The following is a 57,671-nucleotide window of genomic DNA, read 5'->3' as shown; positions in this document are numbered from 1 at the left end:
CATCCGTCGCTGCGTTCTCTACGACAGACGTGCCATTCTGGGGAGGAGTCTTAATTCTATACGTAAGGGGATCATGGTCAGCATCCAGCCCTCTAATATATCCCGTCGCCACTGTATCCTGTGTAATATAATGTTGCACAGCCTGCAAGGAGTCTGGCGCTGTGTTCACCTTAACGGCCTGGTAAGACACCTTGTCTATCGTACCCGCCCACAGGTTGCTGGTTGCGGTTGCCGAGATCTTCATATAGATGCTGCCAGTCCTGAAGCGGTCTGCTCTGTACTGCTTCTTACTATACCAGCCTGTAGCGCTGCTGCCGTCAACAAGGGTCGTTACTGCCAGATTCACCTTCGTATACGTGATATTGTCGCTGGACTCATACAGCTCGAATGCTGGATTGACGGACACTTGAGCTGCCATCTCTACCGTATCCATCGTGAAGCTCAGCAGGTGACCAGACACAGACTTGTAAGTAACATAAGCACCTAATCCGTTCGGCTCGAACTTGCCTGAGGTGTCGAAGCGAGAGTTCGTGACGAACATATTGCTCTTCGCAAGCGTATGAGTGAAGTCATCGGCTTCGTCTGTGAAGCTCATGGTTGGACCTGAATATTGCTGCTTATAGTCGAAGCTGACCGTCTCCAGCAGGGAAGAATAGTCATTCGTATTAGTGAACATCACCTTCAGATACTGCGTTCCTTCTGGCAAGCTTGTCGCTGTATAGCTGTACTTGCCATACCATCCCGATGTACTAACCCCAGGGGATAGCTGGGTTACACGATACTGGACGCCCGGTGCAAGCTTCGTGTAGGTGATGTCATCGGAAGATACATATAATTCAAGCCATGGCTTGGTCTGGGCCAGCTCCTCTATGTTGAAGCTGATCATATCTGCTGAAGGTGACTTGTAGATCACATATTCATTAGCAGACTTGTTCGAATAGACTCGACTCTCCTTGGTATAAGGAGATGGCGGCGTAGTTGTCTGGGTTCCAACATTGAACCAGCTTCCCACCGTAATGAGAGGTGACTTGGCATAGACAAGACTCAGGTTAACGGCTGAATCCGTGAAGGTCTCTCTAGGTCCGGTATACGCAGGCTTAACAACATTGGCGTTATCTACGATGAGATGGCCGAACTTATCCGTGTACCTCCAATTATTGCCGTCTCCATTCCAGGTGCCTGCAGAGTCACGTGTTCCGCCATTGTCATCATCATTGAAGGTAAAGTCTAGGCCAACACTCATTCTATCCTTAGCAGTGATGCCCAGCATCACCCAAGGAATAGCCACTTCGACCGCCCAGCCTCCTGCTACCTGTGACGTCTTGCCTACTACACCAGCAATGGAGCGTGAGGCTCCTTCCACGACGGCATTGTCTCCATATCCAATCTTCAGGTGGCGGTCATGAGAATCATAAGCTGCCGTCTTGCTGTTATCTCCATCGATGAAAATCTCAATACTATCATCATCATACATCGAAGCGCCTGAATCTCTATGAAGCTGTTCATCGGTTATGACATAGCCGAGGTACAGGTAATCGGAATCCGACACCGACCCGAACAAAGCGGTATTATTGCCGTATATTAATGAATGGCGAAGCTGCCAGGCAGGCTCATTCGGCTGCCCGTCCAAGGATGGTGTACCTTCCTTCGAGACGATAGGGGTATGCTTACTGCCGCTCAAGAATAGCGTTCCGAACGTCGAGGGGTTGCCCCAGTTCGTATTCCCCTTCGCATTCCACGTAAGCGTAGCTTGACGCCCTGCACTGCCGTCTGGTGTATCATTGTCATTGTTGGCAATGTCGAGTCCAACATATAATCCTTCCTTCGCCGTCACCCCAAGGCTGCTCCATGGAATCTTCACCTCAACCGAGTATCCGCTGGACGTGCTGCTTACAGCCGATGTAATGGCAGGCACAAGCGTTGCAGGAGCGTTGGACTTCTTCACGGCTACCTTATTATCTGCGGCCCGAATGAATATCTGATAGTCATTGCCATCATACGTAAGTGACTTCGCATTGTCCCCATCAAGGAATAGCTCAATGGAGTCATCTTCATATAAGAGTAGATCATGGTTGTTATTGACGATAACGCTATCCTCTACCTTAACCGCCACATACAGGTTATCATTGTCCCATAACGTGTCATAGGTCACCGTGTTGTTGGAAGTAGAACCTGCCACGGTGTTATTCAGTACCTTCGCCCCTAACTGCCATCCCCCTTCGCTGATGTTGCCATCCAGCACAATACTAGACAGAGTCTTTTTCGCTGCATGCAAGCCGCTAACCGCAGGATCCGTCACAGCCGACCATGCGGTCTTGGCCCCTCCCAAGCCGATTGGCGCAAGCAAGGCAGCCGCTGTCACTGCTGCCGCCAAGAAGCCTGCGACTTTTTGTTTTCTGTTCTTCTTCCAATACATAACATTTCCTCCCTTAATGTAAGCGTTTAACCTGATTTCTAATCGATTATATATGACCTTCCCTCTGGTCAGAATCAAATATCTTAGGATTCCTATCATAATTCACGCTGACCGCAGTAAGAGAATGACAAGGAGGAAATCCATTTCTATTCATATTTTAAGATTGCTATCTTAATATTAGGGGAAGTTGGACATTCATGGCTTCAAGGGTTGTCACCATTCTACTAAGCTATTAATATAGTTAACGAGTAGTAAGCGCTGTCATAAATATTTCCAATTGGCCGCTTCCATACTCAATCGACTAGGAAAGGAGCATCGTGGAACATCAGCTTGTCCATCTAATCTTCATTACTCGAGAGGAGTTCATTACATGTCCATGCTACAATTATTCAAACCTAAAGCAGCTATCATCTATAGTCTTGTGCTTGCGCTTACAGCTGGTTGGTTCACCTTACCCTCACAGGCAGACGCGCTGAATTCATCCATCTACGTTGATGCGGTGAACGGCAGCGATAGTACCGGCGACGGAACAGAAGCGAAGCCCTACTCTTCTATTAGACGAGCCTCCATCGTGACCGAGCCCGGCGATACGGTCTATGTGAAGAATGGCACCTATTACGAGACGAGCGGACAAGCCGTCGTTGAGATTAAGCGGTCAGGCACACCAGGCTATCCGATTACTTACAAGGCCTACCCCGGCCACAATCCAGTCCTTAGAACACAGAATGCATGGAACCATATCATCATTAACGGTGCTTCCCACATCATCATTGAAGGACTTGAGATCTATGGCTATAACCAGACCATTACTCAAGCTGAAGCACAGGCACGCAAGGATCATTTCCTTGCTAACCGGGCTGGTGGAACCGTGAATTGGACGTATATGGCGCAGACCAATACGAATGGCATTAGCATTAAGAATGATACAACGACCAACTCGTATCCGCATCACATCATCATTCGCAACAACAAGGTACACGATGTTCCTGGAGGCGGAATCTACACGGATCGGGCTGATTACATCACCATTGAGAACAATACCGTATACAATAATGCCTGGTGGTCAATCTATGCCAACAGCGGCATCTCTATCTTCCATCCTTATGACACAGACAATAACACAACAACCTACAAAAATATTATTCAGCGCAATAACGCTTATAACAATGAATCAAGACTCATCTGGTATGTGACAAATGACTATTCGGACGGAAACGGCATCATCGTCGATGATACGAAAAACAAGCAAATCGGCGCAGCCGCCTACAAAGGGAAAACACTAGTCACCAATAATGTATCGAGCAGTAACGGCGGATCTGGTATTCACGCATATTCAAGTGAAAATGTTGATATTATTAACAATACAGCTTATCACAATGGCCGGATTATTAACGATGGCAATATCTATGCCAACTCTTCCAACAATGTCAAGATTCTCAACAACATAATGGTAGCACGGAACAGCACATCAAAAGTGAATTCAAATTATAACAACACCAATCTAACTTATGATTACAATATTCATTATGGTGGGATTGTGGCCATTCAAGGGTCGCATGACTTGAACACCGATCCTAAGTTCGTTAATCCTTCTGGCGGGAACTTCAAGCTTAATGCTGACTCTCCAGCGATTGACAGTGGAACAAGCACACTTGCGCCTTCTGTTGATTACACAGGCAAGGCACGTCCAGCAGGCGCCGGCTATGACCGCGGTGCTTACGAATATTAAGCGTGAACAACTAAAGGCTGCTGAGTCTAGGATAATCCTAGCTTCAGCAGCCTTTTTAACTAAGTCCGTAATAGCAGAGGAAGATATTAACTATCCAATGTTGTCTGTCATTCCGATCAATCTCTTGACTAGCCGAGGAGGCAGCCATATCGTGTTAGTGCGTCAACCTTGCAAGCACAGATTAATGGTACACTTTAATCTCAGCTAGATCTATCCATTGCTTAACGATTCTATCAAACTCCTGCTCCAAGTATCGTTCCGTAACATTGTCACGTACTTCCTCGAAGCTGGAATAGCCACCTTGCTGACGCTTCACACACCTGATGATTTTGAAGCTGTCCTGGTCTTGAATAACCGCCAGACGCACCTCCCCTACCTTCATATCCTTTATTCCTTCATATAAGGCCTCCCGATACTTTTCCACATTTCTGCGGTCGGCATCGTTGATTTGCTCCTCGGCAGTCAATCCCTTGAGAGAACGCCGCTCTGCATAGAGCTTCTCAAATGGCTCTCCGGCACTTAATCTGTCCAGCAGCAGCTCTGCTCTCTTACGAGCATCATGAGATTCACCAGGCTCAACCAAGGCCTCAAGCCAATAGCTGTCCATTTTTCGGGCTAACTTGTCCTTATGGGCTTCGTAGTAAGCCAGCAGCTTTTCCTGACTACTATCGATTTCCTTCCCGCGCAGCTTGTCCTTAAGAGCCCGCTCCGCCTTGGTCATCAGAGAATGATAATAGGGCTTCTCCGTGTATTGCTTGGGTCCGTAGATAGGCTCATTATTTTCCAATGCCTTCGACCGTCTCAGATTCTCCACATCCATAGCCTCTAAGAAGGATTTCTCCCCGATAGGAACCGGAATGGACCGCTTGACAGCCTCCAGCTGGATCACCCTTGTCCTAACAGCAAGAGCTTGCTCCTTCACCGATAGTTCCACTCCGCTCTCCAACCCGGATTGCCCGGTAATCCATTCCAATTCCTTCTTGGTAACTAGACTCCCGTTCACCTTGATCACAGCCTCCTCGCCGGGCCGATTATCCTCCCCCGCATAGCAAGCTGTTATAAGGAACATGGCAACCAAGAACAGAAAAATCTTGCTGCGCCTGGCTATCATCCGCATCTTCCTGCCTCCTCTCCACATTCCTGTTCATCTTATGGAACGATGGATAACGTAGGCCGCAAGCCCGTACTGCTGTGCTCACTTGAAGCATAGCCGACACGGGTGGTATTTCCCGCCGCTGAAGCCGTATATACGCGAATGGAGAGCTTCTTACCGGAAGTCATGGCAGCTTGAACCTGTGAGGTTACATTGATTACGACTGGAGACCCCGGTGTAATGGTATAGGTACCCAGTACCGTACTGGAGGAGGGCTTAGTGGACCAGGTGATAGCTCCTTCCGTCCAGCTGTTGTTACTAACCAAGGCAATCGTATGCTGGATTCCAGAGCCATCTGCAACAGTCGGATTTAACCTAATGGACGCACTTGCAACCGTTCCTGTAAAGGCACCAAAATCAAACTTAAAGTAGCCCTCGCGGTTCCAGTCAGGTACATCTAGCTTCACATCAATAGAATCAGCTGTCGTTCCGGATTGATTAATCCCGGCGTGTACACCGTCCCGTACCGTTGCATCGTCGGCTGCTACGTAGCTGTTGGCCGGCACTGCTTCGCTATCTTGTCCGTTATATGCACCACGGTTAGGCGAATTGGAACTTGATACCGGGTTGCCCCAATAGTCCTTGCCACCATTGTTGCTGATTAAGACTCCGCTGCCATATGACGGTGAGCCAGATTTAAGCTTGTACCCGTCAACCTGATTGCGAGCAATGCCCGTTCCCGGCGCCACGAGCATAGGATCAGAGGTCAGCTTATGCGAATCATTCGGTTCACCTGATGTGTGCACGCCATATATCGTGTTGTAGTCGAATGTGATGGACTGGAATGTACCTAGGCCCTCCCAAGCACCTGCACCAAGAAGGTAGAAGATATTATTCTTAAAGGTAGCGGTACCGCCATACGCAGTCCCTGCGAACGGCTTGGTGGTGGAGCTTGCGTCCAAATAGATGGTGTTGTTATACACCTGCATATTAGTGGGACCGCCAGAGAATTCGAACAGCCTTGCTTTGTCGTTCTGGCTAATGTTGTAGCGAGCAATTAGATTCTTGCTGACGGAAGGATAGTTACAATTACAGGTTAGCAGAAACCCGCCTTCATTATCATGGCTGTAGTTGTATTGTATAATGGTCCCGGTCTGTCCATAATCAAAGTCAAAGCCTTGGCCGTCCAATGTCGTTTTGCCGCCGCTGGCTTCATTATATTGAATTATGGTATTATCCGCGCTCCATGCCCAAATGCCAGCATTGTAAGTTCCTGAACGCCTATTGAAGCCATTCACTGTGTTGTATTCCACAATCGCTCCGTCCGTAACCTGTGGCACGATGCCATCCCCGCCGACGTCGTGCACATAGTTATTTGAGATTTTGACATTCGTGCTCGGATACCAATCTGGTGTTCTGGTGCAGTTAGAATCCGGTCTGCACCACTGCCTGGAGACGGTTACGATACCGCTTCGGTCTACAGCAGGCCCTACCGTGTTATTGTCAATCAAGACGTCGTTGTAATTGGATGGAACGGCATTATCAAGAACAGCTATCATGATTCCTGCACTTCCATCCTCATTCTTCGTGTTGTCTCCATATACATCATGCACATTGTTATTTAAGATATGAATATGGTTCAAGGTGCCGGCGTTCTGATTTACGACAAAGATTCCTCTGCGTTTGCCATTGGTAGCCCTTACATTATTCAGGATCTCAAGATTCTTAATTTCCCAATACTGCTGGTTTTTCAAGTATACGGTTGAAATATTGCCATTACCATTAATTTTGGGAGCCGCACCCGAACCGTAAGCATCAATAATAATGGGAGCATTGCTGCTTCCCGAGCCTTTCGGCTGAAGCATACCTGTCCAAGATCCCCCGCGAGCTAGCAGGATACGGTCACCGGGTAAAAATTGTTTGTCATTCACGTTGGTGAAGTCAGCCCAAGCAGAAGCTGTAGACGTCCCATTGCTGCTATTATTGCCTCCATTGCTGTTGATGTAATAGTCTTGCGCATAGGCTTGTCCTGTAAAAATAACGACGGTTAAGCCTAACACAAACAGACATGCGCTTGCCAATCTGACCCATACATTTCTCATTAATTGTGCACCTCCAATGTAATTGCTTACACAAGCCATTGCCATAACCCTGGTTGAAATTGAAGAGCGGCTGTAGTAGGGCATCACCCCCTTCAAGTTATTTGTCGTTCATAAGATGATAGCGCATACATTTCATCTGCTATAATACCGCTCACAGAGGAACGATAGCCCCTGCAAGCGGCATGTTCATTATTCCTTCACAGCCCCAAGTACAATGCCCTTGACGAAGTACTTCTGTAGGAATGGATATACGATCAAGATCGGTAACGCTCCGATGAAGATTTGAGCAGACTTGACTGTACGCTGCGACAAGTTCTCTAAATCCTTGGGATCGATGCTCATCTTGCTGAAATCCTGCTGCACTACGACTGTCTGAAGGAAGGTCGCGAGTGGATACATGGTTGTATCCATCATATAGATTAACCCGTCGAACCAGGAATTCCAATGCCAGACCAAGGTGAACAGCGTAATCGTCGCCAGAGCAGGCATGGATATAGGCAAGTGAACACTAAATAAAGTACGGAATAAACCGGCGCCGTCGATTAGAGCCGCTTCCTCCAGCTCTACAGGAATCGTTCGGAAGAAATTCATCAGCAGAATCATATTGTAAGCACTCAAGGCGCCAGGAAGGACTAGTGCCCATATGGTGTTGATCAGATTCAGATTCGTAATCAGAATATAGCCGGGTACCAACCCGCCTGAGAACAACATAGTGAAGACGAAGAACCACATATATACATTCCTTGACTTGAACTCCTTCATCCGCTTGGACAGAGCATAACCTGCAAATATGATGACGGCCATCCCTATAGCCGTTCCAAGTACAGTTCTTAGAATGGAGACCATCAAGGACTGGGTAAATGCAGGATTGTCCATCGTCTTCGCATAGGATTCCAGAGTAAAGTCTATAGGAATTAAGTTTACAAGGTTCGCCGTTGCTGCCGATTTGCCGCTGAACGATACAGCCAACACGTGGATGAGAGGAAGGATACACAGTACAGATAAGCTGAGCAGAAAGATATGGTTGAATAAGCTGAATAGGCGATATCCTGTTGTTTTATAATACATGGGTTACTCTCCCTTCCTTAGAAAATTCGATAATTACCAAACCGATAGGCCAGTCGGTATGAGATAACCACAAGTGTGAAGCTAATTACAGACTTAAATAATCCGACCGCTGTCGCGAAGCTGAATTCCCCTTGAATCATAGCTGTCCGGTAGACGAAGGTATCGATTACATCGCCCTTGTCATAGACAAGTGGATTATATAAGTTGAAAATCTGGTCAAACCCTGCATTGAGAATATTCCCAAGCTGCAGTGTAGCGACTACCACCATAATTGGCAATATGGAAGGCAGTGTGATATGAATGGTCTGCTTCAGACGGGTTGCTCCATCCACACTCGCCGCTTCATAGAGAGAAGGATTCACTCCCGCAATGGCTGCAAGGTAGATAATCATCGCAAAACCGAATTCCTTCCAGATGTCACTCGTGACGATAACAAACCGGAACCAGTTCCCTTCTCCTAAGAAGAAGACAGGATCCATGCCAAATCCATCTACGATTACGCGGTTAATCATGCCGCCTTTGATTGATAATAGATCGATTAGAATGCCGCCGAGAATAACCCATGACAGAAAGTGAGGCAAATAAACCATCGTTTGAATACTCCGTTTGATTCCCTCTCTTCGAACCTCATTCAGGAGAAGTGCTATAATAACCGGCACGATCAAGCCGAACGAAATTTTCAATACCGATATGATCAACGTGTTCCATATGACCTGCACAGATTCGTCAAACTGAAAAAGCTTCACAAAATGATCAAAGCCTACCCATTCCGAGTCTAACACACCCAACCAAGGCTTATAATCCTTAAATGCGATAACAAGACCCATCATTGGTGTGTAGTGAAAAATAAGCGCAATAATCGAAGCAGGTAAAATGAGAACGTGAAGAGGCCACGTTTTTTTTATCCCCTTAAAGATCTTCCATTTCTCTTTTGTAAGCGTGTGTGGAAGGTTGGACATTCCAACTTCTCCATTCATAATGTTCTCCCTCCGGTCGTGTAGTTACATGTTGATCAACTTCTGATAGTATTATATCAATTCCTATTTTCGGCACCTATGTTAAGTTCTTAACATCTATGACCCCTTCTGCAACCAGTATGTACAAATGATATTGGAGGAATAAATTTTGATGCTACAATATAAAGTGTTCCGAAGGCTGCTGCTTATGCTCGCTGCTTTGCTATTACCTACAACTCTATTATTTACCTATGCCAACCAAACGAGCAAAAACGTAGTAAAAGAAACCTTAGAGAACTCTGCTTCGAAGCAAGTGGAGTATACGATCGGCCGACTGGAGCAGACGCTCAGGCAGCTGGAACAGCAGACTCTGGTATTAACCAATGATTCCTCCATCCGTTCTTACTCCAATCAATGGGACGATAACGGATACTTGAATCATCTGTTGAACCGTAAGCCCGTCGAGGAGAAGCTGGAGCTGCAAAGCCAAGCCGAACCTCTATTCGAAGAGATTACCGTGCATTTCCCCAGGATCGAAGAAGTCGTATCGACAGTCCGGACCGCTCGCTACAATTATGAAGAGCTTGCTCGGAAGCCCAAGAACCAATGGTATGCGGAGAAGAAGAATGACCAGCTAAGCTTTCGGCTCTTGTTAAGCAACTCCCCCTTTTTCTCAACAGATTGGAGCAATATTACGACCATTGTTGAAACGGCTATCTCTAGCGCGTACTTGAATTCTGTGTTGGAAGGATTGGATCAGAGTGGTAACGGGACCTCAATCCTAGTCTTTGGTAATGGTGAGATTATCGCAAATGAGGATACAACCGACCATGTACAGTCTAGGCTCATCAAACAAGCAAAATTGACAGCCCTTACAAACGACAACTCTTCCCGCCCGCTGCTATCTACCGTGGATATTGACGGTGAGGAATACTTGATTCAGTCTATGCGTGTACCATCCTTGGAAGGCACATTAATCAGCTACATCAAGACCGACGATTTTCTACTCCCTTTACGCAAGGTGAATGGGCTGGTTAACGGAAGTCTGATCTTACTTTTCTTGACCGGCATTATCTTTGCTTACTTGTTCTACAAGCATTTCCGATTGCCATTTGCCTATCTGGTGCGCAAAATCGAGAATCTGGGAGCCGGTGACTATGCCGTTAGGGCCACTGTCAAAACAAGGACTGAATTCGACTTTTTGTTCGAGCGGTTTAATGACATGGCAGCAAAAACCCAGTCCTTAATCGAGAATGTGTACGAAGAAAAGGTTCGTACCCGAGAGGCGGAGTACAAATATTTGCAATCCCAAATCAATCCTCACTTTCTGTACAATTGCCTCTTCTATATAGTAAGCATGGCGAACAAGTCGCCGGAGGCTGTAATCTCCATGGCGAAGAATCTATCTCACTTCTATCGGTACATCACCCATAAAGCCGGGGCAATTACCACGCTTGAGGACGAGATCCGTCTGATCCGCAGCTACCTGGACGTGCAGTCCCTGCGTAATCGAAGACTGACTTATACAATCGATATCCCTCCCGTCATGATGGAGCTGGCTATGCCTTCCTTACTGCTTCAACCTATTGTAGAGAATGCAATTGTTCATGGCATTGAAGGTAAGCAAGAGTCAGGAAATGTCCAGATCACAGGGACCCTGCAGGACTCCTCCTACATTCTCTACTTCGATGACGACGGCTTAGGATTATCCGATGAAGAGATTGTGAATTTGACAGAGCGGGTTCAGAGTAAGTACCAGACAACCGAAGAGATGAGCTGCGGAATGCGCAATGTCCACCATCGAATCATTAATCAATACGGGAAGAGTTCAGGCATTTCCTTTTTGCGTAATGAATGGGGCGGTCTGCGGGTTGTTCTTCTGATTGATTTGCCAAAAGGAGATACGATATGAATGTTTTATTAGTAGATGATGAAGACTATGTCCTTGATTACTTGAAAACAGATGTACCTTGGAGCGGCTTAGGGGTAAAAGATGTATATGTTGCAAGCTCCGCCAAAGAGGCGATGAATCTCATAAGCCAAACATCCTTTGACATTATGATCTCAGACATACGCATGCCAGAGATGAGCGGAATCGAGCTTTTGTCTCATATTCAAAAGACGGCCCCTGCCGCCAAGGTTATTCTGCTGTCCGGATATTCCGACTTCACCTATGCCGTGCAAGCTCTTCAACTAGGTGCAGCCGATTATTTGTTGAAGCCCGCTACCATCGAGGAGATTGTCCTATGCTTGAATAAGGTGATCCTGAAGATCGCAGAGGAGAAACAGGCTAAGGAGAGTCTGACCGCAGCCCAAGATGTTCTCATGCTGGGTGCTGCAAGAATGAGAGAACACCTGCTGTTGGACCTAATCCTAGGCAAAAAGTATGCTCCAGACGAGCTGAGCCGACACCTTAGCGCTCTTCATATACCATTAGAACCGAACTCAGAATGTATGCTTGCACTCCTTCGAATGGAGGGCGGCGCCGAGGACTCCACACGGGAAGATATGGAGCTCCTCAGCTATGCCATGCTGAATATGGCAGAGGAAATTCATTATGGAAGTATCAATAACGACTCTTCCTTGTGGAGCTGCAAAGATTATCATCGTTATCTCATTGTCATACTCCCTGTTCAATCGGAAGATGATTACAACAATAAGTTAATGAAATGGGAGAAGCTGCAGCAGGGGGTACGTACCTACCTGAAACGGACGGTGTCATTGTTGATCACGGCTCCTTTTACGTTCCAACATGGCATTCATACCTTGTATTCCGAAGCACTTAATCACTTCTGGAGATTAATAGGTACTCGAAGAGATAGGCTTGTTACCCGCTCTTCTGAGCAACTCGAGCATTCATCTGAACAGCTAACCAAGCCGCTTACACGCTTGCATCAATCTCCCTCTCTTCTACAGCTGCTTGAAGCAGGCCGATGGGACGATATCCCGGGGAGGCTTGACTACATTCTGGAGGAGCTCGACATGCCTGCGTATCAGACACAGCATCATCTGATGGAGGTTCTGTATTATTTATTCGGGAGCTTCTCGTATATCGCCCACAAGCAAGGTGACTCCTTCGGTGATATGGTGAATATTCCTACGCTGGAGAGCGGTGCCTTCTCCTTTCATTCTACAACAAGTATTCGAGACTGGGCCCTTCCCTTGATCGACCAATTCAGACGGTCTCTTAAGGAAACGACGTCAAAAAGGAATCATATTATCCGGCAAATTCATGCGTTTATTGAGGAGCATCTCCATGAAGATGTATCTCTTGGCCGGTTGGGAGAGCATGTATATCTCCATCCTGTATATTTGTCCCGCTTGTACAAGAAAGAGACCGGAGAGAGCATCTCCACTTATATCGAACGCATGCGTATGGAGAAAGCCGTCCAGCTTCTCACACTCACAAATATGCGTGTTTCCGATGTAGCCCAGGAGGTTGGCTACCAGAAGACACAATATTTCATCCATATATTCAAAGAAAATTATGGTTGTACACCGCAGAATTACAGAAATCGTCAATAAAAACGCTCGCGGTTCATAGGAACCGCGAGCGTTTTATCTCTTACTTATTAATGTTTTTATACCATTCATTAACTTCCTTCTCGATTTGATCGCCGCCTTTGCTCTTCCAGTCCGCTACAAAGGTATCGAACGAATCAATAGACTCTTTGCCGTAAATAATCTTCGCGTAAGCCTCCAGCTCCATCGTCTTTAAGCTTTCGCTCTTGCTTCTCATCGTTTCGGTCGGAGAACCGTTGAACAAGCTCGGTGAATTTGTGTCCTTCATGGCTATGTTTAGAGCACCTGCACGCTGTCTTTCTTTGTCCGAGCCAGCGGATTGGATCTGGAATCTGGTTTTCGGCTCTCCACCATTAGATAAGTATTCCCAATCTTTGGACTCTTGGAACGGGATGCCCGGTTCATTCCAGAATAGATTGTATTTCCGAGGCGTAGGAGCTTTTTCAGACGGGTTCGGGAATTTTTTGGCGTCATACTCGGGCTTGCCATCAACCATCACATAGTCATAACCCTCGAAGAAACCATCCTTGAAGTCGCCTGTTCCAAAGCTATAATCATAAATCTTGTCAAAATAATTGAAGAAGGCATCCATATGCTTGAAATCCTTCTTAAACATGATGACCTTGCGTTCGTTCACAAAGCCCGTGTAGCGCGCAGACTTTCCATCAGGTCCCGTTGGCAGAGCATATGCTCTTAGCTTGGCATTCGGATCCGTCTTCTTCGTATCTCCGAGCGGCCATCCAAAAGCCCATGCAGGCGCTGCAATCATCCCTGATTTACTCTGAATGAAGCTCTCCGTCGCTTTCGTCTCGTCAAGCGCTGCGAATTCCGCATCTAGATAACCCTTCTTATACCATTCTTGAAGCTTGCCTAGGCCTTTCTTAGCACCAGGCTGCACTGAGCCGTATTTAAGCGAGCCGTCCTCTGCTTCGTACCAATGCATCGGAATAGCATTTCCGGTATAGGCACCGAATACGAAGCTAACATCGGACATCCAATTGGAATAACCGTTGCGTCCTGAGAGACTGAAGCCGAAGGTATCCTTCTTCCCGTTGCCGTCGGGATCCTGGTTAGTAAAAGCATCCATAATCGCTTCGAAGTCTTCGATAGTCTTCGGCTCCTTCAGGTTCAGCTTCTCCATCCAATCCTGTCTCAGCCACAGCACAGGGTTTGTTCCATCGCCTGAAGACAGAACAGGCAGTCCCAGCAGCTGATCGTCCTTTTTCACTTGGTTCAGAGAAGTCTGGTTGTCTGTATAGAGCTTCTTAATCCGCTCGCTGGCATACTTATCATAATCAACTGAAATATCTTTCACTTTACCTGACTGCATAAGGTCGGCAATTAAATTCTCGTCTTGTACAATGAAGACATCCGGCAATTGGTCATTGGTAGCAAGTGAGAGCCTGAGCTTCGTATGATAGGAGTCAGTATCTGCAGTAGTCCATAGGTGCTTGATATCTATGCCTAGCTTTTCCTTCGCCCACTTGTTATGAACATTGTTGTTAATATCTTCTCCATCGACGAATACATAATCTGAACCTACAGGACGTGCGGTTGTAATCGTTACCATTTCATCAGACTCTGCTGCGGGCGATGCTCCATTGGATTCGGAAGGTGAACTTGATGTCCCTCCTGAGGAGCAACCGACTAGGCCAACGAGTGCAACCATCGCCATCATCTTCATCCAGTTATTCTTTCTCATATTTTATCCCCTTTCAATTATCTGCTGCACCCTTATGGTAGCATGCAAAAATAAAAACCGTATATGCCCTAAGATAAACAACCATATCCCCATTATAGCTGTATTTTCATTTTGATTCTTAATATTATCCATATTTTAGCAAATTCTGAACAAGAACTAACTGCAGTACATGTCTAAACAAAAAAAGCCTCATTAGTGAGACTTTTTACTTGAGTGTGCGTGCATTTAATAGATATGGAATGAACCTAGGCCGCTTGCGATTACTCAGCCCTCGTGGCCTAATCGCTCGATAACTTCCTTCATCACATGATCAATATGCGCTTCCATGAATTGTGCCGCCGCATCGGGATTACGGGTGGCGATGGCCCCCAGAATATGCTCGCGGTCGAATTGTGTCTGCTTGACGACCTTGTCACTCTTATTCGCCAAGGAGCGTACAATTTTAATCTGTGAGCCCATCGATGCCAGCATCTGATAGAGCACCTGATTGCCAGCGTATAGGGCCAGCTTCTCATGAAATTGAGCGTCATAGCTTGCAAAATCAGCCATGTTCTTCGCTTCCTGCGCCTCAGCAGTTAATCGCACTAAGGCTGAGATTTCTTCGGCTTCCGCCTCGGTCATACGAAGCACAGCGGATCGGACCGCCATCACTTCCAGATTTTTACGAACCTCGTACAAATCCTTAATATCCTTGGCCGAGAATTGCTTCACGAAATTCCCGCGATACGGAATCTCATTCACAATGCCCTCTTGAGCCAGACGATTAAGCGCCTCTCGCAGCGGTGTGCGACTGACGCCCAGACTCTCCGAGATCTCCTTCTCATCCAGCTGCTTGCCTGGCTCCAGCTGCCCGCTAATAATCGCTTCGAGCAAGTAATTGTATACCTCCTGCCGCATCGGCAGCTTACCGAGCTTACTTGATAACATACGACACTCTCTCCGTTCTGTATGATCACTTAACGCGATCCATGATCTTCTGATTATAGCAAAATCATGTCGAGATCGGTACCGTCTTGCCTTCGGACAATAGCGCAGCCTCGTACAGCTTCGTAATCTCCAAGGCAAATTCAAGAGAGCCTAGCTCGGGCTGACGGCCTTCGAGCACACAATCACAGAAGCACTTCATCTCACCATACATGCCTTGGGTGAACTCCGACTTATTCTCGAGGGTAGCGAGGCAGTTCTGCGGCTCCCAGACAACCGCGCCGGTATCGGTACCCGCAGGAACATAGTTGTGCGTGCGGCTATATACGTGCGGGATACCGCGCTGGAGCTTGACTCGCAGTGAATTCTCAATCTCTAGATGCCAGCCCCCACCGAAAAATTGGTAGGATTCAATAGGCTGCGGACCCGAAGCTAGATGGAAATTCCCAACAGCTCCGCTAGCAAAATCCAACATAATCGCACCTGTGCCTCTAGCGTTGGTGTGTGCTGTCAAGGCTTCCACCTTGCCGCCAACCGCCATCATAAGCGAGAGCGGGTGCGAGGCGTTCCCCAGCCAGTTGGTTGGCTTAAAGTTAGTCAGAATATCGCCGCGCTCCGGAGGAAGCGACATCGGATATACGGCTAGAATCGAATGCAGATCTCCATATTGCTCCGAATTCACAAGCTCGATCGCTTTCTCCGTTGAAGGCATGAAGGCCTTCTTATAGCCGACAACAGCCACTTTCCCGCGCCTCGCGTCAATCATCGCTTCCACTTCATGCACGCGAGTAGCCACCGGCTTCTCCATCCACACATGCAGACCCGCTTCGAACGCTTCCAGCGTCAACTTAGGGTATGCCTGAGGGGATACACACAGAAAAACAGCATCAAGTGCTTCCTTCTCGTACATCTCAGCGGTGCTCGTATAAGCTTTGCAGCCGAATTGGGCAGCCGTCGCAATTGCCAATTCCTCGTTCACATCACAGATTGCAATTAACCGAATAGGCAAATAATGCATCACCGGCAAAATATTCCGATAGCTATGACTGCCGACACCGACAAGTGCTACATTTAAGTACTTGGTAAATTCCCGCTGATAAGTCATTTGGTTACCTCCACTTGAGCGATTAGGCTGCGCACATACGTATAATCCTGCTTTGTGACGCTAAGGAAATCATAGTCCGGCTTCGCCTTGCCATGCGATGGATTGATACAAATGGCCGGACTACGACCTTCCTGAACTACCCTCGTTGTCATGGCAGCAACAGGCCAGGAAGCCTCCTCCAGACTGGATCTCCAGACGAGCGCTAAGTCATCGCCTTCACTCTGCCCGCCCTTCACATGGTAGAAACCGATGTAGGGTGCAAGCTGCTCATAGACTTGAATCGTTGGAAAAGTCCCCATCTGCCACAGGTTCTGGACATCATAGGTGAAATAAACGCGATCCTTCCGCGCCAACGCTTCGAAAAATGCAGTAACCTCAGAGGGTGTGGAAAGCATATTGTCTGCAGCTTCGTTCTCGACTGTCGCTTCAAAGCCCGCTGCATGAATGCGGTCGATTGCCTCGCCATACATGGGAATAAGCCACGGATGCTGTGCCTTCAGGTACGACACACTGTCAGCTACCTCGCTTCGCCCTTCTATCTTGGCTGAGAGCAGGCGAATCACCTTCGGCTTCATAATGGCAGCCAGCTTCAGCAAGTGATCTAACCGGTTCAGATACTGTTCCCGAAAGTAAGCTTCGCCCTTCTCGACCATGTCGTGAAACAGCTCCGAGGAGAAGCAGTAAACCGACAATCCTCTCGCTGCAATCTCGTTGGCCGCTTGCTCTGCTTCAGCAAGGGACAGGTCAATCAGATTTTTGCCATAAATCCCGTTCTTCAGATCCAGAACCTTGACGCCCCAGCTCCTCTGCGTATCGAGTGATTGTATGAAATCTCCGCCGGCCATCACATTAAGCATCGTGACTTCTACCACTGTGATCTTCCTCTCCATAACGCCTAGTTTACATGAATTTGCTTGCATGAATGCGCTGCACGAGATCTACGGATTCATCCAGCGTCATCGCAGTTTTGTGAACACTCCTTCAATGGGTTGTCGTCCGATCTTATTCACCAATCGTCTGACGATCCGGTGCAGAGTACATAATCATCATGCGGCAGGGCTCCCAGCCCGTAACTACCGCATGATGCGGAACGCCTCTTGGAATGCGCAGCATCATGCCCGGCTCCAGATGATAGGATTCATCCCCCAGCGAATGATCGCATTCCCCGGACAGCACGAAGATATACTCCTCGCAATTCGGGTGATAATGACGAGGATTCGAGGTGCCCGCATTTATGTACACCATGCCGAACGTCATCTCACACTCCGGATCAATCTCCTGTCCGCATAGCCATTGAATCTTACCCCAGTCCAGAGATAGCACGTGCTTCTCTTCTCGCAAGTCGCTAATTGTAGCCATACCATTGCCTCCTTAGTTTGGAATTCAACTAGATTGTATATTGTATAATGTATAAAAACAAGTTATATTTTCTCTCGCCGAAGATAGTCGAATGACAAGTCAAAGACCATGCCCTTCAATAAATTGAAGAAGACATGGTCCTTCCTGCCTCTTAGAAGTTTACACCCTTAACGCTCCGGTCTTACCATATTGAAGCCGGTTCTGTAGTCATCGCTTGCGCTATTGCCCGTACCTTGGAACACAGACTTAAAAGTACCAACACTAACTAATGCAGATTCAATTATGGTGCCTTGAGCTGCGATTAATGACATCAGCCTCACGTCATCAAATTTGCTGTCACCATAGACTGAGATTAATTCAGCTTAGCCGTTCGTTAAGGTCGTGCTCGTGTCTGTGTAGCTGAGCTTCAGCTTGCCATTCACATACAAGATAAGTACGCTACCATTCATCTCTTTACAGATGGAGTACCGCTTATCCAGGCTTAACGTTAAGGCCTTGCTATCTAGTGTTGTGAAGGTACCGGCTGCCTTGCGCTTAATTCGAAGCTCGCTAGCTTCATAGGCAAAGATATAATAGTTATTCGTATCCTGGTATCGTCCGAGAAGCCCAACTGTGCCCTGTGTTGTGCTTCCCCATGAATCGACCTTCACCTTAGCTCAGCTGCGTAGTTGGTCCACCAGTAGTGACCGGACGTTACTCTTGCCAAGGAATCTGTTGTGAGGTTGCATATACCTTGGTTCCATGTGTCTGAATGGCCCATGATCCGCCCACCAAATTGAAATCATTGGCTGCACTATCCTCGAATCCCTCCTAATGCGGCAAGCTTACGGCTGTGCTTACATCAATGTGACTCCTCCTTAAGAATAATAAGTAATATATGTAGGACCTATCGGCCCTCATATCGGACTACACCTTGATTAATCCCAACGTAGCACTGCTTCCCGTCTTCATCCTGCTGTCTTAACGTGTCCTCTCTCTTTCTTAAATAAAGGAAGAAGGAAGACTACACCTGCTGCATACAGCAAGCTTGAGATCGCATATACAATCGTAAGCGATAGGTTCGCCTTCATGAATCCGGAAGCCGACATGCCGATGACCATAAATCCCGTCAGCATGGGGGTCATGACGCCGTTCACTCTCCCTGTGAACTCCTGAGTCGTATTGCGAAGAATGAGCGTGTTGATCCCAATATGGATACTCGGGAAGAATAGACCCGATACGGCTTGAAGCACTAAGGTGAGCGCAGGTATCGTAGACCAGCCTATACCTAATGTTGTCACCACACTGCTGATTAATCCCATCAACAACAGCGTCTGCGGCTTCAATCTAGCAGATAGTTTCAATATAATTCCGCCGCCGAGCAGCATGGCTGCCCCGCTTGACATCGTCATCCATTGGAGAAAGTCCTTGCCCATCCCTAATTGCTCCGTCGAGATGAAGATCATCATCGGTTGAACAACCCCAGCTCCCAGTCCGACAAAGCCGAAGAGCAGGGCCAGCCTTTTCAGAGCAGGGTTGGTCCATACATAGCGCAGACCCCTGCGCAATTCTCTGGTAAAGGCCTCCCGCTGAGCAGATTCAGACTTGGCCTCATCAGCCGGTAGAAACAGCAGAACAAGAGCAGAAGCCACAAACATGACTCCCATGACAGCGATCGAGAATTCCACACCGAACTTCTGATAAACGAATGTACCTAACATGGGTCCGAGGATCAAGAACAAGGAAGCAATCGTCTGGTACATCGCCATAACCTGCTGCAGCTGATCCTCCTTCACGTGCCTCTTCAACAGCTTCATGGCGGAAGGCTGGGAGAATTGGGACAAGATAGCGGACACCAGCGTTGCTAGGAACACGGTGTGCCACGAACCGTACAGCAGTGCGAACAGAACTCCGAATATCGACACGCCGGACAAAATATCGCACCATACCATCGTCAGCTTCGGCCTCCAACGGTCAGCGAATGTCCCCCCAATGATGGAAAACAGGAAAATAGGTCCGTATTCCGCTGCCGAAATCAAAGAAACATAGTATGGGTTGTTGTTGGATATATCCGTTACATATAATAAGATGGCATAATTTCGAATCCAAATTCCTAGCTGAAGAAGAATGTTGGACAGCATGATTAGTCTTACGTACTTGTTTTGAAGCATGATAGATAGGCTCCCTCCTCTCGGGCAAAATAAAGTGCCAAGCCTTTATCGTTTTTCTATTCCCAAAAGGGACATAACAGATAAATACAAGCTATGCATTAACCGGTCTACATTCGGAGCAGGCATGAGATGGCGCGCGTAAGCGGCATTCTGGGCCATGATCGCATCATGCACGATGCCGTTAATCGTTGTCGCCATGAAGGCGATGACCTCTTCCAGCGGTACAACCGGCGCTATACGCTTCGCTGCAGCTTGTGCCTGCAGGAACCCGATGCAGGCGGTATGCAGATAACCAAGCGTCGAAGCCTTCAGCAGCTGACTGCTTATGTTCTCTAACCGTTCCGGTTCATTGGCATAGAAAGCCATCAGCTCGTGAATGATTTTGCCGCTGCCTCTCACCGAAGTTTCGATATAAGTCCCGACGTAGGTCAGGAAATCGTGAAGGACCTGCTTAGGGTCTTTGGCTTCTGCAAATATAGCATTGATCTCGTCCTTCACCTCGGATGTCAGAGAATTTTGGCCAAGCAGAGAAGCGAACAATTCATCGATATTCGAAAAATATTTGTATACGCCACCCTGGCTCATGCCCGCTTCCAGCACCACGTCTCTCATCGTTACGTGATAGATGGGCTTTTTCAGAGCTACCCGCTTGGCTGCTTCCATAATTTCCAGCCTTTTGTTCTCGTAATGTTCTTCTTTGACCCTCGGCATGTCACTTACCCTTTCTCTGATATACGTCGATGCAGTCAATAACCGCCTGTGCAGAGGCTTCTGCTCCACGTTCGGAACGGATCTGGCTACCCAGATCTTGGGCTCTGGCTATAATCTCAACCTTCTGCGTATACTTGATAGCTTCCGTCAGATTATCGGCTGTCAATTGCTTGCGCGGAATCGCTCTAGGTCCTACTCCGAGCTCATGTACCCGCTGTCCCCATGCAAATTGATCGTTAGTGAAGGGGATAATAAGGCTCGGAACACCCGAGCGAAGACCCTCTGCCGTCGTTCCCGCACCGCCGTGATGGACAACCGCAGCCATTCGGGGGAACAGCCAATCATGGGGAGCCCCGTCAATAAACAAGATATCCTTGTCCAGCTCGTCCGGACGCTCCATCCCGCCCCAGCCCTTGGCGATGATGCCGCGCTGGCCGCTGCGCTTCAGCGCTTCGATTACGATGGCTGTCGTCTCCGATGCTTGAGCTTGGCCGGATATGCTGCCGAAGCCGACATATACAGGAGGCTTCCCGGCATCTAGAAAGTCCTGAAGCTCTTGCGGCGGAATGTAACTCTTGTCCGGCTCCAGGAACCAATATCCGTCACAATGAACATGCTCGGACCAATCGACAGGCCTCGGGAACACAGATGGGCTCAGCGAGATGAGTGTCGGATGCGTTGCCGTGCGCTGTCTCGGGAACGGATTGGAGAACTTCGGCGGAACCGTTCCGAATTGCTCCTTCCAGAATTGCTTCACATGACCGCCGGATATCATCCAGAACCCCTGCTCGAAAATCCGGTGCGTCAGCTTATTGTATAATCCCCCGAGGCTTGGACGATTATAGAACAGCAGATTAGGATAGGCACGGGTTGGCGTCATCGGAAACGGTGTAGCCAAAATACTTGGAATGTTCAGTTTCTGTGCTGCGAAATAACCCAGTGTAGCCCCGGGATGATACACGACCGCATCGGCATCCACACAGGCCTGGTACATATCCTGCTGCATATCGAGAAATAAGCGCTTGAATTCGTCTTTCTTCAGACTTTTAAAAAATTTAAGCGGATTATCAGCCTTGCCGGCGTCCTTAGCCAGTTCGCTCTGAGCAATCTTGGTTACATCTCCCCGAATCGGCGCATACTCCAGACCGTATTGCTCGACGAAATCCCGGAAAGACTCGGATGCTGCGATCCGTACGCGATGGCCTCTCTTTTGTAGTGCCAAGCCCAAGGCCATGTAAGGCTGCGTGTCACCGCGGGTTCCTGTTGTAAGCATAGTAATTAACATAGACGTTCCTCCCTTAAGTTTTTCCCTAGAAAAAACAACTTCGTAAGCATAAGCTTAGGATTTTTGTCTGCTTCTTATAGCTCTAATGACCAATAGGACGATGGCAATGACAAAAAGTGCTGTTGTATAAGGCATAATCGATTGCTGCAATTGTTCCACGTCTATCATAGCTTCCGCAAAAGTATACCCTCTTATCAGCTGCACAACGATATAAACTCCGCCTATCACGGTTCCTGCCAGCACCGGCACGAGAATCGCTGCGGCCACTGGGAGCAGAATCTGCTTCCACGCTCGTTTTCCGGATGTACCTGGTCCTGCTTTCTTCATCTCATTCTTCCTTTCGCAGATCAGTTGTTCCTAATAAGCTATAAAAAGACACTGTTGTCGTTTTGAATTGTAACATCGGAAAACCAGGCTCGTCAATTAAAAAAGACACTAATGTCGTTTTTTAAATAACGAACTCGCATCTCAGCCAAAATCCCCACGCAAAAAAACCGCCAACTAGGCGGCTAGGATTTCATTCGACGCTTATAATCAATCGGGCTTAAGCCGTAATGCTTTTTGAACAGCTGGGTGAAATAAGGGATCTGGTTGCTGAACCGTCGTACATCCTCATCAATTGCTTGTGCACTCTGATAATAGTTGAACGCACCTATTGTGGTAACCACCAGTGTGATTACAGAAGTCATTAGAATGATGAGCTTCCACTGCAGTGAGCTTCTAATCGCATGTAGCATAAGCTTCCCCCTTAACATGTAAAGAACCCTCCTACCCACACACAGTGAGAACGGAAGGCCGACGGACGTCACCTCACTATCGTAACATCTGATTTCTGAATGCGATACCCCGTAATCTTGGTTTATTACAGGACGATGCAGGAGTGGTTATTGCTTTCGGCTGCTAATCTAGGTACGATGAATTCTATTAATCATTCTATCTCTAGGAGGTATCCCTCCATGACCAAGCTGCCTGCCTTCCCTGCTCCCCCCACCACTGCCAGAAGCACGGACCTGACTCTCCTCTACTGGGGGAAGGAAGCGTGCGAGCCCGGACATTCTTTCGGCCCTGGCGTTAGGGAAAGGTACAAAATTCATTTTATCCATCAGGGCAAAGGAATCGTAAGAACGGCTAACCATACCTATACCCCAACTGCCGGACAAGCGTTTCTTATCTATCCTCATACGTTGACCTTCTATCAGGCGGATCTATTAGAGCCATGGACTTACTCCTGGATCGCCTTTGACGGCTCTAGGGTTCCTGAAATTCTGGGCCGAACAATATTATCTCCCGACCATCCTATCTTACCAATGGACCTGGAGCTGATGCCCACACTGTACGAACAGCTCTCCCGTACGAAGCGATACGACGCAACCGGCGATTTGCAGCAGATGGCTCTCCTATACGAGCTGCTCAGCCGCATCGTTCAGATGATGCCCTCTCATCCCGAGGAGCCGTCGTCCGTTATCAAGATTGACCGGTATATCCGTCAAGCCGAGGAGTATATCGCCACCCACTACGCCGAACAACTGACGGTACAGCAGCTCGCTTCCATCGTCGGATTGGATCGGAAGTATTTCTCTGCTCTGTTCAAGCAATCGACAGGGATACCTCCACAAGCCTATCTCATTCAATATCGGATGAGGAAGGCATGTAATCTGCTGGCAACCGGACATTATTCCGTAGAGGAAGTAGCGAGATCTGTAGGATACTCCGACGGCTTGTTATTCTCCAAGATGTTCAAACGAACGACTGGGCTATCACCTACTCAATACCGCTCCGGGAAGATGAATACAGACATTATGCCATAAATATCATCCATTAGGTCATAGCTAATCTCGCTGCATATCGGTACACTCTCCTTACCACATCTACTAGGAGGTAACCGAATGCAGCATACAGCAGATCCCAACCGATACGACACTATGGCATATCGCCGATGCGGAAGAAGCGGCTTAAGGCTTCCTGCCATCTCGTTAGGGCTCTGGCACAACTTCGGGGGCACGGATGCCTTCGAGAATGGCAGACAGATGGTCCGCAGAGCATTTGACTTAGGCGTCACTCACTTCGACCTGGCGAACAATTACGGACCACCTCCGGGCTCAGCAGAGGATACCTTCGGGAGCATACTCAAGAAGGATCTTGCCGGATACCGGGACGAGCTCATCATCTCCACGAAGGCAGGCTACTACATGTGGCCCGGTCCATATGGAGATTGGGGCTCCAGGAAATACCTGATCTCCAGCCTGGACCAAAGTCTTAAGCGGCTGCAGCTGGACTACGTCGATATTTACTACCATCACCGTCCCGATCCGAATACGCCTCTTGAGGAGACGATGGGTGCTCTGGACCAGATCGTTCGCCAAGGTAAGGCGCTCTACGTAGGGCTGTCCAGTTATAACCCTGAGGCAACGCGCGAGGCTTCGCACATTCTGAAGGCGCTCGGCACCCCCTGCCTGATTCACCAGTCCAAATACTCGATGATGGCCCGCGGAATTGAGGATAGCCTTCTCGATGTGCTTGAGGATGAAGGAATCGGCTCCATCGCCTTCTCCCCGCTGGACAAGGGCATCCTGACCGACCGATATCTTTGCGGCATAGCGGCGGACTCCCGTGCGGCAGGTCCAAGCGTGTTCCTGAAGCCGGAGGATCTGAATGAACCTAGGATGAACAAGGTCAGACGGTTGAATGAAGTGGCTGCCAGCCGCGGTCAGAAGCTGTCGCAGATGGCACTGGCATGGGTGCTGAGAGGCGGACGGGTGACCTCAGCATTAATCGGCGCCAGTAAGGTCAATCAGATTGAAGATGCCGCAGGGGCACTGCATGCAGGCGACTTCTCGGCAGAAGAGCTTGCCTTAATCGATTCCATTCTTGAGTGAGGAGTGCTGCGATATGCGAGTCATTCAGATTGGCGCAGGACAATTCGGCCGAAGCTGGTTAACGAGAATTGTGCCAAGTTGTCAGGAGCTGGAGCTGGTTGGCGTGGTCGATGGGAATCCTCTCGCCTTGGAAGCCGTGAAGCAGCAGGCGGGGCTTCCGGAGGACATCCTGTTCACCTACCTGTCGGAGGCTCTGCAACGGTTGACACCTGAGATTGCCATTAATGTGACACCGCCTTCGGTACATAGAGAAGTATCCATGCAATGTATGGCAGCCGGAGTCCCTGTCCTATGCGAGAAGCCGATTGCACTGAACGCTGAGGATGCTGAGGAGCTTCATCGGCAGTCTCTTGCATCTGGGATCCCGGTCATGATCGCTGAGAATTATCGATATGCTCCTATTGTCCGTAAGCTTCGCGGCTTGATTAAGGAAGGAGCTATTGGGGACATACACGCCGTGCATGTCCAATTTTTCAAGCATCATCCGGAATTTACGAATTATCATAAGGATCTGCCATTTCCACTGCTGATGGATGTAGCCATCCACCATCTGGATATGCTTCGGTATCTTACCGGACTTGAGGCTGTTAGTGTGTATGCCAGAGCCTCTACCCCTCCGGGCAGCTGGTACGGTACACGATACTCCGATACGGAGCTGCTGCTTGAGCTGGGGAACAAGGTTAAGGCCAGCTACGTAGGGAGCTTGGCTTCCTTCGAGAATACGGGCTCATGGCTTGGAGATTGGCGGATCGAGGGGGAGCGTGGCATGCTGTTATTCGATGGGCAGCAGATTACTCTGAGTCAGAAAAGCGGCAAGTCTGTCTATACGCTTGAAGACAGGACAGACAACAGAGTGTATGTTGTCCAAGAATTCCTCGATGCTCTGCGCTCAGGCCGCCCTGGTGAGACGGACATCTCCGATAACATTCGCACGTATCGAATGGTGGAAGCCGCGATGGAGTCTGTTCGCACGCATGGTGTAGTGCATATTCGTCAATAAGGGAGGCTTCAACTTGATTATACGAAACTATCTGTCTGCGGAATTAGTCCAAGTGAGTGGCATTCATGACGGTATAGGAACCGCGCTGCACAAGACTTTATTTGGCCCGAAGGACTTTACGACGAACCTGCGCTTCATTAATTATACGATACTGCCTCCAGGCGCCACGATCGGGCTTCACACGCACGGTGACGATGAGGAGATTTATATCGTCCTTGAAGGCAGTGGGGAGATGACGGCTAATGGAGAGGTGCGGCAGGTCAAGACTGGCGATCTGATTGTGAACCCGCCGTTCGGCACGCACGGGTTAGTGAATAATACGAATGAAGAGATTAGACTTATGGTCATCGGAATTAGCAAATAACGCCGGCTTTTCTCGCTCCTTATAAAAACATGTGGACCTGCAAGAGGTCCACATGTTTATCACTCAGATTGCGGCAGATTTTGCTCTTTTTCATCTTTAGTTGCCGGATCATGCTACGATAAATCCTTGCGCATGTTCTTCAAGCTGCGAAGATACATAAGAATCTCATTCTCAATACAACGCGCGGCGAAGGTAGCAAATGTGGGGCTCTTTCCTTGCAGCTCCGTATTATCTCCAATACTTCTTCTGATAGAAATTACGAATCCATCGATGCTGCTTGAAAAGCTGATCGAACACATCCTCGGGCAGGCGCTCCTCCCGAAGAGCAGCGATGTTCTGCTCTGCGTAGGACTTGATCTGCATCGAGATAATCGCCGTCGTGACGGCCGGATGATGCAGTGCATACTTGATCGCAAGCGCTGTCAACGAGCTGGCATAGGCTGGTACATATTCCTTCAGCTTCTCTACCCTGGCTATGTATTCCGTCCTCGGTCCGGCATCAAAATACCCATTCCGAAAATCACGTTCTCCGAAAATGGTGTCTTCTCTCAGCAATCCCGTTAATCCGCCTTCATCCAGAACGCAGCGAGCAATCAGCGCGACCCCGTGCTTCTCGCAGAGAGGCGCGAGATTATCCAGCGCAAGCGGGTCGAATAGGTTGAGAATCGTCTGTACCGACTGTATGTGCCCTGATCGAACCAAGCTTAACGCCATATCGTGACGGTGGTCAGGGATGGATACGCCGATGTGGCGAACAAGTCCCTCTTCCTTCAACCGAATAAGCTCTTCCAGCCAATAGGATTCATCGTCCCAGGTTCCCCAGTATTGATGCATTTGAATCAGATCCAATGCTTCGACCTGAAGCGCCTGAAGTGATGCCTCCACGCTCTGCCTCATTGAGCCTGGCGGGAACGCCTCCGTTACCGGGATCGGACTGCCCCAGCCGCCCTTGCCACTGGGCTTCACCTTGGTGGCGATGAAGGGCCGCGGGCCCTTCCACTCCTTGAGAGCCTTACCGATCGTCTCCTCCGAAGTGCCATAGGCTCTCGCGGTATCAACGAATGTAACGCCCAGCTCGAACGAGCGCAGCAAGGCTTCTATATACTCCTTCTCCTCCAGAGCACCGAAGGAACCATTCAATCCCATTGCCCCGAAGCCGATGCGGGACACCTGAATGCCTGAATCGGAGAATGCGTTAGACGGCAGCATGTTGGTCCTGACCCTCCAACATCGATGTATCTAGTGCAGCCTGACCGTTCTTGGCAATGATCATCTTCTTAAAGGTTGCGCCGGTCTTAATATTTACCACGCCGGAAGGAATGTACTGAAGAATGTATCCTTTGCGTACGGAATCGCTCACATTCGGGCCGCTCCGGTGGAATAGCAGGGACGAGAATACAACCATGCTGCCCTTCTTCAGCTCCACAGGAATGCCTGGATCATCTCCGAAATAACACTGCCAGCCGATCGGAGTTATTTGATGCTCGACTATACCGTCCTTATGCGTCCGCGGCTTCACCCAGATACAGCCGTTCTCGATGGTTGCATCCTCCAGGGCCAGCCAACAGGTCACATATTCCTCGGACAATACGAGTCCGTAGCCGTTGTCCTGATGCCATGGGAAGTCCTTAGCTGTCTCCGGCCGCTTATAGACCGCCTGATCCCAGTACAGCGAGACATCGCCTCCCAGGATGGGTGTAGTTAGGTCGACGAATTTCTGATGAGCACAGAACTTCTGGAAATAAGCTTCCTTCTTCACCAGATGAGGAGTGAAGGTAATCTCGTTGGCACGGCTCACTCCTTCCTTAGCCTCCTCCGCCAATCTCAATTTCTCATTGTGCTCATTCACATAATGGTCGATCTGTTCGGTCAGCTCATCCATTTCCTGTGACGAGAACAGATTCTCTAGAATGAAGTACCCTTCCTCGTAAAATTGCTTTAATTGCTGCTCGTTCATGGCCGCCAGCCCCTTTGCAATGAATTCTGTCAGTTGCTTGACCTCATTATAGTAAGCTGCACCAACAATAACCATGAACGAGCGTAAGCAGTTATTGTACTATTTACGCCTGAGCGTGCGGTCTGCCTAGTCTGCCTTCGTATAGATGAATTCTCGGAAGGCTGCATATCCTTGCTCGAGACCGAGTACTCCTCGGGCGAATATGCCTACCCTGGGAGCCGTGAAGCACAGGAATCTGTGGGCCATCTCCGGGAACAGATACGATGCCTCTACAGTCAAGTCAAGCGGGGTGTAATCGCTGGACTCACCCCCCGCTGCATAGGCAAATGTACAGACATCGGCTCGTGCATCAACACGCAATCGCAGCCTGAGACTGTCGCCTTCTCCTATCGGCAGCTCCTGCTGCAGCAGAATCTTACGCTTGCCGTGCTCATAACGGTCAACCTGAACATACAGCCCTTCCAGCTCCTGATTCTCATGCAGCCTCTTCACATCGAAGGACAAGCCTGTTGTCTGTCCTAGTCCATTGCGAACCGACAGCATCAGGATGGCATCGGTGTCTCTGTACAGCAGGATGCCCGCTTCCTCTCCCCGGCTCCGCGTGAAGAACCGAAGCTCCGTCTCCGCTTGGAATGCCTCGTGCTGCCAGCGGCGTGTTAACATCAGCGTAGGCTGAGGGGTATACAGCAAGTAGGGCTTGCATTGCAGCGCCAAGCCGCCCTGACCTAGCTGATATCCTTCGGAGACGGGGAGTCGTACCCATTCCCAGGTAGGGTCCAGCTTGTCCCTATCGAACCGATCGACATAGGGATTGATGTCGTCTGCGACGGCGGACACTTCCTCCGGGTGCAGATAGATATTCTCAACCGGGGTTCCATGATCGCCGATGATCGGCCACCCATCCTCGGTCCATTCCACAGGCTGCAGGAACGTCTCCCTGCCGAGTGGTGTTGAGCCGTTCGGCTTGAGCGGCCGGCCGCCCAAGTGCGGGAACCACCAACGCCCCTGCGGATCCTGGATCAGCTTGCCGTGACCTGTCTTCTGAATGAGCTTCTCCGGATCCTGCTGCTTCAAGATCGGATTGTACGGGCATTCCTCGTAGGGTCCCCACACCGAACGGCTGCGAGCAACAGTGACCATATGGTCGAAGAAGGTCCCGCCCTCTGCCAGGATCAGGTAGTACCAGCCATCCTTCTTGAGCAGATGAGGTGCCTCCGGTGCGGCTCCGCCCGTACCTGGCCACACCTGCTTCGCTTCGCCAAGCAGATGCGTTCCGTCAGCGGCTAGCTCCTGTACCCAACCACCTCCGCAGGCCAAGTAACGCCGGCCGTCATCGTCATTGAAGATGGACGGATCGATGAAATGGTGATTGAGTGCTACACCATCGCTGTAGGGTCCCTCCGGACGCTCCGACCAGTACAGAATATTCGTACAGCGTGGCTGTCCATGATAATACGGAACGACAACCCAGAACTTGCCTTCATAGTAGGAAATATCTGGAGCGTACACACCGAATGAATCGGGCATATCTGATAAGTCAAGCTGTTCCTGGCGCTCAATGACATGGCCAATCGTCTTCCAATGAACCAAGTCTCGTGAATGCAGCACATTAACACCAGGGAAATACTGAAACGTAGAGCATACCATGTAGTAGTCCTCACCGACCCGTACTACCGATGGGTCCGGGTAGTCACCCTGTAGAACGGGGTTGGCGAATACCATTTTTTCAGTCATGAAGAGACCTCCTGTATGATGATGAATAGATTACCGTGCAGCAGTAGTCCTCTCATATGGCTTCCAGCGTGAATGTGACGGGACCTCCTCTTGTCCCGCTCGGGGACTGCAGCTTATCCACTGCTGCTGAAGCAGCTCGGTCCACATCGCTTCCATTGCTTGGTAATCTAGTGGTGCACATTGTTCCGCATTAACGCTCTGAAGTTCTTCTGCCAGCTGACGCACCAGCTTCACCATCGCAGCCTCACAGGCTTCAACAATAGCTCGTCCATAAGCAGCGGTGGCCTCATGCGCCGAAGAATGAATGGCCAGCCTGCCACCGGAAGCGAGCTGCCGCTCCAGAGACTGCAGCTGCAGATCGACTAGCTCCGGACGCAGATGCATAAGAGTGGATAATTCATATCTTCCTGCGTGATCGGCTGGGAAGGAAGGGCCTGCAAGCTCAAAATCCGTACCATACCAGACCCGGCATCCGGTTGCTTGTGCAAAATTTCCGGCTATTCGCTTAAAGTCCTGCGTATGTGCCCCTCCATGTCCCGACAAGGCAATAATGCCACGAAAGCCGGTATTGTAGAAGGCACGCAGCTGATACAGAAACGTCTTATACATGAGCTCCGGCGGCAGCGAAGTCATCAAGGGGTCGGTGTCGCCTACATTCTCATACAGCCACCTGAAATTCATAAGGAAATAGATCCAGCCAGTTGGTCTTGGTCGGCCTCAATCTCTCATCCCTCCTACAAGATTGTTATAGTGATATATCAATTTTGCGCATTTCATTTTCACGGGTTTATTATATAATAGAAACAGAGGCATGAAGATACATCGATTTTGCGAATCATGTCGTGATTTTGCGATAGGAGGCCAGCCTGTGAATAGAAGCCGTTTTTTTCTTCTGCCTGCCATGGACAGCCTCCCCTATGGCATCATCGCTGTAGGACATGTGAAGGATGATCCTAAGCATCGTGTTACTGGGAACAGGTATGCCGAGCATATATACAATCTACATCTGGCTGTTCGCGGCCGCGGCTGGGTACATACAGCAACCAATAAGATACCGATCGGGGCTATGGAAGGCTTCTTGTACTCGGAGCATCAGATTCAGTGTTATGAAGCAGACGCTGCAGAGCCGTGGGAGGTATGGTGGATCTACTTCAAGGGAGAGGGGATTCGCTCCCTGCTGCACAAGCAAATTCTTGGCGAAGAGCCCTGGAGAATTCCTGTGAACAGCGGCAGGCGAATTCTGCCACTGATTGAGACACTGTGGGAGCTTGCTGGACAGAATGATGCAGCTAATCTGCCGGTCGTGAGCTCGACGCTGTACCGAATTCTGCTGGAGCTGCTGACACATTCTGCCGCTCCTCCCTCCTCAGCCTCGGCCAGACTGGAGCACCGTCTGCAGTTCACCGCGGAGTATATGCGAGCGCATTGCAATCAGCCGTTAACCTTGGAGCAGCTGGCTGATCACAGCGGCGTCAGCAGCGCTTACTTCAGCCGCACCTTCCATGCGCACTTCGGAATGCCGCCACTGGATTACTTGGCCCAGATGCGCATCGAGCTCGCGAAGCAGATGTTGATTGTCACTCACAAGACGATCAAGCAAATTGCCTTCGAGGTTGGCTATGGCAGTCCCAGCTACTTCATTGAACGCTTCCGCAGAATCGTAGGTATGACACCTGCTGCCTACCGCGGGGCGAGTCTGAATCCACCCGTGTAATGGAGAGGTATTAGATGACAACACAGAGCAATGCGAGTATGGACGAGCAGCTCGGTCTATCCCTCCTTCTCGTTCAACAGGCACCCTATTCCCGGCTGCAGATTCGCGATATGACCAAGAGTTATTGGGTGCTCAGCCACGTTGTGAGCGGATCGGTCACCATGCGCACAGGAGGGCATCGGTACTCTGCTGCTCCCGGACAGGTTATGGTTCATCCTCCTCATATCCCCTTCGACGAAGAGAATGCGGGGGAAGGGCTTCATCAGGTGCTGTTCCTTGATATTACCTTGTCACAGCAGTTGGATCTATTCCGCATGCTGCCCATAGCTCCAGTGGTGACACTCACTCAGCCGGAATCCTTCCAGTCGGTGTTCAGACAGTTATTGGGGCATTGGAATGAGCCTGACACCCCACTGCGAACGCTGCAGCTGTTCTCCGGCATTCTCGAGCTGGTCAAGCAGCTGATTATGAGCTGGGAAGCGGAGGGGAAGCAGCCGCGCCCCGAGGCCTTGAACTCCAAGGAGGATCGCTTCATGGAGGTCATCAGGTATATGGAGCAGCATATGAAGCACAAGGTGACGAGAGAGGATCTCGCTTCCCTGCTGCACCTTCATCCTAATTATTTTGACAAGCTGTTCTACAAGCACTTCCAACAGACGCCGATGCATATGCTTCGTTCACTTCGCATTCGCAAGGCGAAGGCGCTGCTCGAGACGACCCAAGCATCTATGGAATTAATCGCTTATGAATGTGGACTGGGGGATGCGGCTTACTTCACCCGAGCCTTCAAGAATCAGATGAATGAGACGCCAGGTCATTATCGTTCACGTATGCAGAAGCTGTTGAGATGGTACGGGCCTGAGGAGAGGTGAGGCTGGGTGAATTGGATGTCAGCTGATTCAGATCGACGTTGTATACATCGATCGACGGGGAAGGGGGAATCGAGGTAGACGGAGCGTTATATACTGGAGTGGTACCAGCAGCTGGTTACCACTCCAGTATAAGAGACGATGGCCGTTAGTGAGAGCCACTCAGCTGCTCGCAACTGCTTGCTTCCTCCGCCACACCTGATTGATTGAGTACATACTTACGTTATCTTAAAAAGTGAATGTAGACGTTCTTAACCTCTAATTACGATAATCGATCGGATCGCTAGGGAATGCGGCAAATATGCAATCCAGATCCTCCCGCGGCAATCCCTTGCCGTCACAATACGAAGCATTACGCTCCAAGGAACGAATGGAGGTCGTGCCGGTGAGCGTGACATGAATGTCCGGGCAGGAGTAGCTGAATCGCATCGCCGGTTCGATTAAGCCCTTCGGTTCGGTCTTCCGAAGGAATGCAAGCTTCGCCTTCCGTTCCTCAGCCAGATCAATCATAGACTGGTTAATAAACTTTGCCGGCGCATCCGCGAGCAGTCCCATGCCCAGCACGCTTCCGTTGATTACGCCCATATTGAGTTCACGGGTTAGCGGGAACACTTTATCCTTAGCCGAGTGATCGATCAGCATATACCTGCTGAACACTTGGGTCGTATCGAACACCCGTGTCTGCAGATAGGGCAGGAGGACATCAAAGTCTCTTCCGTTAACGCCAATGGCACGAATCTTGCCCTGCTCCTTCAGCTTCACAAGTGCCAGGTAACAGCCGTTCATGACCTCATCGAAGTTCCACGAGTCAGGCTCATGAATCTGCAGCAGATCGATGACGTCCGTCTGCAGCCGCTTCAGGCTGTTCTCCACAGAGCGAATCGTATTCTCATAGTTATAAGCTTCTCCGCGCATGACAGCCTTCGATGCTAAAATAACGGATTCGCGCTTGCCCCCCTTCAACGCCTCGCCGATCCGCCTCTCACTCTCGCCTCTGCCATAGAGCGGAGCCGTGTCGATGAAGTTGATACCGAGGTCCAGCGAGCGATGCACCACCTCGGTGACCTGCTCATCGGTCACTCCATCTGAGAAGTCCCCGCCGAGTGGTGCGCCACCGAGTCCCAATTGGGATACGCGAAAGCCTGTTTTTCCTAAAATGGTATACTCCATATCGTCTCCCCATCTCTCCGCAATCTGAATTGTTGATATCACAATTATGATGTGAGTAATCTAGCAATATAATTATAGATCAGATGATAACTCTCGATAAATACCGTGATCTTGTCATTTATATCACGATATTGCCTTCTCTTACGCTGAAAATCAAAAAGCCCTCACATCACATGGATGTGGGGAAGTGATTGGGTTGCCAGAGCTCTCCTTGGTCTTTCTCCGTACGCGGTAGCCTCTCTTTTTGAGAGCCACCCCAAGGCCATATAAGGCTGTGTGTCACCGCGGGATCCTGTTGTAAGCATAGTGATTAACATGAACGTTCCTCCTTAAAGTTTTTCCGTAGGTAAACAACTTCGTATAGTTTAGGATTTTTTTCTGCTTATAATTGATTTGATGACCAATAGGACTATGGCAATGAGAAAAAATGCTGTGGTATAAGGCATACTCGATTGTTGCAGCAGTTCCACGTCTCTCATAGACCGTTAACCCATCAGTTTCAAGAAGCTCTTACATACATAAAAGTTGAAAGCCCTGCAATGAATTTCATTTGCAGGGCTTTCATAAGGATGATATTTACAAGCATTGGCAAGATGTATCGGCAGCCATTATTCACATCATCTTCTGCAGAAGCTGGATTCGATATGCCTCGCTCTCGAGCGAAGCGATATCCGTCACTTCCTCCTCGGTCAATCCAGTCGGATTGCCGGCTGCTCTGGCTGCCAGATAGATCTTGGAGCTCTCTTCGACGACTTCGGTCCGATAGTAAGCTTCACGCAGATTCCGTCCAGTCGTAACGAGTCCGTGATGGCTTAGAATAACAGAGCATGCGGTAGCCAACGATGCTGCGCACGCCTCTGCAAGCAGCTCTGTCGTCGGTATGACGTATGGAAGAATAGAAGTCCGGCCTACCAAGGCGGCCTGATCTGGGTACATGATGGGCAGCTCTTCCCCGATCAGAGATAAGGCAATGCAATACGGCGGATGGGTATGAATGATTGCGCCGACGTCTGGGTTGCTCCGATATACATACAGATGCAGAAGAACCTCCGAAGAAGGGCGGAGAGCGTTATCCTCCAGACGGCCGGTAGCGATATTAACTTCCACCCATTGCGACGGATCAATCTCCTGCAGTGCATAGCCGCTCGGTGAGAGATACATCATATCTCCCTCCCTGGCGCTTATGTTTCCTCCTGGACCGACGACAAGACGGTTCGCTGCGATGGCGGCTGCGTAGCGGCTCAACTCTCCTCTGACCGTCAACGTATTCATTGCACCCCATCCAGCAGAAGCTTGCGAAAATAGGAGGCGCTCGCAGCAGCATTCCCGATGCGAATCAATTCATCCAGCTCCGCTTCAGGTACCCGGTCCAGCAGGCGGTTGAAGCTGTCCATGGCCAGCACGCCCTGCCGGACTGCCTCCAGACTGTCCTCTCGATAAGGGTATTGATCGATGGAGAGCCAGCCTTGATAGCCGGTCTTCCTCAGCCAATAGAAAAACTCAAGCGTCTCAACCGTATGGACGCTCCCTACAATCATGTCGTCATCCCAATGGCGGTAATTGTCGTTCATGTGGACGTGGAACAGCCGGTCTCCGTATTTCTTGAGCAGTGCGACAGACTCGGCCGGCGTCTCATATGCATTCAGGGCATGACCAAAATCGATCGTAACGCCGCAATTCGGCTCGCTGATTTCCATAATCGTCAGGAGCGCGTTGGACACCGTACTCAGATAGCTGTGCGTCCGGGGCTCTTTGATTTTATACTCCAGACTGATCCTCATGTCCTTGCGGTACCGGCATGTCTCTTGGACGCCGAGAGAGAACCATTCCCTCTCCTGAAGATAGTCGGCTTGGAACACATAGTCATAGCCATCCTGTCCGGGCCATAGACTGACAAGATCACAGCCGAGCTCGGCTGCAGCATCGATCATCTCCTTCGTATGGTTTACGGCATCCGCTCGAATGACGGCTTCACGGGAAGCGAAGCTTCCATTTTTCCACTTTGGCTGCCCGAAATGATCGGGGATAATGGATACGAGTTTCAAATTATAGTGTTCCAGATACTTTTTCAATTCGGCTACGTTTCGATCGGTCACATGCCAGCTTCCGACCAACTCCACACCGCTTACTTGGGGAATTTCCGCGACTCTGCGAAACAATTCGGCCAGCGCTACTGGCTCATCGTAGCCTGCTGTCAGAAACCGATCGGCACAAGAGCCGACATTGGATAAAATAACGGAATAACGGTTCATCTGTTTTCTCCTCCAAATGTAAAATCATTGATAATTAAACCCCGTTATTTGCACGTTCCAAATCACTCATTACGGCAAGCCAGTGGATGGAAGGGTGCACCCAAACCTCCTTATAATTGAAGCAATTTTGCGACGGCCAGTAAGGTACATCCTTCACTCCCTTAGTCTCAATGCCTACCGGCAGCGAACCGACGATATCTCCGGACATGACCGTATACTGAGCTGCATAATCATGTCCTTCCCCGTACATCTGGCTCTGGCAGAACGGATTCAATCCGACCACCCATTCGAGCTGGCGATAAGCCAGTGCTAACAGCTCAGGATCGTTCAGCAATGTCGCGGCAGCAGTCAGAGCCTTCGTCTGCGATAGCAATGTTCCCGTATTGCCCCGAAAATCGTACCACACCGGAAAACGCCGTACGTAGAAGCCCTCCCCAAGAGGGATCCCATTCTCAATCTGAGCTCGATAGGATGCAAGTTGATCTGCATCCTTAACGATTCGCTTCTCGATCAGTTCTTCGAGCGTTCCCACTAATTCCGCGGCTTGATACATTGAGTTGGCTAGCATCCCATAAGGCTCCGTGTAGGCAGCAAGCTCCTTCTGATATGCCGCATGCTGCGCGACGCAGGAATGCCAGCTCCCCCGGTCTGGGTGATCGGGTAACAAGCGGCAGAGCTTCACGAGCCCGTTGATGGGGAGATGCTCATAGCCTTGATGGCTGTAATGAAGGATGCGGGTATGCGTCTCATCACTATAGAAAAATCCGGCTGGCACCCGCGGGGCAGGTCGTTCCTTGCTCTGGCATCTAATGACATTCTCCGCAAATCGTGCCGCTATGTCGGCATATTCGTGCTCGTCAGTCGCTTCGTACAGCGCTGCCGCTGCGAGAATTACGCAGGAGGCAAGCTGTACGCCTCTATCGCCCGACCCTTGTGTCTGAATGTCCGAGAGCGCACTGGCGAAGTCGGAGCGTGCTGCCGTAAGAGCGTGCATGGCGAGTAGAGGGTTAGTGTGCCTGAATGTTCTTGCTGCTTCGGCCTCCGCTATTGCGGCGCTTAGATTGGCCCTGGCCTCTCTGCGCGCCGCGAAGGCGACGTCATCCTTCGTTCCAATGATGCCATCCGTCCAGAAGTCCATCACCGCCCACACTGACCGATACCCGTCGCCGAAGCGGGTCTTCAGCACCCACTGGAGCCCCCAGCGAGCCTCTTCTATTAATCTGTCGCGAAGTTCGTCGGAGTTCGTTAACGATTCCGCGAGCTGCAGCATAGCGGTTACTGCATCCGCGGTATTCACTAATGCTTGGGACAAGTCGCCCGCATCATGCCAGCCGCCGTTGATAACAATGGATTTGCCCTCGTGCTCGCACAACCAATCACTGTGGCAAATTCCATGAACGCCCTCAACCTCGAAGCCGCAGCGCTGGCAGAAGAAGAAGTTGATCGTTTTCCATATCGAGTCACGCCAAACCATAGAATCGATGAGAAAGGGCGGCGTTTCTATATCACCCAGCTTAAGCTTATATTGACCGGTTGTTGTCACTTCCGTGAAGGTAAGCCGGCGGAACGCTCCGTTTAGACTTTCTACGAGCTCCGTTGCCTTCTCCATTACAACGGTGCCGTCGGAACAATGGATCACCTGGAATGGTCCGGTGACATCCGGACGAACCAACGCTGTTTTGGGAAAGTCAGGATGATATCCTGAATGACTGTAGGAAATACGTCCGGCAGCCACTTCCCAGCCTTCGAAATGATCAGGTTCCACCTGCTGAAGTTCAAGTTGATCGATATCATAACAAACCTCTTCGCATGCTCCCGGCTCATTTCCTTGCGTACGATAGACAAAAGAAACACCTGTGACCTTATCGCGAGCCAAATGCGGGATTTCCCAAACGATATGATTCCATCGGTCCGGCTCCAGCATGAAGAAGTGCGCCCCATCCTTCAGTATCCAATTCGGCAGCTTTTCCTCTCCGCTGTTCTCCAGCATTACGAGAAGGCTGATTTTTTTCATTCCGGGCAGCGTTGGGTACACCCAGAAGGAGAGCCGATTCCATTCCGACCAGTCTTCACCTCTGAATAGGCGCTTCGCTTCACATTTACCTGGGGGCCGTCCACTCCCCCGCAGCGTATCCGTTACGATCATGGTAGGGGAGACAATACGGAGCGAATGACTGCCTTGCACGCACCTCTCTCCTGTTAAACTCATTCCCCCTTCTCCTTCATGGGACCAGGTTGTTAAGCTTTCCATATCATCGAGTAGTCTCGATTGAATAACCGGCTTCCTCAAGTGACGATACTCAGCCGTCTCTTCCTTATGAATGTTCATGGGTCGTCTTAACAAATCGTACATCTCCTCGTTTTCATAATGAGGTCTTATGGAATCGGGAAGGCCGCTTGAGACAGCCATCCCGATCTACGAATTACACTTCCATTTCTTCAATCAGACCCAACAATAGGTCTACTTGTGCGCGATTAAGACCCTTGCCTTCCAGTGTCTCTATTTCGTGAACGAGCTTATCCGATATGCCCTTGATGATCTCCTTCTCGAGCTTCTCCAAGGTCTTGTTAATATCCTCTGCGCTAATTGACCCATTGTCTGCCATAAAACGTCTTGTCAGCTCTAGAAAACCGGCCGTCGTGACCTTTACATCGATATTCACCGTTCTTACCGTTTCATTACCTGCGGCATCCTTGGCCGATACCGTATAGGTTCGTGTCCCCAATTCGAAGGTGTAGGCAGCACCCTGAGCAAGAACATCACCCGTGCTTGAATCCGCCGTAAGGCCGGACAATGAGTCGGCAGCTGTATAGCGCAGGATCACCTGCTCGTTAATGTCATATGTGCGTTCACCCGTCACTTCGATAACCGGACCTGTTTTATCTATTTTCACGACGTGCTCCACGGGGTCACTTTGATTGCCCGCTTGGTCCAAGGCCGAGTAAGTAACGGTCGACGCTCCTTCAGCCGATATGGTCACAGCAGCTTCCGTCCCGTTAACCGTCACTGGGGTAGAATCGCCGATCTGGTAAGTGATGCTCTTCACACCTGAGCCTTCCAGTTGGTCCGCAGCATTCAGATTAATCTTAACATCGGTACGATTCCAGCCGGCCAGGTTCGGCACTGGATCAACCGTCTTCGTAATCGCAGGAGGGAGATCATCTGCTATGACAAGCTCATAGCTCGCTTCGATTCCACCGAAGACTGCCTTGATTACAGCCGTCCCTGCACCTGTGATGTTCACCGCTCCTTCATTATTCACTGTGGCAACGGCAGTATTGCTGCTGCTGTATATGGCTTTTTCAGTTACATCAGATTTCGAGCCATTGCTGTAGGATGCCGTCACCTTGGCCTGTTGTTGTTTGCTTCCCGACAGGATGGCGGAAGACAATCCTTCAAGCCCCAGTGAATCCAGCGAAGGCTCCGCTTTTTGCAGCAGCCGAATCTCGCGCAGGTAGAAATCGCCGGTTGATTGCTTGGCAACCTTGATGTAACGGAAGGCTGTCGGATTCATGATGTATCCTGTCCATGTATCCGTTGTCTGATCGTTATAGCTGTTCGGGATGAAATGCAGCTCCTCCGCGCCGCTGGAGAAATCACCGTCCGCATCTCCAATGATTTTTATGTTCCTCGAATGTTCGGGTGCCGTGATATAAAAGCGCTGAAGAGAAATTTTATCCAGTTTATAAGGCTGGCCCAGATCGATCACAACGTAAGGATTCGGATTCGTGCCTCCCATGAGCCAGGAGGTAGCCTCACCGTCGGTCAAACTCAGCTTTTTAGCAGGCAATTCCGCTTCGAATCTCGAGGGAACCTCGACAATCGGTTTGTTCAGGGCAACATTGGTGAATGTATCATCCGGATTCACTTTCGGTTTGGACAACAGCTCGATTTCATTTAAAACAAGCGCTTTGCCGTCATTTTTGGAAATTTTAATGTACCGGTACGTTTTTGTCGAATAAGGCGCTCTCCCTCTCCATTCCGTGTTCCCTGCCGCTACATCGGCGGGCACCATAGCGAGAACATCACTAGATTCGGTAAAGCTGCCATCTGTACTGCCAAAAATGGTTGCGCCAGCAACTTGCTGCGGCTCTGCTGCATTCGGGCGCGTAAGCGAGAGCTCATCGATCGATTGCGGATAACCAAGGTCGACAACCACGAACGCTTCTCCCGTACTCTGAGGGGATACGGTCAAGCCGGTTGCTATCGCCGAGTCGGTTAAGTAACCCTGCTTAGACGGGAGGTCCGACTGATTCGGTTCGGAGATTGCGACGATGGAACGTCCCAACGCTACATTGGTAGGCGCAGCAGGTGACGGTGAGAGAACACGCACCTCGGATAAGGCAAGCGGTTCATTGTCAACAGTCTTCTGTATGCGCACATATCGATATTCCGGCAAGCCCTCCGGTTTGAAGCTGTAGGCTTCTTTGAACGGAATACCATTCGGTCCGATACCGCCAAGCTTATAATAGTCGCCGAATGCCGGGTCGTTGGACACGAGATATTCGATATTTCTCCGTTCAGCAGGATTATCATTAAACACATCAAACACCGTCTCTATTCGGTATAGGCTTGTCGGCTCCAGAAGATCCACCTGCCAATATGGCTTCAGGTCACCGGCCTCGGAACGCCATACAGTAAAGATAGAATTGTCTACTGCATGAGAGGCCGTGCCGCTGGATGATGAGGTCCCTTTCCCTTCGCTATAATTAGTTTCCACAGGTATAGGGAAGGAAGGGAATGCGTGTCTGTTAGGAATTACCACGTCCGTTTTACCGACCTTTTTACTATTCAGCGGACCCAACACCGTGCTGCCCTGTTTGATATCATCTGTAAGCTGCTGCGATAGGACGATCCGGTCGAGGAACAGAACCACTCCCTGATTGATTGGCGTTAATTTCACCGTATGAATCCCCGGTTTGCTCACCTGTACTGTGACAGGAGCCCCATTAATCTGGTTCGTGAACCCTACCGGATTGGCGAGCAGCATGTCACCTAGCACTTGTTGATCGAACTCGATTCTTACCTTGCCACTGCCCTTCGAATCGTCGCGACCGCGTATCGACAAGTAATAGGTACCAGGCGTCTGGAACTCAATGTCGTACGATACCGATGGTTTTCCAGTCTTGGCTGGCGTTCCTGTGAACTGCTTCGGATGAGTCATCAGTGGAAGCTTCGATGCAACATTCTGTGTCAATACATTCATAATGCCAATGAACGAATAATCAGCATTTTCCAGACCGACATAGCCGTTATAATCTTTTGCCTCTATTGAGACGAGCCCGTTCTCCTCCAGATGAGGAGCATCGAACAATGACCGGTCGACATAGGCCGTTCTCGGCTCGAATGACAGGGAGTGAATGTAGTTAGTACCGTTGGAACGAACGAGCGGCTTCGCGACTTGCGTATAGTCGGGTACCCAAGTCAGTACATCTCGGTAAGCAGCCTCCAGGCCTGCCTGATCGATAATTTGACGCGCTTCTGCAGGCCAGTCCGCATCCGGATAGATGTGTACGTCTGATATCCTTACCCCCTTGGGACCGGGGAGGAAGTTGACGATATTTCCGGTTGTCGTATACAAATTTCGGATGGTCGTATCGTCGATCTGGTTCAGGTTATAAGCGACATAATCGTTTCTCTCACTCTCGACCACATTGTCCTCATCCAAGAACCCTGTGGATTGTGCGTCGTGATACAGTGCGCCAGTATTGAAGGAGCCATTCACGTCCTTAACATAATTACCTCGATAATAAGAATTAACGTGGCTGCTGAGTGAATAGATCGCGCCGCCGTCAACCGTTTTCCGATTAAAATTAACAATTTTGTTATTCCCGACGAGCGTGTTGACCAGAGTCGTAATCTTCGTGCTGAACCCCCAGCCTATAGAGATTCCTGAATAGTTAACGCCGTAAATATCGTTATGCACAATGGACAAATTCTCCGAGTAGAGAGATGTGATCGCAGCGGCGCCTTCAAATTCTACTCCGATCTCCCGAAGCACATTATTCGAGACCATAATATTGGTCGGCAGCTCTTCCAGAGGTGAATCTATGATGTTATGATCGGTGCTGCCGATGGCGATCGCGCCGCCGGAGATGTCATAGAACAGGTTGCCGGCGACCTTAATGTCACGAATCCCGTTCTCCATATTGATGCCCGTGCGGCCAATGTGTCGAACGATATTTCTCTCGAAGGTAACATTACGTGCATGGTTGATATTAATAGCTGCCGGCATGAGGTCCTTCACGCCATTTTCATTTGCTACAATAACGGACTGCGTGTGTGCATACCCCTTCAGATTGACATCCATCCAGGTGGAACCACGGAACGTAATGCCTTTGAATGTTATGTCGTGTATTTTGTTGGCCAGCGAACTGCCTTTTAGGTTAAGAAGACTTGCTGCCTGTGGAGTATATAGCTTCGCCGTGTTGAGATCGACACCGGACTCCGGTTGATAATATAAATACTGCGTACGCTTGTCGTAGTACCACTCCCCAGGTGAATCAAGGAGTTCAAGCGCATTTTCCAACCGCACAAAACCGGCTAACCCGAGGTCGAAATTAAATTTAGTCAGATACGTGGTCATGTAAGGTTCTCTGAATCTCAATTTGCTGTACACGGTATCATAGCTCGCCGAATCGATGGGAAGAATATAGGCTCGCCAATGAACACTTTGATATAATTGCAGATCCTCCGGGTGCTTAAATCCCCCAATGGGTACAGCGGAAGTCAAGATGCTCACCTCACGTTTGCCCGACGCGGGAGCGGAATGAAACATTCCCGATGCTCGCTGCTGACGCTTATCATTCACATAGAACTCTCTCATGTCGGCAATGCCTTCGGCCTTCACCCGATAGATGCCGTTGCCAGCCGCCTCCCAGGAACGGCTTAATTCACGCCCTCCTTCGATAACCGGCTTCTCCCCCGGATAAGCTTCATAGGTGACCGTAAATCCGTTCATACCTGAGTCCTTCTCGTCGAAATTTACGGAAGTACTCTGGTTATATACGCCCTCTCTCAAATAAACACTATAATTCACAGTCATAGTCGGGAGTTTTGGACGCAGCGCTTTTCTTGCCCCGTCCAGAGTTCTGAAGGGAGCATCGATGGTTCCGCTATTCCCGTCGTCTCCATTCGGAGCTATATAATAGGCGCTCTGCTCGCCCTCACCCGTCGTGTATGTGATCGTACGTCCCGATGCAAGGGGTGTGCCATTCCATGCTTTCAATCCGGTACCGATCGTGACTTGATACTCCATCTCGTTTTTGAATGCGGACGAAGGAATGCGATATTGCGTGCCGCTGAATACAGGCGTATAAGTGACAATGGTGCCATTCTCTCTCAGAATGACGTTCGCAGGCGTAAAGGTAGAGGTGTCCATGGGTACATTGAAATCAATAATGAAATCTGTTGTTGCGGGTACACCCGTTGCACCGTCCTGGATGTTGGTGTTGGCAATTTGCGTCTGCGGATAGCCGTACACCTCAAATTCCTGCAGCGCCGAAGCCCAACCGTCTTTTTTCTCAAATTTGATATAACGATAGGAATTACTTCGGTAAGCTTCGCTTACCTTTACTTCCGTCACATTCGTCGTAAGATCAATGTTTGCACTGCTCGGGATCCCCCCCAGCACGTCTTCCGTTCCGGTAAATGTCGGTGAATTGCTTCCATAAATCTTAGCATTCATGACATGCCCGCTAATATTAGAGTAACCACGGTAAATGATCAGATCGTCCAAGCGGTGCTCCGCCCCAAGATCAAGCACAAAATTCGTACTGCCATTGGACGCGTTGATCACCTGGATTGCCTTGGCGCCGTCAGTTAGAATTCCGTAGTTCGTGATAGAGCTTGATGCGCTGATGATAGGCTTCCCAGCGGCGAGATTAACTGTGCCTTCCGCAGGAGCTGGACCGTTCGTCACTTGAAGGGTATACAACTTCTTGGTGACACCGTCTTGCGCGGTGACTTCAATAGGAATCATGTTCAGACCCTTCGTCAGAGATACGGACGAAGGAGTGCCGCTTACTGCAGGCACCCCGCCTACCGTAACCGCAGCATAAGTCGAATCGGTTACGGTAGGCGTTACCTTCAGAGTAGAGACATTGATAACATGTGCTTGATAAGCTGCTGTGTTGCTTGAGAATGCAGGCGATAGCACTCCGTTACTCAGGGTCAATCCGCTCAAGGTTGCCACACTGCTCCCCTCCGCATGCCCCACACCGGCGGAATAAGGGAAGAAGACGGATAAAAACACGGATACCGCGAGAATAAAGGCAAATAATCGATTGGCTTGCTGACGCATGTACGACACCTCTCCATTCTTCATTTATACATTCTGTCTGACCCAATGGAAGCGGTCAGTCAATTGAAACATCCGTTAAGGCAAATCTGCGCTTGATACGATAAGGCTTGATGCACTTGCCCCTGTGCTGTCCGTTGTAAGGGCATACCAATCCGCTCCTTGTGCGACTGCGCTTGCGGGAATGACTCCCTCATAGCGGGTCCCCGAGACCTGTGTCGCATTCACAGCCGTCCACACTCGTTTGTTCCAAGCGACGTTAGGGAGGCTGTAATACAGCTTCGCGCTTGCTACTGTTGCCCCCTCGGTCACATCGAATTGAACTTGCAAGCTTCCGTCGAACTCCTTCACGGAAGAGACTGTCGCCACCCTTGGAAACGGTGTTCCCTGTCCCTTTAGCAGGTAGTTAAAATAAAGAAACTCCAGATTGGATGAATCTGTCACCCCGCTGAGGCTGTGATCCGTATTCGGAGAAAACAGCTGATTCTTCGGACCCGAGATCTCTGACAACGTCTTCATAACGGCAGTCGGCCAAAAAAACGAATCGTTGGACGCCGCAGCGGAGAAGTAATTCGCCGTTATGCCTCCAGCCCTTCGTCCTGCATCAAGCTCCTTAAGCCAGTTCGCCGCATTAATGGCGCCTTGTACATCGAAAAACTGTTTTTTGAAGTAAGAGCCGTAATCGTAAAAGCCGCTGCCGTAAATGGCGAAGGCGGCTTTCACCTGGTTACCGAGCAGCGAGCTCAGCATAGCTGTGCTGTAACCGCCCCAGGACAGCCCGCGAATTCCGATATTGGCAGCATCAACCCCGGGTTGAGCCTTCAGCAAGTAAAAGGCTTGGAGCGCGGCAACCTCTCCTTCAAATATGGAGCTTGCCTTGGCATCGGGAATGGCTGTCAGCTGTCTTGAACCGTATGCCTCGCTTTTCCATTGCCCTGTGGATGCCGTGCTGCAGACTGCAGGGTCAGATATGCCAGGAAGCTCAGGGGTGACGGCAATATACCCTTTGGAGGCATACTGAATGGCCAGGCTTTCCTGAGCGCATTGCGTACCACCATGCAAGATAAGCACTCCCGGATAAGTACCCGCTGCTGCAGGTGAAGCGATTACAGAATAGATCTGGTTCGTACGTCCGGATACCGGATTCGATGTATATAATACTTTTTTGACTATCACCGTCCCCGAATTGGCCGTTGCTTCACTGATTACCGTGCTGATCACGGGAGTCTCTCCGGTTAGGAATGGAGTGAATAGATCAGGAGCTGTCGGACTTGGCATTACGAGATTGTCCGCTACATGCACTAGCGTGGACAACGTAGTTGTGCCATTCGATGCAGATATCGTCGCCTTGCCTGCGCACAGAGCAGAAGCATCTCCGCTGGCCGTAATCGGCAGTGTGCCTGTCTGGGTTGAATTCCATGTAATACCGCCCGGTGAATCAAACCCCCCAAGGCGCGCGACAAATTGCATATTTCTCGCTGCTGACAGCATCTGCGAGGAATTGGCGGAGAGTACACGGAACTCCTTGAAGCCTGCCCCCTCCACCGTCGTTTTCTCCACTCTAACATATCGATAGGCATTGGACTCCGATACAAGCGCCGACCAGACGGATTCGGTAAAGGCAATGCCCCCCACAGACGCAATCACCTTATAGGAGGAGAAATCGGAAGCATTGGAAACAAGAACACGAAAGCTGCGAAGCTCGTTGGCCGGTCTGTTATCCCGCGGCACCATCTGCAGCTTGTCGATACGGAATGCGGTTCCAAGGTCTACCTGCCAGTATTGAAGTTGGCCCGCTGCGCTCTTGGATACCCAAGCAGAGCCGTTGCCGTCATTCCCGTTCCCTGGTGCATAAGAGGCATTGTCTCCATAGTAGCTTGTAGCTGTCGCCGGTTTGTCGTGTGCAATGTTGGCGTATAGTAGATCGTCCGGTTCTGTTCCCCATACCTCGAATTCAGCGAACCCGAGACTGTTGCTTCCTTGTCCCGGAATTTTCTCTACACGGACATAACGGAATTCTTCCTCAATCGCAACCGGCAGCACCAGCTCATTGACCGTGTTCGCCTGGTTATATTCCACCAGCTTTGTTTTGGCTGCAAATGCGGCGTCATTGGAGCCGTATATCGCAATGTACCCTGACTCCTCCACAGTGGTTCCGTACCTAGCTTTAATTTTGATCTGAACGACCGACTTGGACGAGCCGAGATCCGTCTGAAACCACATCGGAAATTGTCCCCACACGTTGTACCATTCCGTCGTTCCATTCTGCGCTGCATTTCCGTCTACTGCCTTGGATGCAATACTGACATTAGAGGATGCGCTTACTGTGCTGCCTAGGGACAAGTTGCGGGTGTAGTATGCGGCCGCTTCCGTTTTCTGCGGTGAGAGGAATGAGTGAACAAAGATGCTGGACATAAAGGATAGAATAAGTAAAATCTTCCACGAATTCCATTGACGAGTCATGATCGATCCTCCAATTTTGAATGGGACTTAAATGACGTTTTTTAATGGAACACCTTGCATATAAGCACTCCGTCCGAACAACACCTCTTTCCAAAAATCACTTTTTATCTGCTTCCAATTACAGATTATAGGGATTCTATGTCCTCACTAATAGCACCAATACTATTATTATAGAGCGATATATTATAATTTTTCCCATCAATACCATCAGATTCGAATCTTTATCAAAGACGAAAGTCAGCCTTATAATGCAGGAGCATGGGAACGCTCTCAAACGAACGTGATAGAGGAAAGTGAGGTGGCTTTCTGTAAAGGTGAGAATTCTCGTCCCCGTGTCCATTTAGAAATCGAGAGGAGCATGATCGGATGTTACACATTGTATTTAAAAGGATGTCCAGCGGAATAATCGCAGCTCTTTTGTTGGCTGCCTCTTTTCCTTCAGCTGCCTTGGCCGAACCGGAAGCAGAATCAAATGATAGCAACCCGAGCGGAATCGTTTACTACGTCTCCCCAACAGGCAATGATGCTAATACTGGAACTATAAGCAAGCCATTCGCTACACTGGAGAAAGCCAAGCAAGAGCTGAAAGCAAACAAAAAGAACATCCCTGCACCTGCAACGGTGTATATTCGAGGAGGAACTTACTCCTTATCGAAGCCGCTTGTATTTGACGAGACAGACTCCGGTGAGGAGCACTCCCCTATTACCTATAAGGCCTATCCAGGCGAGAAGCCCGTCTTGACCGGCGGCGTAGAGATCAACCCGCAATGGGAGCCATACAAAGGCTACATATACAAAACGAAAGTGTCAGGCATTGAGGATATGCGAGAGCTGTTCGCCAATGAGAAGCGGCAGGTTCGTTCCCGTTCCGCCGTGACACAAGGGTTCGCCATACCGAATGATAAGAGAGGCTTTCTTGTAGCTAACGCAGACTTGCCGCAAGGAGGCATCGAACATCCGGAAGACCTGCAGTATTACCAAAATATTATATGGCGCACCTATATCCTGCCTGTAGACAAAGCTCAGCCTTACGGGAAGGAGTACACCAATTTCCGGCTGCGGGAGCCTTATATCACTACCCATCTTACCAAGCATAATTTTGCTATCGGCTATAACAGTATGTTCTGGTTCGAAAATGCGTTGGAATTTGTCGACTCTCCGGGTGAATGGTACTTTGATAAACGAACCAAAGAATTATTCTACTACCCGGAAAAAGAATTAAATCTGGAAAAAGCTAAATTCGAGGTGCCGCAAGCTAAATCCCTTATTACAATTAGCGGGTCCTCCGTTGACAAGAAGGTTCATCACTTGAAGTTCGAGGGATTGACGTTGAAGCATACGTCCTGGCTTGAGGTGAATACACGCGGCTTCAGCTCCGCACAAGGTACGACAACGGTTACAGATAAGGGAGCCTTCAATGAACTGGTGCCGGCCGCCGTCAATATTAATAATGCTCATCATATTGACCTGGAGCGTAACGTTCTGGAACAAATGGGTGCGAGCGCAATTAATGCAGAGAACGGCATCTCGGATATCCGGTTCCTAGGCAACATTCTGAGCGACCTCTCTGGTGGCGGCATCACGCTGGGAAGGAACGACCATATAAAGATAGACCAACCGAGTGAAGAGCTCCCCAGAAATATTGACATGAACAACAATGTGTTCCGGGAAATCGGTGTGGACTTTATGGGCTCACCAGGTATCAATACGTTCTACTCGGAGAATCTGAATATCCTGCATAACGATATGGACGGGATGAATTATTCCGGTGTCTCTGTCGGCTGGGGCTGGAGCAAAACAAGCACAACTCTGATCAATACAGTCGTAGGCTATAACAAAATTCAAAACTTCTCACGAAAAACGATCGACGGCGGGGGCATCTACTCGTTGAGCCGCCATGAGAATTCTCTATATGTCGGTAATTACATCAAGAATGCGAATTCCCCGTTCAATACCGCCGGACTGTACCATGATGCGGAAAGCCGCGGATTCGTGAACGAGAACAATGTCGTAGAGCTCGAGCGCGACGACTACAGCTCCTACAACCTGAACCAGGTGGACGATATTCATATCAAGAACCTGTATACAACAACCGGGAACATCATCAACTTCAAGCCGGGCCCTAATGTCAAAATTGAAAACGTGCACATCTATCCGGATGCCAAGTGGCCAAAGGAAGCAAAGGAAATTATTAATGAATCTGGACTTCAGAAGGAATACCGCGATATTCTGAAAAAGGTAAGAACGTTCGATTATGAGGAAAAGCCGTTTATTCGCTCCAGCGGGTACGACCATGTCAAGTCACTGTTCTTCGAGCCTCGGTCCCCTATTAACAATGAGAAGCTGTGGAAGGCTCCGCACCTGGAGGAACAAGGAATTGTCATTGTGGATGCGAAAGACTATAACGAGTATCAGGGTCTGGAGTCCTCTGACTACTCGTTCGTAGGGGTGCTAGGCTGGTTCAATGGCTTCGCTTCCAAATATACGCTCAAAACCCATCCTAAACAGATGACACGAGCAGAAAGCTATCCTGACGGCGCTCCTTCGCTTACGTACAACGTGAAGTTCACAACACCTGGCGACTATTACTTCTTCCTTCGAGGCAAGGCTGATCATCCGGACGGTAAAATCATTGCCGGATTCAATGGCAAGACGCTGGGCAGCATTACGCTTCCGAAGGACTTCGCTTATGTGAACCTGATAGATGGAATACCAGTTGTAGTGAAGGTAAAAGAACCAGGAGTTCACACCATTACTCTGACCGGAACTCGTGGCGATATTGAAACCTTCCTGGATCGTCTCGTCTTGACGAAACAGCCGACCGACAGTATATATGACGGCAGCAAGTCGTTCGGTCCGCAAAACAGTAAAAAAGCCGGTGTGCAGGATATACTGGTACCGCTGCCTCGCCCAGCTATCGTATTTCCGCAATAAAATTCGCTCGCTCAAGATGAAAAAACGGGCCTGCTGCTGCGGGCCCGTTTTTTTTCGTTGTATAAATAAAACCCTTTCGATTCCCTGATTGGAATCAAAAGGGCGGATTAGACTGCTTGCTCAATGCCTTAATGACCAAAGACTTTTAATTCATTAACACTCGCCCAGGCATCGTTATAGCCGTTGGCGCCAAGGATTGTAAGTCTTACGTAATTTGCATTTATATTCTGGAACGTGTCAGTATACAGTAATGCGTTTGTATTGTTGGCCGTTTTGTCAACAATCGTTGTGAACGGGCCGGATGAGCTGGTAGCAACCTCAATTTTGTATTTATACGCACGGTTCTCGTAAGTGGACAGCTCTGTTTTGTTTATCACGTACGTTTGCCCGAGGCTGATCGTTGCCGACTTCGGATACCCTTCGCCAGCCCAACGGGTGCTCAAGCTGTCATCCACCAGGTTAGCTGCTGCTCCATCGGTCGTTTGCCCTGTCGCTGTAACCGTCTTGTTCAGGGCAACATTGCTCCCGACCTTGCCAGTAACTCTTACCTCACTGAATGCCAGGGGCTCCGCAGCTGTTTTCACAATTCGAATGTATCGGTAAGCCGTCGTTGAGGTGACGCCTACGGACCATGGGGATAAGAATGGCACAGATACCGAGTCTTTGCTTCCAAGTACGACCGAGGAGGCGAAGGTGCTGTCGTTGGAAGCACGAACCTCGAAGTTCCTTCTCGTACTCGCCTCGTTCACGGTTGTCCGGAAAACGATCTTAACTGCTCCGATTTGATGCGCGCTGCCTAGATCCACCTGCCAATACGGAGTACCTGTGTAGGCTGAAACGTATTCCGTCCGATAATTGTTGTCAACAGCTTTGGCAGCGTCATAGCTTGTCGCTACTGAGGAGGAAGCTGTGGCTGCTTTGCCGCTAGCCAAGTTAAATGCCGGTGGTGGTTGAACCGGTCTCAGTACGGGTGCAGGAGGTACGGGCTCTCCCACGTGATGGCTCTCCCTTGGCCCCTTCGATGTATCTCCCTCAAGAATGTAATCGCTGTCTCTACTCAATACAATCTTGTCAAAAAGAAATCCGTCTTCCTTAGCCCAAATAGTTAACTTATGATTGCCTATCGTGGGAACGGTTACCTTAACCGGCTGCAAACCGCTGTCGGTCTGCCAAGCAAAGTTATTCGTATTCCATCCCGTCATTCCGCCTGTTGCCGTCGTCACGGCCGAACCATTCAAGCCGACATGAATAGAGTCTCCTCCACTATTCGGTGCTTTTCCTCGGACAAACACATAAAATGTACCTGTTTCCTTGAAGTTGATGTCAAAGCTCACCATGGGGCCGTTCGTCGTATTTCCGTAATCTTCTCCTTTGTCTGGGTAAGGAATCAACGCGCTGTCTCCAGAGTAGCCGCTGAAATAGTTGTTGAACCCGGTCCAGGCGACGGTAGTAGACTCTCGTCCCTTATAACCGTGATAGTTTTCCGCCTCCATCACAACGGGCTGCCCGATCTCCTGCTGGAACGGTCCGGGAGCAGACGGTTCTGCTGGATCTGCCGGAATCTTCGCTTGAATATCCGCATACGCGGCTTGCAGTCCGGAATTGCTGATTATGGTCTGGGCTTCAGTCGGCCAGCTGCCTGCGGAGGTGATGATCTCCTCGATGAGCGTGTTGGCCGTACTGTTATACTTAACGTAGGAGCCCCCATTGGAGTACGTGTCAGTAATCGTAATTGCATCGGATGTATATACCCCCCACACCAAGGAATCGGGCCGATCTAATTCCACTACATTGTTCGAATCAGTGAAGCCCGAACTGGATGCATCATGATACAGACCTGCCGTGGTATGGGTCCATCCGGATATATTTTTTACATAGTTCCCTGTGTAGCTGGAGCCCGGCATGTTGCCGAGTGAATAGATGCCTCCTCCATCGTGGCTCTTACGCATCACGTAGGCAAGACGATTATTCGATATGACATTGTTCTTCGCTGGAGTTACAGCAATCTCCCAACCCCATCCTACGGAAATTCCGGAATAATCCGTGTAAGCGATGTCGTTGTGGGAGATGGTTAACGTATCCACATAGAATGCATTAATGGCTGCAGATCCGCTGTATTCCACCCCGATGTAACGCAGCAAATTATTATTGACCGTAATGTTCTTGGGCGCCTCTTCCCCAGTCTGAATGGTTCGGTGATCGGGGTCACCGATGTCGATCGCTGCCGCTGCTATATCATAGAATACATTCCCAATAATAGAGCTGTTCGTCACGGCATTGCTCATCACCAGTCCGGAGGCCCCTGTCTCGCGGAATTCATTATTCACGAACCGGACATTGTTGGCATGTTTCACGGTGACACTGCCCGGGATCACGTAATCCTGGGAGTTCAATCCATGGAGATAAGTGGACTGATACGTGATCGCACCTTCGTCATTCGGCTGTAACCAGCCTCCATGGCGGAATACAATGCCGTGGAATTCCACATTGTGAAGCTTTAACGCCGGGGATGCGCCGCCGAGCGATACCAACGTTTGCAGCCTGCTCGCATATACCGTAGCTGTGCTCATCGTCTCTCCAGGTCTCGGGATATAATACATCGTCGATGTGCTTGTATCATAATACCATTCCCCGGGTTGGTCCAAGAACTCCAGGGCATTCTCCAGGAACATGGTCCCGGTTGTGCCGGGGTACGGAGCCCCTGAGTTGAAATACTGCTCAGACCAGGCTGCCGGATTAAACTTGAAGCCTGTAAACGTCGGATCCGGATGCACCGATTCAATGGCTGCCCGATATTGCTTCCAGACCACGCTGTTCATGACCCATTCCAGATCGGCCGGTCTGGCGATGGAGGCTGGAAGATCACTTGTGTAGAGGCTGATTCCCTCCTGCTCCCCGTACCAGCCTGCTCCCTTGAGGTCTACCGTTCGTGCTCTCTGCGCGCGATTCCCATTCACCCATAGCTGACGCGTATCCGATAATCCGCTGACCACAGCTTTATATCGGCTGCCGTCTTGTACCCAGTTCGTAATCTTCACTCCTCCCTCGAGTCTTGGTTTCTCGTTAGGGTAAGCCATGTACATAACCTTATTTCCGTTAGTACCTGAATCCCTCTCTGTCAAGGCAAATGTAGAAGAGAGATTGTAGATCCCATCTCTCAGGTACACCCTAATATCCCCCGTCATCCCTCCGTTAATCGCCCTTACCTTGTTCTTCGCGCCTTCGAGCGTCGTCGGTTGATTAATCGTCCCCGGATTCGACTCCACTCCTGTTGGTGAGACATAGAACTCCGCCTGAACGGCTCCATGAGCTGTAGGTACAGGCAAGCCTGATCCTGCAATTGCACAAGCCATTATGCACGCAGCTGCGCGTTTCCATATTGACATCAATCTTCACTCCCTTTCCATATTTATTACTCGTGATATCGCTTACAAATAATGATATACCTCTCTTGTATCAGCAAGCGTAGCAGACCTGACTGCGGTCTGCTACGTCTTCCTCACACGATTCGATCAAGCAATTGCTTCTCAATGGCTATCGTCCTGCGGGTAATATCCTGAAGATCGACTAGCTGCTGCCCGTCAACACCGGTAATTACACCGGCGAAGGCAGGCTGGATCCACTTGGAGGGCAGTCGGTCCTTACCGATGGCCATCCCGAGAATCGAACCGACCGTCGCACAATTGCAGTCTGTGTCAAAGGAAGCAGTCAGCGTAAGATGCATCGCCCGTTCGAAGTCATTCCCACCATACAAGAGCGACATGACGACCAGCATAGCATTCGGAATCGTATGTGCCCAATCGAAGCCTCGCTTCTCACTATATTGGGAATAGAAGAGATTGAATGCTTCTTCATAGGTCAGACCATCATCGTACCAGCTCAGTACCTTCTCGATTTCCTCGTAAAGCCTCGACTTAGCCGGGATTTGGGCAAGTCCCGCATGCACGATTTTTTCCATGTTCTCCGTGGCTGCCGCAGCTGCCAGCATGGCGGCAACGAACATTGAGCCGTAGATACCATTTTTGATGTGAGATACGCATGCATCCCGCCAAGCCATAGCAGCCGCTCGTTCCGGGTTGCCCGGGTGAATATACCCGTAGAAGTCCGCACGAATCTGCGCTCCGATCGCTTCCCGGTCCGGATTACGGAAGACCGCAGAATGCGGAGGATGAATGAGGTTGGCGGCATTGCGATAAGCTACACGTTCTGCCCCCATCAGCTTGAACATAGGGATGTCCCCCATCCAGCGCTCCATTACATCATCAGGTGTAAAGTCCGGCCCCGCCAGCTCAAGAATGTTCAGTGAGACGAGCGAATAGTTAAGGTCGTCATCCTCCGGTACCTGAACCACGTTATTAATAAAATGTGTAGTGAAGCCTTTCGGATACCTGCTCTTAATCGCTTCGTCCACATTATTGCGCAAATAATAGGTCAAAGGGTAATTGTCCGTTTCCTTCATATAATCAATAATCTGCTCCCGATGCCAACCCTCGACGGCTCTGCCGAGCAGGTTGCCTGCAACACGCCCCAGCCACGCACCATATACGCGATCGAAGCGGATATCATTCGTAGGATAGGCGAATGGCAGCTCCACACATCCGGATCGCTCCGCCTGAATGGATTCCAGGTCCGAAGGCTCCACATAGGAATAATTCGATCGCCAAGGAAGCGTCTGCACGCGATCCAGCAGCGCTGCAGCGAGGCGTTCGCGTTCAGGGTCGTTCTGGTCTAAGGCTAGAATGCGCTCTACCTCTTCTCGCAAATTTCCGATTTCACGGCCTTCTGATTCTGCTTGCCATACTTCCTTATGCAGTCCATAAGTGAAATTCAACCAAAGGGTATGTCTGGGCATGGGATTGTTCCTCTCTATAAAGAGAACCCTCAGCGATCGCCTTGGGTTCCCCGTAGTCTGCAACTTATTTAATATTGCTCATATACTCCTTGTTAAGCACCTCACGGTAGTACTTATCCATTTCCTGCAGCGTCTGGTCGGTCAAGCCAACGTCCTCTGCCATCTTAAGGAAATCACTGAAGAACTTATCAAACTCCGTATCATTCGCTGCTGTATGAACCTTGGTAAGCGCTTGCTCGAATGCGGTACGTTTCGCCTGGAACTTCTTGATGGAATCCAGTTCATTGAAGAATGTGAAGAGCGTATCCATCGATGGTGTCCTGACGGCCGGCGCCTTTAATGCCGGGTTAAAGTATTGGTCTGTCTGGGTAGAAGTAATCGTTGTTCTGGTCATTCTAGGCAAGTAAATGTTGGCGTAGACATTGCTTGGTCTTGGCCATACGTCGCCTGTGAGCCTATCCAGGTTGTATTCAAGCGCATAGTTAGTCGGTAAGCTTTTGATGTTTACGAGAGCCTCTTGCATCTCCGGATTTGTAAATTTACGCACCCCGTTCTCTTCCGTCCAGAGTCCCGAGCTGCGAGGTCCCCAAGCGGTAGCTTTCATCCCGGCTTCTGTCCAGTAATAATTCAAGTACTGCAGAATTTGCGGAAGATCCTCCTCCTTCACTTTATCCTTGAAGATAGCGTACGCACCGGATCCACCCGAAGCAGAGCCCGTCGGATACAAGTATTTATCCTTGTTCTTTTGGGGGTCTATATCCAAGTATACTTTCCGGTAGCGGAATTCCTTTCCATTACTCTTCAGGGTTGCTTCGTTGGGATTGTTAACGTAGGTTACCGCATACAATCCCTGATCCAGCTTCTGCCGGAACACGCTGCCATTATCAATGAGCGACTCCTTCGCTGCCAGGTTCTCACGAACAATCTTGTTCCAGTACTTCATCTCATCTCGGAAGGAAGGCTGCTTGAACATCCACTCCATCTTCTTCGTTCTCATATCGAAGTAATTGAAATAGTTCGTGTCAGGGCCGGGTCCTTCCGCTCGTCCGAACAGTCGGGCACTAAGCTGCTGCAGATTCCAATTGTCTCCTCCCTCGGCAATGTAAGTAGGAGCTACGGGCTTTCCGTCCTCCATCACATTCAAGTCTTTAATCTTCTTCAAGAAAGTATAGAAATCTTCGGGACTTTTGATCGGAACGTCGAAGATCACTTCCCGCGGAATATTGCCGTCAGGCGTCTTGGCGAGCAGCGCTTCCTGTTCATTCTTGGTAAGCGCGTTCGGATATATCTTCTTCAGAATATCGTCACGAACCGAAATGGAGGGATACTTCCCAGGAATAGCAGCCAGATTCTGTATATTCTTCACATCCGGATACACAGTTGTCGTCCATTGTCCCGAGAAGTTCATCGGCAACGCGTAGATTTTTCCTGGCTGTCCTGCTGTGACCACGGTCGCTTCCCACAATCCAGGCAGCTTATCCTTAGGCAGTCCCTTCACAACATCCGGTGCATACTTAGGCACGAGATCGGTCAGATCGTAGATGGTGCCTTGCTGCGCAAGCTTCGTAATGACGTCCGGGGATAAGCCCGATGCGATATCCGGGTAATCCTTGGACGCTACGATCTTGGCTATTTTGGCATCAATACTCTCCCCATTGTTATCGAACGAGCTTTGGAAGTCGATTTCCACACCGGTTACACGCTTAATCTCTGGAGTGACAACATCCTTAGGTGACGCTTTCTTTACGATATTACCGGTACCATGGGCACTCCATAGCTTCAAGGTCAGCTGTTTCCCTTTCCAATCCGGCAAGTCTGACGAATCCTTCGCTTTGCTGTAGTCGATCAGGCCGGTCTCCTCCGATCCGGATGGTTCGGGCGTAATGCTGGTAGCTGAATCCTTGGTACAGGCGGTCAGTGCGGATAGGGCGGTCAGCCCGGCAATCAGAATGAGACTCCCCTTCTTCTGCTTTTGATTCATTCCATTTCCTCCTCATACCTTCTACATTAGTATATATGATTAACAGGGACGGAGGCCGTTCAAGTAGCACCTCGCCACCTGACACACATGCCTTAATCCTTCACTGCCCCTATCATAATACCGTTCACGAAGTGCTTCTGCAGGAATGGATACACGATGATGATTGGCAGCGTAGTCAGAATCACCTGCGCCGACATGAGTGATTCTGGTGTAGCTGATATCCGAATCTCGCTAATATCCTGACCTAGCATCGCAGCTTCCGCCATAAGCTTCATGATACTCTCGCTCTCGCGGATGACCTGCATCAGCTTATACTGAAGGGTGTAGAGCTCGGAATTGGTAACGAAGTACAGCGTAGTTGTCCAGTCATTCCAGGAGCTCACCGCCTCGAACAACGTGATTGCGGCGAGAATCGGCATACAGAGCGGTAGAATAATCCGCAGCAGAATTGTAAACTCGCTGGCTCCATCTATCTTCGCGGACTCCTCTAGGCTGTCGGGAATCGAACTCTTGATGTACGTCCTTATCAGAATCATATTGAAGAAGCTGAACAAGCTCGGCAGAATATATACCCAATAATTGTTAAGCAAGCCAACCTCGGAATACAGAACATAGGTAGGAATGAGTCCAGCATGAATGAACATGGGTATGATGAGTATCCACAGGATCAGATTCTTCAGGAAGAAGTTCGGTTTGTTCATGACGTATGCGGCGGTAAATGTCACGACTAATGAGAACAGAGTGTTAATGATGACACGTGTAACTGATATCCAAGCAGCCTGCAGTATCGATTGGTCATTGAACAGAATTCTAAAGTTCTCCCAGGTAAACTTGCGCGGGAAGATTGTAAGCCCGCCCTGCACTGTATCGTAGCCTTCATTTAATGCCTTGGCCAACACGTGAAGGTAGGGAAATACGGTAATGAAAATGATAAAAAACATAATCGCGTAGTTGAACACTTTGAACACCTTATAGCTTGCGCTTTCTGCATGCACGGGGTGTCACCTCCTAGAATATCCCGGTATTCGTCAGCTTTTTGGCAATTCGGTTGGACATGTAGATAAGAATAAAAGAAACGAGGCC

At 49.7% G+C, this 57,671-nt stretch carries 41 protein-coding genes (2 of these 41 only partly in view); 10 read left to right on the top strand and 31 right to left on the bottom strand.

Translation table 11 applies throughout. From position 1 onward, the window contains the following. A protein-coding gene (locus tag ACFO9Q_RS07630) for a sugar-binding protein (RefSeq protein WP_379180360.1) crosses the window boundary here: on the bottom strand, nucleotides 1–2,416 show its 5' portion. The gene continues 2,327 nt to the left of window position 1, outside the view; only the first 2,416 of its 4,743 coding nucleotides appear in the window; it begins with the start codon at nucleotides 2,414–2,416; its stop codon lies off the left edge, out of view. Nucleotides 2,417–2,786: 370 nt separating this feature from the next. Between ACFO9Q_RS07630 and ACFO9Q_RS07625 the strand changes: the two genes are divergently transcribed. Then, entirely contained in the window at nucleotides 2,787–4,145 is a 1,359-nt protein-coding gene (locus ACFO9Q_RS07625; protein ID WP_379180358.1) for a choice-of-anchor Q domain-containing protein, read from the top strand. Between the two features lie 181 nt (nucleotides 4,146–4,326). On the opposite strand, the gene ACFO9Q_RS07620 is transcribed toward ACFO9Q_RS07625, so the two are convergent. From ACFO9Q_RS07620 to ACFO9Q_RS07605, 4 genes are all read right to left on the bottom strand, one after another. Continuing rightward, nucleotides 4,327–5,262: a peptidylprolyl isomerase gene (locus ACFO9Q_RS07620; protein WP_379180356.1), complete on the bottom strand. Its 936-nt coding sequence runs from the start codon at nucleotides 5,260–5,262 to the stop codon at nucleotides 4,327–4,329. A 32-nt stretch (nucleotides 5,263–5,294) separates the two neighbouring features. Then, the gene (locus ACFO9Q_RS07615) at nucleotides 5,295–7,340 is read right to left on the bottom strand and encodes a DUF7594 domain-containing protein (protein WP_379180354.1); all 2,046 of its coding nucleotides are present in this window, start codon (nucleotides 7,338–7,340) and stop codon (nucleotides 5,295–5,297) included. Between the two features lie 189 nt (nucleotides 7,341–7,529). Continuing rightward, on the bottom strand, nucleotides 7,530–8,408 hold the full coding sequence (locus ACFO9Q_RS07610; protein ID WP_379180352.1) for a carbohydrate ABC transporter permease: 879 nt from the start codon (nucleotides 8,406–8,408) through the stop codon (nucleotides 7,530–7,532). Nucleotides 8,409–8,425: 17 nt separating this feature from the next. Next, entirely contained in the window at nucleotides 8,426–9,367 is a 942-nt protein-coding gene (locus ACFO9Q_RS07605) for an ABC transporter permease (RefSeq protein WP_379180627.1), read from the bottom strand. Nucleotides 9,368–9,536: 169 nt separating this feature from the next. On the opposite strand from ACFO9Q_RS07605, the gene ACFO9Q_RS07600 reads away from it, so the two are divergent. Together ACFO9Q_RS07600 and ACFO9Q_RS07595 are read left to right on the top strand one after the other, a co-directional pair. Then, on the top strand, nucleotides 9,537–11,276 hold the full coding sequence (locus tag ACFO9Q_RS07600; RefSeq protein ID WP_379180350.1) for a sensor histidine kinase: 1,740 nt from the start codon (nucleotides 9,537–9,539) through the stop codon (nucleotides 11,274–11,276). After that, nucleotides 11,273–12,889, top strand: a complete 1,617-nt coding sequence (locus tag ACFO9Q_RS07595) for a response regulator (protein ID WP_379180348.1) — start codon at nucleotides 11,273–11,275, stop codon at nucleotides 12,887–12,889. The genes ACFO9Q_RS07600 and ACFO9Q_RS07595 overlap by 4 nt, the downstream gene beginning before the upstream one ends. A gap of 40 nt (nucleotides 12,890–12,929) precedes the next feature. On the opposite strand, the gene ACFO9Q_RS07590 is transcribed toward ACFO9Q_RS07595, so the two are convergent. The 11 genes from ACFO9Q_RS07590 to ACFO9Q_RS07540 form a co-directional block, all read right to left on the bottom strand. Next, nucleotides 12,930–14,588 (bottom strand): extracellular solute-binding protein, encoded by a 1,659-nt coding sequence (locus tag ACFO9Q_RS07590; RefSeq protein ID WP_379180346.1) that lies wholly within the window; start codon nucleotides 14,586–14,588, stop codon nucleotides 12,930–12,932. 264 nt (nucleotides 14,589–14,852) lie between these two features. Beyond that, entirely contained in the window at nucleotides 14,853–15,515 is a 663-nt protein-coding gene (locus tag ACFO9Q_RS07585) for a GntR family transcriptional regulator (protein WP_379180342.1), read from the bottom strand. Nucleotides 15,516–15,579: 64 nt separating this feature from the next. Beyond that, nucleotides 15,580–16,617 (bottom strand): Gfo/Idh/MocA family protein, encoded by a 1,038-nt coding sequence (locus tag ACFO9Q_RS07580; RefSeq protein ID WP_379180340.1) that lies wholly within the window; start codon nucleotides 16,615–16,617, stop codon nucleotides 15,580–15,582. Beyond that, nucleotides 16,614–17,489: a sugar phosphate isomerase/epimerase family protein gene (locus ACFO9Q_RS07575; protein WP_379180338.1), complete on the bottom strand. Its 876-nt coding sequence runs from the start codon at nucleotides 17,487–17,489 to the stop codon at nucleotides 16,614–16,616. Before ACFO9Q_RS07575 ends, ACFO9Q_RS07580 begins: the two co-directional genes overlap by 4 nt. Before the next feature lie 130 nt (nucleotides 17,490–17,619). Further along, nucleotides 17,620–17,976: a cupin domain-containing protein gene (locus tag ACFO9Q_RS07570; RefSeq protein WP_379180336.1), complete on the bottom strand. Its 357-nt coding sequence runs from the start codon at nucleotides 17,974–17,976 to the stop codon at nucleotides 17,620–17,622. A gap of 362 nt (nucleotides 17,977–18,338) precedes the next feature. Next, on the bottom strand, nucleotides 18,339–18,626 hold the full coding sequence (locus ACFO9Q_RS07565; protein ID WP_379180334.1) for a hypothetical protein: 288 nt from the start codon (nucleotides 18,624–18,626) through the stop codon (nucleotides 18,339–18,341). 297 nt (nucleotides 18,627–18,923) lie between these two features. Next, on the bottom strand, nucleotides 18,924–20,126 hold the full coding sequence (locus tag ACFO9Q_RS07560; RefSeq protein ID WP_379180332.1) for an MFS transporter: 1,203 nt from the start codon (nucleotides 20,124–20,126) through the stop codon (nucleotides 18,924–18,926). Between the two features lie 45 nt (nucleotides 20,127–20,171). Then, nucleotides 20,172–20,837: a TetR/AcrR family transcriptional regulator gene (locus ACFO9Q_RS07555; protein ID WP_379180330.1), complete on the bottom strand. Its 666-nt coding sequence runs from the start codon at nucleotides 20,835–20,837 to the stop codon at nucleotides 20,172–20,174. 1 nt (nucleotide 20,838) lies between these two features. Next, the gene (locus ACFO9Q_RS07550) at nucleotides 20,839–22,122 is read right to left on the bottom strand and encodes a glycosyltransferase (RefSeq protein WP_379180328.1); all 1,284 of its coding nucleotides are present in this window, start codon (nucleotides 22,120–22,122) and stop codon (nucleotides 20,839–20,841) included. A gap of 54 nt (nucleotides 22,123–22,176) precedes the next feature. Then, on the bottom strand, nucleotides 22,177–22,449 hold the full coding sequence (locus ACFO9Q_RS07545) for a hypothetical protein (protein ID WP_379180326.1): 273 nt from the start codon (nucleotides 22,447–22,449) through the stop codon (nucleotides 22,177–22,179). A 182-nt stretch (nucleotides 22,450–22,631) separates the two neighbouring features. Beyond that, on the bottom strand, nucleotides 22,632–22,877 hold the full coding sequence (locus ACFO9Q_RS07540) for a hypothetical protein (protein ID WP_379180324.1): 246 nt from the start codon (nucleotides 22,875–22,877) through the stop codon (nucleotides 22,632–22,634). 201 nt (nucleotides 22,878–23,078) lie between these two features. Here ACFO9Q_RS07540 and ACFO9Q_RS07535 point away from each other — a divergent pair, with 201 nt between their 5' ends. The 4 genes from ACFO9Q_RS07535 (at nucleotide 23,079) to ACFO9Q_RS07520 (ending at nucleotide 26,362) form a co-directional block, all read left to right on the top strand. After that, the gene (locus ACFO9Q_RS07535; RefSeq protein ID WP_379180322.1) at nucleotides 23,079–23,930 is read left to right on the top strand and encodes an AraC family transcriptional regulator; all 852 of its coding nucleotides are present in this window, start codon (nucleotides 23,079–23,081) and stop codon (nucleotides 23,928–23,930) included. Between the two features lie 78 nt (nucleotides 23,931–24,008). Beyond that, nucleotides 24,009–24,998, top strand: a complete 990-nt coding sequence (locus ACFO9Q_RS07530) for an aldo/keto reductase (RefSeq protein ID WP_379180320.1) — start codon at nucleotides 24,009–24,011, stop codon at nucleotides 24,996–24,998. 13 nt (nucleotides 24,999–25,011) lie between these two features. Continuing rightward, nucleotides 25,012–25,998 (top strand): Gfo/Idh/MocA family protein, encoded by a 987-nt coding sequence (locus ACFO9Q_RS07525; RefSeq protein WP_379180318.1) that lies wholly within the window; start codon nucleotides 25,012–25,014, stop codon nucleotides 25,996–25,998. A 13-nt stretch (nucleotides 25,999–26,011) separates the two neighbouring features. Further along, complete coding sequence (locus tag ACFO9Q_RS07520) at nucleotides 26,012–26,362, top strand: cupin domain-containing protein (protein ID WP_379180316.1); 351 nt, start codon at nucleotides 26,012–26,014, stop codon at nucleotides 26,360–26,362. A gap of 228 nt (nucleotides 26,363–26,590) precedes the next feature. Here ACFO9Q_RS07520 and ACFO9Q_RS07515 read toward each other — a convergent pair whose 3' ends face one another. From ACFO9Q_RS07515 to ACFO9Q_RS07500, 4 genes are all read right to left on the bottom strand, one after another. Further along, entirely contained in the window at nucleotides 26,591–27,571 is a 981-nt protein-coding gene (locus tag ACFO9Q_RS07515; protein ID WP_379180314.1) for an aldo/keto reductase, read from the bottom strand. Beyond that, nucleotides 27,558–28,319 (bottom strand): phytanoyl-CoA dioxygenase family protein, encoded by a 762-nt coding sequence (locus ACFO9Q_RS07510; RefSeq protein WP_379180312.1) that lies wholly within the window; start codon nucleotides 28,317–28,319, stop codon nucleotides 27,558–27,560. The genes ACFO9Q_RS07515 and ACFO9Q_RS07510 overlap by 14 nt, the downstream gene beginning before the upstream one ends. 126 nt (nucleotides 28,320–28,445) lie before the next feature. After that, nucleotides 28,446–30,053 (bottom strand): glycoside hydrolase family 43 protein, encoded by a 1,608-nt coding sequence (locus ACFO9Q_RS07505; RefSeq protein WP_379180310.1) that lies wholly within the window; start codon nucleotides 30,051–30,053, stop codon nucleotides 28,446–28,448. A 30-nt stretch (nucleotides 30,054–30,083) separates the two neighbouring features. Next, the gene (locus tag ACFO9Q_RS07500) at nucleotides 30,084–30,734 is read right to left on the bottom strand and encodes a creatininase family protein (protein ID WP_379180308.1); all 651 of its coding nucleotides are present in this window, start codon (nucleotides 30,732–30,734) and stop codon (nucleotides 30,084–30,086) included. Between the two features lie 187 nt (nucleotides 30,735–30,921). On the opposite strand from ACFO9Q_RS07500, the gene ACFO9Q_RS07495 reads away from it, so the two are divergent. Then, nucleotides 30,922–31,767, top strand: a complete 846-nt coding sequence (locus tag ACFO9Q_RS07495) for an AraC family transcriptional regulator (protein ID WP_379180306.1) — start codon at nucleotides 30,922–30,924, stop codon at nucleotides 31,765–31,767. Nucleotides 31,768–31,781: 14 nt separating this feature from the next. Further along, nucleotides 31,782–32,639 carry a helix-turn-helix domain-containing protein gene (locus ACFO9Q_RS07490; RefSeq protein ID WP_379180304.1) on the top strand — a complete coding sequence of 286 codons (858 nt, stop codon included), beginning with the start codon at nucleotides 31,782–31,784 and terminating at the stop codon, nucleotides 32,637–32,639. Between the two features lie 255 nt (nucleotides 32,640–32,894). Here ACFO9Q_RS07490 and ACFO9Q_RS07485 read toward each other — a convergent pair whose 3' ends face one another. The 6 genes from ACFO9Q_RS07485 to ACFO9Q_RS07460 form a co-directional block, all read right to left on the bottom strand. Beyond that, nucleotides 32,895–33,806: an aldo/keto reductase gene (locus ACFO9Q_RS07485; RefSeq protein ID WP_379180302.1), complete on the bottom strand. Its 912-nt coding sequence runs from the start codon at nucleotides 33,804–33,806 to the stop codon at nucleotides 32,895–32,897. Between the two features lie 612 nt (nucleotides 33,807–34,418). Continuing rightward, entirely contained in the window at nucleotides 34,419–35,078 is a 660-nt protein-coding gene (locus ACFO9Q_RS07480; RefSeq protein WP_379180299.1) for a class II aldolase/adducin family protein, read from the bottom strand. Then, nucleotides 35,075–36,058 carry a sugar phosphate isomerase/epimerase family protein gene (locus tag ACFO9Q_RS07475; protein ID WP_379180297.1) on the bottom strand — a complete coding sequence of 328 codons (984 nt, stop codon included), beginning with the start codon at nucleotides 36,056–36,058 and terminating at the stop codon, nucleotides 35,075–35,077. Before ACFO9Q_RS07475 ends, ACFO9Q_RS07480 begins: the two co-directional genes overlap by 4 nt. 34 nt (nucleotides 36,059–36,092) lie before the next feature. Then, the gene (locus tag ACFO9Q_RS07470; protein ID WP_379180295.1) at nucleotides 36,093–38,402 is read right to left on the bottom strand and encodes a glycoside hydrolase family 9 protein; all 2,310 of its coding nucleotides are present in this window, start codon (nucleotides 38,400–38,402) and stop codon (nucleotides 36,093–36,095) included. A 79-nt stretch (nucleotides 38,403–38,481) separates the two neighbouring features. After that, on the bottom strand, nucleotides 38,482–44,361 hold the full coding sequence (locus ACFO9Q_RS07465) for an OmpL47-type beta-barrel domain-containing protein (protein ID WP_379180293.1): 5,880 nt from the start codon (nucleotides 44,359–44,361) through the stop codon (nucleotides 38,482–38,484). A gap of 75 nt (nucleotides 44,362–44,436) precedes the next feature. Continuing rightward, entirely contained in the window at nucleotides 44,437–46,821 is a 2,385-nt protein-coding gene (locus tag ACFO9Q_RS07460) for a discoidin domain-containing protein (protein WP_379180291.1), read from the bottom strand. A 366-nt stretch (nucleotides 46,822–47,187) separates the two neighbouring features. On the opposite strand from ACFO9Q_RS07460, the gene ACFO9Q_RS07455 reads away from it, so the two are divergent. Next, the gene (locus tag ACFO9Q_RS07455; protein WP_379180289.1) at nucleotides 47,188–49,755 is read left to right on the top strand and encodes a right-handed parallel beta-helix repeat-containing protein; all 2,568 of its coding nucleotides are present in this window, start codon (nucleotides 47,188–47,190) and stop codon (nucleotides 49,753–49,755) included. A gap of 128 nt (nucleotides 49,756–49,883) precedes the next feature. Here ACFO9Q_RS07455 and ACFO9Q_RS07450 read toward each other — a convergent pair whose 3' ends face one another. From ACFO9Q_RS07450 to ACFO9Q_RS07430, 5 genes are all read right to left on the bottom strand, one after another. After that, nucleotides 49,884–53,141: a discoidin domain-containing protein gene (locus tag ACFO9Q_RS07450; RefSeq protein WP_379180287.1), complete on the bottom strand. Its 3,258-nt coding sequence runs from the start codon at nucleotides 53,139–53,141 to the stop codon at nucleotides 49,884–49,886. A 113-nt stretch (nucleotides 53,142–53,254) separates the two neighbouring features. After that, nucleotides 53,255–54,607, bottom strand: coding sequence for an ADP-ribosylglycohydrolase family protein (locus ACFO9Q_RS07445; RefSeq protein WP_379180285.1), 1,353 nt, complete (start codon nucleotides 54,605–54,607; stop codon nucleotides 53,255–53,257). Nucleotides 54,608–54,671: 64 nt separating this feature from the next. Further along, nucleotides 54,672–56,588 (bottom strand): hypothetical protein, encoded by a 1,917-nt coding sequence (locus ACFO9Q_RS07440; protein ID WP_379180283.1) that lies wholly within the window; start codon nucleotides 56,586–56,588, stop codon nucleotides 54,672–54,674. A gap of 92 nt (nucleotides 56,589–56,680) precedes the next feature. Then, nucleotides 56,681–57,583, bottom strand: a complete 903-nt coding sequence (locus ACFO9Q_RS07435; RefSeq protein ID WP_379180281.1) for a carbohydrate ABC transporter permease — start codon at nucleotides 57,581–57,583, stop codon at nucleotides 56,681–56,683. 13 nt (nucleotides 57,584–57,596) lie between these two features. Beyond that, a protein-coding gene (locus ACFO9Q_RS07430; protein ID WP_379180279.1) for an ABC transporter permease crosses the window boundary here: on the bottom strand, nucleotides 57,597–57,671 show its 3' end. Its footprint extends 873 nt past the window's final position; only the last 75 of its 948 coding nucleotides appear in the window; the start codon falls outside the window, past its right edge; the stop codon is at nucleotides 57,597–57,599.

It is taken from the genome of Paenibacillus sp. GCM10023252 (assembly GCF_042653305.1).
GTDB lineage: Bacteria > Bacillota > Bacilli > Paenibacillales > Paenibacillaceae > Pristimantibacillus.
The sequence above is the reverse complement of the archived record's forward strand: the minus strand, read 5'-3'. Positions and strand labels throughout refer to the sequence as shown.

Coding starts and splice junctions, on each gene's coding strand:
- ACFO9Q_RS07620 (WP_379180356.1), bottom strand. CDS start 5,262: ATGCGGATGATAGCCAGGCGCAGCAAGATTTTTCTGTTCTTGGTTGCC.
- ACFO9Q_RS07505 (WP_379180310.1), bottom strand. CDS start 30,053: ATGACTGAAAAAATGGTATTCGCCAACCCCGTTCTACAGGGTGACTAC.
- ACFO9Q_RS07600 (WP_379180350.1), top strand. CDS start 9,537: ATGCTACAATATAAAGTGTTCCGAAGGCTGCTGCTTATGCTCGCTGCT.
- ACFO9Q_RS07580 (WP_379180340.1), bottom strand. CDS start 16,617: ATGACTTATCAGCGGGAATTTACCAAGTACTTAAATGTAGCACTTGTC.
- ACFO9Q_RS07540 (WP_379180324.1), bottom strand. CDS start 22,877: ATGTTAAGGGGGAAGCTTATGCTACATGCGATTAGAAGCTCACTGCAG.
- ACFO9Q_RS07545 (WP_379180326.1), bottom strand. CDS start 22,449: ATGAAGAAAGCAGGACCAGGTACATCCGGAAAACGAGCGTGGAAGCAG.
- ACFO9Q_RS07570 (WP_379180336.1), bottom strand. CDS start 17,976: ATGGCTACAATTAGCGACTTGCGAGAAGAGAAGCACGTGCTATCTCTG.
- ACFO9Q_RS07480 (WP_379180299.1), bottom strand. CDS start 35,078: ATGAATACGTTGACGGTCAGAGGAGAGTTGAGCCGCTACGCAGCCGCC.
- ACFO9Q_RS07605 (WP_379180627.1), bottom strand. CDS start 9,367: ATGTCCAACCTTCCACACACGCTTACAAAAGAGAAATGGAAGATCTTT.
- ACFO9Q_RS07455 (WP_379180289.1), top strand. CDS start 47,188: ATGTTACACATTGTATTTAAAAGGATGTCCAGCGGAATAATCGCAGCT.
- ACFO9Q_RS07450 (WP_379180287.1), bottom strand. CDS start 53,141: ATGTCAATATGGAAACGCGCAGCTGCGTGCATAATGGCTTGTGCAATT.
- ACFO9Q_RS07530 (WP_379180320.1), top strand. CDS start 24,009: ATGCAGCATACAGCAGATCCCAACCGATACGACACTATGGCATATCGC.
- ACFO9Q_RS07555 (WP_379180330.1), bottom strand. CDS start 20,837: ATGCCGAGGGTCAAAGAAGAACATTACGAGAACAAAAGGCTGGAAATT.
- ACFO9Q_RS07560 (WP_379180332.1), bottom strand. CDS start 20,126: ATGCTTCAAAACAAGTACGTAAGACTAATCATGCTGTCCAACATTCTT.
- ACFO9Q_RS07490 (WP_379180304.1), top strand. CDS start 31,782: ATGACAACACAGAGCAATGCGAGTATGGACGAGCAGCTCGGTCTATCC.
- ACFO9Q_RS07465 (WP_379180293.1), bottom strand. CDS start 44,361: ATGCGTCAGCAAGCCAATCGATTATTTGCCTTTATTCTCGCGGTATCC.
- ACFO9Q_RS07500 (WP_379180308.1), bottom strand. CDS start 30,734: ATGAATTTCAGGTGGCTGTATGAGAATGTAGGCGACACCGACCCCTTG.
- ACFO9Q_RS07585 (WP_379180342.1), bottom strand. CDS start 15,515: ATGTTATCAAGTAAGCTCGGTAAGCTGCCGATGCGGCAGGAGGTATAC.
- ACFO9Q_RS07510 (WP_379180312.1), bottom strand. CDS start 28,319: ATGAACGAGCAGCAATTAAAGCAATTTTACGAGGAAGGGTACTTCATT.
- ACFO9Q_RS07440 (WP_379180283.1), bottom strand. CDS start 56,588: ATGAATCAAAAGCAGAAGAAGGGGAGTCTCATTCTGATTGCCGGGCTG.
- ACFO9Q_RS07445 (WP_379180285.1), bottom strand. CDS start 54,607: ATGCCCAGACATACCCTTTGGTTGAATTTCACTTATGGACTGCATAAG.
- ACFO9Q_RS07460 (WP_379180291.1), bottom strand. CDS start 46,821: ATGACTCGTCAATGGAATTCGTGGAAGATTTTACTTATTCTATCCTTT.
- ACFO9Q_RS07625 (WP_379180358.1), top strand. CDS start 2,787: ATGTCCATGCTACAATTATTCAAACCTAAAGCAGCTATCATCTATAGT.
- ACFO9Q_RS07485 (WP_379180302.1), bottom strand. CDS start 33,806: ATGGAGTATACCATTTTAGGAAAAACAGGCTTTCGCGTATCCCAATTG.
- ACFO9Q_RS07610 (WP_379180352.1), bottom strand. CDS start 8,408: ATGTATTATAAAACAACAGGATATCGCCTATTCAGCTTATTCAACCAT.
- ACFO9Q_RS07525 (WP_379180318.1), top strand. CDS start 25,012: ATGCGAGTCATTCAGATTGGCGCAGGACAATTCGGCCGAAGCTGGTTA.
- ACFO9Q_RS07615 (WP_379180354.1), bottom strand. CDS start 7,340: ATGAGAAATGTATGGGTCAGATTGGCAAGCGCATGTCTGTTTGTGTTA.
- ACFO9Q_RS07535 (WP_379180322.1), top strand. CDS start 23,079: ATGACCAAGCTGCCTGCCTTCCCTGCTCCCCCCACCACTGCCAGAAGC.
- ACFO9Q_RS07515 (WP_379180314.1), bottom strand. CDS start 27,571: ATGCTGCCGTCTAACGCATTCTCCGATTCAGGCATTCAGGTGTCCCGC.
- ACFO9Q_RS07475 (WP_379180297.1), bottom strand. CDS start 36,058: ATGAACCGTTATTCCGTTATTTTATCCAATGTCGGCTCTTGTGCCGAT.
- ACFO9Q_RS07590 (WP_379180346.1), bottom strand. CDS start 14,588: ATGAGAAAGAATAACTGGATGAAGATGATGGCGATGGTTGCACTCGTT.
- ACFO9Q_RS07595 (WP_379180348.1), top strand. CDS start 11,273: ATGAATGTTTTATTAGTAGATGATGAAGACTATGTCCTTGATTACTTG.
- ACFO9Q_RS07550 (WP_379180328.1), bottom strand. CDS start 22,122: ATGTTAATTACTATGCTTACAACAGGAACCCGCGGTGACACGCAGCCT.